The sequence below is a fragment of the Sphingopyxis sp. SCN 67-31 genome, assembly GCF_001725095.1.
On sequence record NZ_MEFH01000068.1, the window covers coordinates 1 to 56,119 of the forward strand.

The 56,119-nt window shown below is 69.5% G+C and carries 55 protein-coding genes (1 of these 55 cut by a window edge); 26 read left to right on the plus strand and 29 right to left on the minus strand.

Features of this window, described 5'->3' with window-relative positions:
• Positions 1-177 precede the first annotated feature (177 nt).
• Positions 178-696, minus strand: a complete 519-nt coding sequence (locus tag ABS88_RS14035) for a DUF4402 domain-containing protein (RefSeq protein ID WP_076073442.1) — start codon at positions 694-696, stop codon at positions 178-180.
• A 163-nt stretch (positions 697-859) separates the two neighbouring features.
• Between ABS88_RS14035 and msrB the strand changes: the two genes are divergently transcribed.
• Both msrB and ABS88_RS14045 read left to right on the plus strand, forming a co-directional pair.
• Complete coding sequence (gene msrB, locus ABS88_RS14040; protein ID WP_076073441.1) at positions 860-1,261, plus strand: peptide-methionine (R)-S-oxide reductase MsrB; 402 nt, start codon at positions 860-862, stop codon at positions 1,259-1,261.
• 77 nt (positions 1,262-1,338) lie between these two features.
• Positions 1,339-3,552, plus strand: a complete 2,214-nt coding sequence (locus ABS88_RS14045; protein ID WP_475283119.1) for a transglycosylase domain-containing protein — start codon at positions 1,339-1,341, stop codon at positions 3,550-3,552.
• A gap of 182 nt (positions 3,553-3,734) precedes the next feature.
• On the opposite strand, the gene ABS88_RS14050 is transcribed toward ABS88_RS14045, so the two are convergent.
• From ABS88_RS14050 to ABS88_RS14060, 3 genes are read right to left on the minus strand one after another with little or no spacing between them, the layout of a single operon-like run.
• Positions 3,735-4,463, minus strand: a complete 729-nt coding sequence (locus tag ABS88_RS14050) for a M48 family metallopeptidase (protein WP_234002537.1) — start codon at positions 4,461-4,463, stop codon at positions 3,735-3,737.
• Entirely contained in the window at positions 4,444-4,890 is a 447-nt protein-coding gene (locus ABS88_RS14055; RefSeq protein ID WP_076073439.1) for a YcgN family cysteine cluster protein, read from the minus strand. The genes ABS88_RS14050 and ABS88_RS14055 overlap by 20 nt, the downstream gene beginning before the upstream one ends.
• Positions 4,878-5,522, minus strand: a complete 645-nt coding sequence (locus ABS88_RS14060) for an SCO family protein (RefSeq protein ID WP_199775032.1) — start codon at positions 5,520-5,522, stop codon at positions 4,878-4,880. Before ABS88_RS14060 ends, ABS88_RS14055 begins: the two co-directional genes overlap by 13 nt.
• Before the next feature lie 86 nt (positions 5,523-5,608).
• Between ABS88_RS14060 and ABS88_RS14065 the strand changes: the two genes are divergently transcribed.
• The 4 genes from ABS88_RS14065 to ABS88_RS14080 all read left to right on the plus strand — a co-directional run bounded on the left by ABS88_RS14065 (position 5,609) and on the right by ABS88_RS14080 (position 8,780).
• A complete protein-coding gene (locus tag ABS88_RS14065; RefSeq protein ID WP_076073438.1) occupies positions 5,609-6,229 on the plus strand; it encodes an ankyrin repeat domain-containing protein in 621 nt (206 codons plus the stop codon).
• Between the two features lie 256 nt (positions 6,230-6,485).
• Complete coding sequence (gene ribB / locus ABS88_RS14070; protein WP_067180267.1) at positions 6,486-7,763, plus strand: 3,4-dihydroxy-2-butanone-4-phosphate synthase; 1,278 nt, start codon at positions 6,486-6,488, stop codon at positions 7,761-7,763.
• Positions 7,763-8,188, plus strand: coding sequence for a 6,7-dimethyl-8-ribityllumazine synthase (gene ribH, locus ABS88_RS14075; protein ID WP_076073436.1), 426 nt, complete (start codon positions 7,763-7,765; stop codon positions 8,186-8,188). The genes ribB and ribH overlap by 1 nt, the downstream gene beginning before the upstream one ends.
• Entirely contained in the window at positions 8,181-8,780 is a 600-nt protein-coding gene (locus ABS88_RS14080; protein WP_104960215.1) for a hypothetical protein, read from the plus strand. The genes ribH and ABS88_RS14080 overlap by 8 nt, the downstream gene beginning before the upstream one ends.
• A gap of 46 nt (positions 8,781-8,826) precedes the next feature.
• Here the strand turns inward: ABS88_RS14080 and ABS88_RS14085 are convergent, their stop codons facing one another.
• Positions 8,827-9,912: an alkene reductase gene (locus tag ABS88_RS14085; RefSeq protein ID WP_076073434.1), complete on the minus strand. Its 1,086-nt coding sequence runs from the start codon at positions 9,910-9,912 to the stop codon at positions 8,827-8,829.
• Positions 9,913-10,025: 113 nt separating this feature from the next.
• Between ABS88_RS14085 and ABS88_RS14090 the strand changes: the two genes are divergently transcribed.
• Genes ABS88_RS14090 through ABS88_RS14115 form a run of 6 tightly spaced genes read left to right on the plus strand, consistent with a single transcriptional unit; the run spans position 10,026 to position 14,891 of the window.
• Positions 10,026-10,940, plus strand: a complete 915-nt coding sequence (locus ABS88_RS14090; RefSeq protein ID WP_083674930.1) for a DMT family transporter — start codon at positions 10,026-10,028, stop codon at positions 10,938-10,940.
• Complete coding sequence (locus ABS88_RS14095; RefSeq protein WP_076073432.1) at positions 10,940-11,623, plus strand: COQ9 family protein; 684 nt, start codon at positions 10,940-10,942, stop codon at positions 11,621-11,623. Before ABS88_RS14090 ends, ABS88_RS14095 begins: the two co-directional genes overlap by 1 nt.
• A 53-nt stretch (positions 11,624-11,676) precedes the next feature.
• Positions 11,677-11,928, plus strand: coding sequence for a FeoA family protein (locus ABS88_RS14100; RefSeq protein WP_067111673.1), 252 nt, complete (start codon positions 11,677-11,679; stop codon positions 11,926-11,928).
• Positions 11,925-13,799, plus strand: a complete 1,875-nt coding sequence (gene feoB / locus ABS88_RS14105; RefSeq protein ID WP_286750014.1) for a ferrous iron transporter B — start codon at positions 11,925-11,927, stop codon at positions 13,797-13,799. Before ABS88_RS14100 ends, feoB begins: the two co-directional genes overlap by 4 nt.
• Positions 13,800-13,831: 32 nt before the next feature.
• Positions 13,832-14,380: a single-stranded DNA-binding protein gene (gene ssb / locus ABS88_RS14110; protein ID WP_104960214.1), complete on the plus strand. Its 549-nt coding sequence runs from the start codon at positions 13,832-13,834 to the stop codon at positions 14,378-14,380.
• Between the two features lie 28 nt (positions 14,381-14,408).
• Positions 14,409-14,891 (plus strand): MmcB family DNA repair protein, encoded by a 483-nt coding sequence (locus tag ABS88_RS14115; RefSeq protein ID WP_076073429.1) that lies wholly within the window; start codon positions 14,409-14,411, stop codon positions 14,889-14,891.
• Between the two features lie 288 nt (positions 14,892-15,179).
• On the opposite strand, the gene ABS88_RS14120 is transcribed toward ABS88_RS14115, so the two are convergent.
• The 5 genes from ABS88_RS14120 to ABS88_RS14140 form a co-directional block, all read right to left on the minus strand.
• Positions 15,180-15,806 carry a riboflavin synthase gene (locus ABS88_RS14120; RefSeq protein ID WP_076073428.1) on the minus strand — a complete coding sequence of 209 codons (627 nt, stop codon included), beginning with the start codon at positions 15,804-15,806 and terminating at the stop codon, positions 15,180-15,182.
• Positions 15,807-15,813: 7 nt separating this feature from the next.
• The gene (gene ribD / locus ABS88_RS14125) at positions 15,814-16,758 is read right to left on the minus strand and encodes a bifunctional diaminohydroxyphosphoribosylaminopyrimidine deaminase/5-amino-6-(5-phosphoribosylamino)uracil reductase RibD (protein WP_104960427.1); all 945 of its coding nucleotides are present in this window, start codon (positions 16,756-16,758) and stop codon (positions 15,814-15,816) included.
• Positions 16,759-16,795: 37 nt separating this feature from the next.
• A complete protein-coding gene (locus ABS88_RS14130) occupies positions 16,796-17,254 on the minus strand; it encodes a hypothetical protein (RefSeq protein WP_104960213.1) in 459 nt (152 codons plus the stop codon).
• A gap of 332 nt (positions 17,255-17,586) precedes the next feature.
• A complete protein-coding gene (locus ABS88_RS14135) occupies positions 17,587-18,048 on the minus strand; it encodes an acyl-CoA thioesterase (protein ID WP_067112894.1) in 462 nt (153 codons plus the stop codon).
• Between the two features lie 7 nt (positions 18,049-18,055).
• Complete coding sequence (locus ABS88_RS14140) at positions 18,056-19,882, minus strand: aminopeptidase P family protein (protein WP_076073425.1); 1,827 nt, start codon at positions 19,880-19,882, stop codon at positions 18,056-18,058.
• 68 nt (positions 19,883-19,950) lie between these two features.
• On the opposite strand from ABS88_RS14140, the gene ABS88_RS14145 reads away from it, so the two are divergent.
• A complete protein-coding gene (locus tag ABS88_RS14145) occupies positions 19,951-22,116 on the plus strand; it encodes a S9 family peptidase (RefSeq protein WP_104960212.1) in 2,166 nt (721 codons plus the stop codon).
• Positions 22,117-22,284: 168 nt separating this feature from the next.
• On the opposite strand, the gene ABS88_RS14150 is transcribed toward ABS88_RS14145, so the two are convergent.
• The 6 genes from ABS88_RS14150 to ABS88_RS14175 form a co-directional block, all read right to left on the minus strand.
• A complete protein-coding gene (locus ABS88_RS14150) occupies positions 22,285-22,896 on the minus strand; it encodes an HAD-IA family hydrolase (RefSeq protein WP_076073424.1) in 612 nt (203 codons plus the stop codon).
• Positions 22,897-22,990: 94 nt separating this feature from the next.
• Complete coding sequence (ykgO, locus tag ABS88_RS14155) at positions 22,991-23,116, minus strand: type B 50S ribosomal protein L36 (protein WP_003046794.1); 126 nt, start codon at positions 23,114-23,116, stop codon at positions 22,991-22,993.
• A 463-nt stretch (positions 23,117-23,579) separates the two neighbouring features.
• A complete protein-coding gene (gene rpoN, locus ABS88_RS14160) occupies positions 23,580-25,037 on the minus strand; it encodes an RNA polymerase factor sigma-54 (RefSeq protein ID WP_076073423.1) in 1,458 nt (485 codons plus the stop codon).
• A gap of 147 nt (positions 25,038-25,184) precedes the next feature.
• On the minus strand, positions 25,185-25,997 hold the full coding sequence (gene lptB, locus ABS88_RS14165) for an LPS export ABC transporter ATP-binding protein (protein ID WP_076073422.1): 813 nt from the start codon (positions 25,995-25,997) through the stop codon (positions 25,185-25,187).
• 562 nt (positions 25,998-26,559) lie between these two features.
• A complete protein-coding gene (gene pgmG, locus ABS88_RS14170) occupies positions 26,560-27,966 on the minus strand; it encodes a phosphoglucomutase/phosphomannomutase PgmG (RefSeq protein WP_104960211.1) in 1,407 nt (468 codons plus the stop codon).
• A gap of 25 nt (positions 27,967-27,991) precedes the next feature.
• The gene (locus ABS88_RS14175; RefSeq protein WP_067113470.1) at positions 27,992-28,801 is read right to left on the minus strand and encodes a division plane positioning ATPase MipZ; all 810 of its coding nucleotides are present in this window, start codon (positions 28,799-28,801) and stop codon (positions 27,992-27,994) included.
• Between the two features lie 85 nt (positions 28,802-28,886).
• Here ABS88_RS14175 and panC point away from each other — a divergent pair, with 85 nt between their 5' ends.
• Complete coding sequence (gene panC, locus ABS88_RS14180) at positions 28,887-29,726, plus strand: pantoate--beta-alanine ligase (RefSeq protein ID WP_076077417.1); 840 nt, start codon at positions 28,887-28,889, stop codon at positions 29,724-29,726.
• A gap of 159 nt (positions 29,727-29,885) precedes the next feature.
• Entirely contained in the window at positions 29,886-30,200 is a 315-nt protein-coding gene (locus ABS88_RS14185) for an SEL1-like repeat protein (protein ID WP_067113472.1), read from the plus strand.
• Positions 30,201-30,482: 282 nt separating this feature from the next.
• Here the strand turns inward: ABS88_RS14185 and ABS88_RS14190 are convergent, their stop codons facing one another.
• The 4 genes from ABS88_RS14190 to ABS88_RS14205 all read right to left on the minus strand — a co-directional run bounded on the left by ABS88_RS14190 (position 30,483) and on the right by ABS88_RS14205 (position 33,174).
• Positions 30,483-31,631, minus strand: coding sequence for a GNAT family N-acetyltransferase (locus tag ABS88_RS14190; protein ID WP_076073420.1), 1,149 nt, complete (start codon positions 31,629-31,631; stop codon positions 30,483-30,485).
• Positions 31,632-31,781: 150 nt separating this feature from the next.
• Positions 31,782-32,246, minus strand: a complete 465-nt coding sequence (locus ABS88_RS14195; protein WP_104960210.1) for a RidA family protein — start codon at positions 32,244-32,246, stop codon at positions 31,782-31,784.
• A 26-nt stretch (positions 32,247-32,272) separates the two neighbouring features.
• Positions 32,273-32,905 carry a hypothetical protein gene (locus ABS88_RS14200; protein WP_076073419.1) on the minus strand — a complete coding sequence of 211 codons (633 nt, stop codon included), beginning with the start codon at positions 32,903-32,905 and terminating at the stop codon, positions 32,273-32,275.
• Positions 32,902-33,174 (minus strand): DUF3572 family protein, encoded by a 273-nt coding sequence (locus tag ABS88_RS14205; RefSeq protein WP_067113486.1) that lies wholly within the window; start codon positions 33,172-33,174, stop codon positions 32,902-32,904. The genes ABS88_RS14200 and ABS88_RS14205 overlap by 4 nt, the downstream gene beginning before the upstream one ends.
• A gap of 87 nt (positions 33,175-33,261) precedes the next feature.
• On the opposite strand from ABS88_RS14205, the gene ABS88_RS14210 reads away from it, so the two are divergent.
• On the plus strand, positions 33,262-33,624 hold the full coding sequence (locus tag ABS88_RS14210) for a response regulator (protein ID WP_067113488.1): 363 nt from the start codon (positions 33,262-33,264) through the stop codon (positions 33,622-33,624).
• A 219-nt stretch (positions 33,625-33,843) separates the two neighbouring features.
• Here ABS88_RS14210 and ABS88_RS14215 read toward each other — a convergent pair whose 3' ends face one another.
• On the minus strand, positions 33,844-34,005 hold the full coding sequence (locus ABS88_RS14215; RefSeq protein WP_156483138.1) for a hypothetical protein: 162 nt from the start codon (positions 34,003-34,005) through the stop codon (positions 33,844-33,846).
• Positions 34,006-34,155: 150 nt separating this feature from the next.
• Here ABS88_RS14215 and ABS88_RS14220 point away from each other — a divergent pair, with 150 nt between their 5' ends.
• Positions 34,156-34,641: an Lrp/AsnC family transcriptional regulator gene (locus ABS88_RS14220; RefSeq protein WP_067113769.1), complete on the plus strand. Its 486-nt coding sequence runs from the start codon at positions 34,156-34,158 to the stop codon at positions 34,639-34,641.
• Positions 34,642-34,645: 4 nt separating this feature from the next.
• On the opposite strand, the gene ABS88_RS14225 is transcribed toward ABS88_RS14220, so the two are convergent.
• The 6 genes from ABS88_RS14225 to ABS88_RS14250 all read right to left on the minus strand — a co-directional run bounded on the left by ABS88_RS14225 (position 34,646) and on the right by ABS88_RS14250 (position 41,770).
• Positions 34,646-35,122: a DUF2269 family protein gene (locus ABS88_RS14225; RefSeq protein ID WP_067113767.1), complete on the minus strand. Its 477-nt coding sequence runs from the start codon at positions 35,120-35,122 to the stop codon at positions 34,646-34,648.
• A complete protein-coding gene (locus tag ABS88_RS14230) occupies positions 35,119-36,399 on the minus strand; it encodes an SDR family oxidoreductase (protein WP_076073418.1) in 1,281 nt (426 codons plus the stop codon). The genes ABS88_RS14225 and ABS88_RS14230 overlap by 4 nt, the downstream gene beginning before the upstream one ends.
• 326 nt (positions 36,400-36,725) lie before the next feature.
• Entirely contained in the window at positions 36,726-36,893 is a 168-nt protein-coding gene (gene rpmG / locus ABS88_RS14235) for a 50S ribosomal protein L33 (protein ID WP_067113762.1), read from the minus strand.
• Positions 36,894-37,397: 504 nt separating this feature from the next.
• Positions 37,398-38,123, minus strand: coding sequence for an energy transducer TonB (locus tag ABS88_RS14240; protein WP_104960207.1), 726 nt, complete (start codon positions 38,121-38,123; stop codon positions 37,398-37,400).
• 357 nt (positions 38,124-38,480) lie between these two features.
• Positions 38,481-39,791, minus strand: a complete 1,311-nt coding sequence (gltX, locus tag ABS88_RS14245; RefSeq protein WP_076073416.1) for a glutamate--tRNA ligase — start codon at positions 39,789-39,791, stop codon at positions 38,481-38,483.
• A 317-nt stretch (positions 39,792-40,108) separates the two neighbouring features.
• A complete protein-coding gene (locus ABS88_RS14250) occupies positions 40,109-41,770 on the minus strand; it encodes an NAD+ synthase (RefSeq protein ID WP_076073415.1) in 1,662 nt (553 codons plus the stop codon).
• Positions 41,771-41,921: 151 nt separating this feature from the next.
• Here ABS88_RS14250 and ABS88_RS14255 point away from each other — a divergent pair, with 151 nt between their 5' ends.
• From ABS88_RS14255 to pheT, 8 genes are all read left to right on the plus strand, one after another.
• The gene (locus tag ABS88_RS14255) at positions 41,922-42,857 is read left to right on the plus strand and encodes a ribose-phosphate pyrophosphokinase (RefSeq protein ID WP_076073414.1); all 936 of its coding nucleotides are present in this window, start codon (positions 41,922-41,924) and stop codon (positions 42,855-42,857) included.
• 118 nt (positions 42,858-42,975) lie between these two features.
• On the plus strand, positions 42,976-43,758 hold the full coding sequence (gene hisN, locus ABS88_RS14260; RefSeq protein WP_286750016.1) for a histidinol-phosphatase: 783 nt from the start codon (positions 42,976-42,978) through the stop codon (positions 43,756-43,758).
• Between the two features lie 25 nt (positions 43,759-43,783).
• Positions 43,784-44,134, plus strand: a complete 351-nt coding sequence (locus ABS88_RS14265) for a GFA family protein (RefSeq protein ID WP_067113564.1) — start codon at positions 43,784-43,786, stop codon at positions 44,132-44,134.
• Between the two features lie 373 nt (positions 44,135-44,507).
• Positions 44,508-44,711: a 50S ribosomal protein L35 gene (gene rpmI, locus ABS88_RS14270; protein ID WP_067112163.1), complete on the plus strand. Its 204-nt coding sequence runs from the start codon at positions 44,508-44,510 to the stop codon at positions 44,709-44,711.
• 12 nt (positions 44,712-44,723) lie between these two features.
• Positions 44,724-45,089 (plus strand): 50S ribosomal protein L20, encoded by a 366-nt coding sequence (gene rplT / locus ABS88_RS14275; RefSeq protein ID WP_067112161.1) that lies wholly within the window; start codon positions 44,724-44,726, stop codon positions 45,087-45,089.
• A 331-nt stretch (positions 45,090-45,420) separates the two neighbouring features.
• The gene (locus ABS88_RS14280; RefSeq protein WP_083674927.1) at positions 45,421-46,323 is read left to right on the plus strand and encodes a helix-turn-helix domain-containing protein; all 903 of its coding nucleotides are present in this window, start codon (positions 45,421-45,423) and stop codon (positions 46,321-46,323) included.
• Positions 46,324-46,441: 118 nt separating this feature from the next.
• Positions 46,442-47,524, plus strand: a complete 1,083-nt coding sequence (gene pheS, locus ABS88_RS14285) for a phenylalanine--tRNA ligase subunit alpha (RefSeq protein ID WP_286750017.1) — start codon at positions 46,442-46,444, stop codon at positions 47,522-47,524.
• The gene (gene pheT / locus ABS88_RS14290; protein ID WP_286750018.1) at positions 47,521-49,917 is read left to right on the plus strand and encodes a phenylalanine--tRNA ligase subunit beta; all 2,397 of its coding nucleotides are present in this window, start codon (positions 47,521-47,523) and stop codon (positions 49,915-49,917) included. Before pheS ends, pheT begins: the two co-directional genes overlap by 4 nt.
• 6 nt (positions 49,918-49,923) lie before the next feature.
• On the opposite strand, the gene ABS88_RS14295 is transcribed toward pheT, so the two are convergent.
• Positions 49,924-52,683: a [protein-PII] uridylyltransferase gene (locus ABS88_RS14295; RefSeq protein ID WP_076073410.1), complete on the minus strand. Its 2,760-nt coding sequence runs from the start codon at positions 52,681-52,683 to the stop codon at positions 49,924-49,926.
• Complete coding sequence (mutS, locus tag ABS88_RS14300; RefSeq protein ID WP_076073409.1) at positions 52,680-55,352, minus strand: DNA mismatch repair protein MutS; 2,673 nt, start codon at positions 55,350-55,352, stop codon at positions 52,680-52,682. Before mutS ends, ABS88_RS14295 begins: the two co-directional genes overlap by 4 nt.
• Positions 55,353-55,531: 179 nt before the next feature.
• Between mutS and ABS88_RS14305 the strand changes: the two genes are divergently transcribed.
• Positions 55,532-56,119, plus strand: the 5' end (the start) of a protein-coding gene (locus ABS88_RS14305) for an NADP-dependent malic enzyme (RefSeq protein WP_067112149.1). The gene runs 1,677 nt beyond the window's last position; 588 of the gene's 2,265 nt are visible here — the first part of the coding sequence; its start codon is at positions 55,532-55,534; its stop codon lies off the right edge, out of view.

Here is a 56,119-nt window from a genome sequence, read left to right on the forward strand (position 1 = left end):
ACGGATCGACATTCAGCTCTGGCGGCCTGCAAATGGCGGCTTTTCGCGCTTCCGGTGCTCACGTGCCATCAGCACGCTGCGCTCCGGGTCCCGAAAATCCACCATTTTGACCTGTGGTCGTCTTCGACTCCGGCTCGCCATCTTCTGAATGTCGATCCGTCCTGGGGTGCGGACCCGCTATTGATATTCGACCGTCACCGGGATGCGGCCGCGATAGTCGCCGTCGTCGAGCCCCGCGACCTGCAGGCGGCCGCCGAAGCGGAAGCGCAGCCGGCCGTCGGGGCCGAGCCGCGGCGCCGGCGGCAGGTCGGTGACGAGCCCGGTGACGCGCGCCGCGCGCCCGCTGCCGCTTTCGAGGTCGACCGCCGTCGGCAGCACGACGCGCACCGCCGCGCCCGGCTCGCCGCGCACCGATACCACCCCCGACAGCGCGAAACCCCCGAGATCGAAGAGCGCGCCGCGCAGCCGCCGCACGCCCGATACGGGGTCGACCTCGACCTCGCCGCCCGCGGCGCCGACCGCGACGCGGCCCATGTCGAGCTGCGTCTCGATCTCGACGCGCAGCGGCGTTTCCGCGGTGCGCCCGATTCGCGGCGCGGCCCCGGCTTCGGCGCCGGGCGCGCACAGCAGGCATTGCGCCGCCGCCGGCGCCGCCGCGGAAGCCAGGATCGGAACGAGGGCGACGGGCCATCTCACGCCCTCACCCTGCCACGATCATGGTTAAGTGCGCGTAAAGCCGCCGCGTCGCAAAGGGGACGGCAGCCCCCGCCCGCCCCCTTGCGACGCGGCCGCGGCGGGCCGATATATGCGAGCGGAAGGCCGCGCCGCCCCGCCGCGCGCACCCGCAAGGAGAGCCCCGATGACCGACAACCGAACCGCCCTCGACCCGATGGCGCATCATGTGCTGCGCGAAAGCGGCACCGAGCGCGCCTTCACCGGCAAATACAATGATTTCAAGGGCGACGGCATCTATCGCTGCGCCGGCTGCGGCGCGCCGCTGTTCGACAGCCGCACCAAATATGACAGCGGCTCGGGCTGGCCGAGCTACACCGCCCCCGCGAGCGAGGGCGCGGTCAGCGAGCATCGCGATACGCGCCACGGCATGACGCGGATCGAGGTGCGCTGCGCCGCGTGCGAAGGCCATCTCGGCCATGTCTTTCCCGACGGCCCCGGCCCGGCGGGCCTGCGCTATTGCATCAACAGCGCGGCGCTTGACTTCGCCGAGCGCGGACGGGATGAGGCGGAGACCGGCGCGGGCTGACTACATCCCTCGCGCCCAAGGGGCCGACGTCAACGGGCTGTGACTGACAGGGCGCAGCGAGGGAAGGAACACGGACTTTGCGCCGCGAACGACAGCCGGCTTCGTCGGGAAAATCCTCGTCTTCGGGCAAGACGCCCCGCTCGGGCGCGGCGGCGCTGCCGCGCTGGCGGCTGTGGCTGCGCCGCGCCGTCCGCTGGGGGCTGGCGCTCGCCTTCGTCGGCGCGGTCGCGCTGGCGGTCGCGGTCGGGCTCGCGGTGCAGCGGATGCCCAGCTTCGAGGCGCTCAAGAAATCGCCCGCCGGCCAGACGGTGCGCATCCACGCCGCCGACGGCACCGTCTTCTTCTCGCTCGGGCCGAACTACGGGCGCTGGCTGACGCTGCGCGAGGTGCCGCAGGTGATGCAGGACGCGATGGTCGCGGTCGAGGACCGCCGCTTTCGCTATCACCCCGGCCTCGACCCGGTCGGGATGACCCGCGCCGCGGTGTTCGCGGTGCGCACCCACGGCACCGGGCGGCGCATGCAGGGCGCCTCGACGATCACCCAGCAACTCGCGCGCAACATCTTCCTGTCGAACAGCTACACCTGGACGCGCAAGGGGCGCGAGATGGTGCTCGCGCTCGCGCTCGAATGGAAATTCTCGAAGGACGAGCTGCTCGAACTCTATCTGAACAAGGTCTATTTCGGCGGCGGCAGCTATGGCGTCGACGCCGCGTCGCGCCGCTTCTTCGGGCATAGCGCGACCCAGATGTCGCTGTCGGAGGCGGCGGTGATCGCGGGGCTGGTCAAGGCGCCGTCGCGCTATTCGCCGACCGCCGACGCGCAGGCGGCGCTGGGCCGCGCCGGCGTCGTGCTCGAAACGATGGTCGACGCGGGCTTCATCACCCGCTCGCAGGCCGCCGGCGCCGAGCCCGCCAACGTCCAGCTCGCGCAGGAGACGGGACAGAACAGCGCGCGCTATTTCACCGACTGGGCGCTGCCGCAGCTCGACATGCTGATCGACGAGGGCAACGAGCCGCTCGACGTCTACACGACGATCGACCTCGGCATGCAGCGCGCGGCGACCGCGGCGATCCAGGCCAACGCCCCCGGCGGCGTGCAGGGCGCGCTCGTCGCGCTCGACCGCGACGGCGCGGTGCGCGCGATGGTCGGCGGCACCGATTACGTCACCTCCAACTACAACCGCGCGACGCAGGCAGTGCGCCAGCCGGGATCGGCGTGGAAGCTGTTCGTCTACATGGCCGCGCTCGAGGCGGGCTACAAGGTCGACGACCAGGTGGTCGACGAGCCGGTGACGATCAACGGCTGGAGCCCGCGCAACTCGTCGGGGCGCTTCGCCGGACCGATGAGCCTGCGCACCGCCTTCGCCTATTCGGTGAACACCGTCGCGGCGAAGCTGGGCGACGAGATCGGCTTTTCGTCGGTCGCCAACATGGCGCGCCGGCTGGGCATCACCACCCCGATCAACACCCATCCGTCGATGGTGCTGGGCAGCGCGGAGGTGCGCGTGATCGACATGACCGCCGCCTTCGCCGCGGTCGCGCGCGGCGGCGTGTCGGTGCAGCCCTACGGCATCACGCGGGTGACCACCGCCGACGGCCGCCTGCTCTATCAGCGCCCCGCCGAGCGCGGGCAGGTGCTGGTCGATCACTGGGTCGCCGCCGGCATCACCGACCTGCTCCAGACCGCGGTCAACACCGGCACCGGCAAGGCGGCGCAGATCGGGCGCCCGGTCGCGGGCAAGACCGGCACGACGTCGAGCAACAAGGACGGCTGGTTCCTCGGCTTTTCGAGCGGCATCACCACCGGCGTGTGGATGGGCCGCGACGATGCGAAGCCGGTCGGCGGGCTGCAGGGCGGCCGCGCCCCGGCGCGCGCCTTCGCCGACTTCATGCGCGTCGCGGTCGCCAAGCGCCCGATCGAGCCCTTCGATACCGAGGTCAAGCTGCCCGAATGGCAGCTCGAAGAGGATAGCGAGGCCTATTTCGGCGCCCCCGAGGAGGATGGCGCGCTGGTCGACGAGAACGGCATGCCGATCGAATTGCCCGCGCTCGGCCCGCCGCCCGAAGAAGGCACCGCCGCACCGCCGCCGCCCCCGCCCGCCGACGGCCCGGTGCTGAACCAGCAGTGGATCGAGGAGCAGACCGGCCGCCGCCCGCCCGCCGACCCCGGCGCGGCGCCCAGGGCCGTGCCGCAGCTCAAGGCCCCGCCGGCCGCCGCCCCGAAGATCATCGTCCCCCTGCCCAAGACCCCGGCGCGCCCGCCGAACGGCGAGGGCGACCGGGCGGGCTGACGTCCGTTGAGGGCGGCTCGCGCCGGCGTTTCTTTTCGATTTCCGGAGACGCCCTGAATGTTCCCCGGCGAAAGCCGGGGTCCACGCGGGGCAGCGCCACGCCACCTGGACCCCGGCTTTCGCCGGGGAACGAGCCCTTGCGTGTCCAAAGCCCTATACCGAACCAGCCGCAGCCCGGCCGGTCAGCCGAAGCGATAGCGGTGCAGTCCGCGCCCTTCGCGGCGCAGCCAGGCGCGCGCGGCGGCGACGTCACCGTCGTGCAACGCCGCGACGAGCGCGTGGAACGCCGGGCCGTGGTCCATATGCGCGAGGTGCGCGACCTCGTGCGCGACGGTGGCGCGGCGGACATGGTCGGGCGCCAGGATCAGCCGCCAGCTATAGCGCAGGTCGCCCGCGGCGGTGCAGCTTCCCCAGCGGCTGCGCGGGTCGCCGACCCCGACGCGGCCGACGCGCAGCCCCGCCGCCGCCGCGATCGCGCGGCTTTCGCGTTCCATCAGCGCCAGCGCCTCGGCCCTCAGCCAGCGCTCGATCCGCCGCCCCACCCCGGCCGCCGGGCCGCCGACATGCAGGGCATCGTCCGCCAGCCGCACCGCGCGCGGCGCGGAGGCCGACCAGAGGATGCGCCGCTCGACCCCGAACAGGGGCAGCAGCGTGTCGGGTCCGACCGTCACCGGCGCCGCCGCCTTGCCGACCTGCTCGGCGAGCCAGTCCTGCTGCTCGCTCGCCCAGCGCAGCGCCTTGGCGCTGTTCCCCCGGCGCGGCAGCGTCAGCCGCAGTTCGGCGCGCGCGGCGTCGAGGACCAGGCGATAGCGCCGCGCGCGGGCATGGTGGACCAGCCGCACCGGCCAGACCTCGTCGCCGATCCGGATCTGCGGCGCCTCCGCCGCGCGATCAGACGACGCGTTCCACAAGATGGTTCTCCAGCGGCCCGGCGACATCCTCACCGACCGTCCAGCCGACGATCGATTCGCCCGCGCGGTGCACCGCGTCGCGGTCGCCGCACACCAGATAGTGCCAGTCTGGCAGCGGCCGCCCCTCGGCACGCAGCCGATAGGCGCAGCTTTGCGGCAGCCATTCGATATCGGCGACCCTGGCCTTGGTCAGCGTCAGGCAATCGGGGACGTGGCGGCGGCGGTGCCGATAGTCGCCGCACCGCGCGGTCTTCAGGTCGAGCAGGCGGCACGCGACATTGGTCGGATAGATGCGGCCCGTGTCCTCGTCCTCCAGCTTGTGGAGGCAGCATTTGCCGCAGCCGTCGCACAGCGCCTCCCACTCGCCGGCGTCGAGGCTGGCGAGCGGCGCCTCCCAGAAGCGGCGCGCGGGCGCTACTTCACCCATTTCGCCAGCTCGGCGGCGACCTCGGCCGGCGCGCCCTCGTCGCCATCGGTCGACGGGTCGTCGAGCGGCAGCATCGCGAGCGGCTTGTCGTCGGGGTTCATCAGAAAGGCGATCTGGCTGTGCGCCATCAGGTAGCGGTCGGGCGCCGATCCCGCGACCTTGTTGTAAACGACGGCATAATCCTTCGCGACCGCCGCAATCTGTTCGGGGGTGCCGGTGAGGCCGAGCAGGCGCGGGTGATAGCGCGCGACGAAGGGCTTCAGCGCCGCGGGCGTGTCGCGCGCCGGGTCGACGGTGACGAACAGCGGCTGCACCTTCGCGCCCCGCGCGGGGTCGGCCTTCTCGAACTGCGCCAGCCCGCGCATCAGCTTCTGCAAATCGACCGGGCAGATGTCGGGGCAATAGCTGTAGCCGAAATAGACGATGCGATATTTCCCCGCGAAATCGCCGTCGCGCACCGTGCGGCCGTCCTGGTCGGTCAGCGTGAAGGGGCCGCCGATCCGCGCGCCGGCGAGCGGCGGCTGCGCCTCGGGCGCCTTGGCCGGGCCGCCGCACGCGGCGAGCGCGGTGCAAAAGACGAGCATCAGGCTTGCGCAGAGCAGGCTTCGGGCGATATTCAGGCCGTTCATCATCGGGCCAGCCTTGCGGGGCTAGACGCCGAAAATCAACCTTTGTCGTCGCTGGGGGGACGGCGATCCTGTTCGGGGGTTCTTCGATCATGTCCAGGCGCGCGTCCTTTCGCTTCGCTTCCACCCTGCTGATCGCGGCGACGCTGGGGACGCTCGCCGTTCCGGGCGCGCAGGCGCAGTTCCGCGGCGGCTATGCCTTTCTGCAGGCGGTCGAGAATCGCGACGGCAACAAGGCGACCGACGCGTTGAAGGACGATTCGACGCTGATCAACGCGCGCAACCCCGACACGGGGGAGACCGCGCTGGCGATCGTCGTCAAGCGCCGCGACGCGACCTGGCTGCGCTTCCTGCTCGGCAAGGGCGCCGACCCGGCGATCGCCGACCGGCAGGGGGTGACGCCGCTGATGCACAGCGCGCTGCTCGACTTCACCGACGGCGCGGACGAACTGCTGAACCGGAACGCGCCGGTCGACCAGACCAACCGCCGCGGCGAAACCGCGCTGATCCTGGCGGTGCAGGCAAAGAACAGCGCGATGGTCCGCCTGCTCGTCCGGCGCGGCGCCAACCCCGACAAGGCCGACCATATCGCGGGCATGTCGGCGCGCGACTATGCGAAGCGCGACGACCGCAGCGGCCAACTCCTCGCGCTGCTCGACGCCAAGCCCGACGCGCCGCTGCGCGACATCGGGCCGGTCTTCGGGCCCAAGTGATCCGGCCGGCTGCGGGACTTTCCCTGCCTCGTACTTCTTCCAGCACGGTGTCGTTCCCCGGCAAATGCCGGGGTCCACGCAGGGCAGCGCTACGCCATCTGGACCCCGGCTTTCGCCGGGGAGCTGGCCTGAGGGGCATGGCCCCGACTTGATCCAGGGTGAGGAGAAGCATTCGCACGCCCTCCAAAACCCGACGATGCCGTATCAATGTGATATCCGCATTGACATTCACACCACAGTGTGAAAACTGCCCTCCATGTCCACGCAACTCATCGAGCGCATCCGCGCCATCGTCGATGACGGCAGCATGTCCCGTTCGGGGCTTGCGCGCGCCGCCGGTCTCCATGCCAACAGCCTGCGCGACCTCGAATCGCCCGGCTGGAACCCTACCGCCGAAACGCTGCGCAAGCTCGAAAGCTGGCTGACGCACGGCAGCGACCTGTCGCCGATGGCGACGCCCGAAGAGATCATCGCGGAGGCGCGCAACGGCCGCATGTTCATCCTCGTCGACGACGAGGACCGCGAGAATGAGGGCGACCTCGTCATCCCGGCGCAGATGGCGACCCCCGACGCGATCAACTTCATGGCCACCCACGGGCGCGGGCTCGTCTGCCTGACGCTGACCCGCGAGCGCGTCGAACAGCTCGGCCTCGAACTGATGAGCCGCAACAACGGCACCCGCCACGAAACCGCCTTCACCACCTCGATCGAGGCGCGCGAGGGCGTCACCACCGGCATTTCGGCGGGCGACCGCGCGCGCACCGTCTCGGTCGCGATCGACGCCGGCAAGGGCCGCGACGACATCGTCACCCCGGGCCATGTCTTTCCGCTGATCGCGCGCGACGGCGGCGTGTTGGTGCGCGCCGGCCATACCGAGGCCGCGGTCGACATCAGCCGCCTCGCCGGGCTCAACCCCTCGGGCGTGATCTGCGAGATCATGAACGACGACGGGACGATGGCGCGGCTCGACGACCTGATCCCCTTCGCGCGGCGCCACGGGCTCAAGATCGGGACGATCGCCGACCTGATCGCCTATCGCCACCGCAACGACCGGCTGGTCGAATGCGTGTCCGACGAGCCCTTCGAATCGGATTACGGCGGCGACTGGCGGCTCAAATCCTATCGCAACAAGATCGACGGATCGGTGAACCTCGTGCTGCAGAAGGGCGTCGTCGATCCCGAGGCGGTCACGCTGGTGCGGATGCATCCGGTGTCGATCTTCGACGACATCATGGGCCGGCCGGGGCCGCGCAAGCGCCGCCTGCAGCGCTCGATGGAGGCGATCGGCGCGGCCGGCGCCGGCGTCATCGTGATGCTGATGCGCCCGTTGCCCGGCTCGGCCGCCGCCGATGCCAGCCCGCCGCCCGCCGGCGGCATGGACCTGCGCACCTATGGCATCGGCGCGCAGATCCTCGCCGACCTCGGCGTCCATGCGATGGAGCTGCTCACCCCGTCGCACACCAATATCGTCGGGCTGGAAGGCTATGGCCTGTCGATCGTCGGCGAGCGCGCGATCCCGGGGGAGGCGGCCTGATGGCGCATGTCCTGATCGTCGAAGCGCGCTTCTATTCACATCTCAACGACATGCTGCTCGACGGCGCGCGCCGCGCGGTCGAGGCGGCGGGGCACAGCCACGAGACGGTGACGGTCCCCGGCGCGCTCGAAGTGCCCGCCGCCATCGCGCTGGGCGCGGAGACCGGGCGCTTCGACGCCTATGTCGCGCTCGGCGTCATCATCCGCGGCGAGACCTATCATTTCGAGGTGGTGTCGAACGAAAGCGCGCGCGGGCTGATGGCGCTGACCCTCGACGGGCTGGCGATCGGCAACGGCATCCTGACCGTCGAGGACGAGGAGCAGGCGCTGGCGCGCGCCGACCGGACGCGGAGTGACAAGGGCGGCGGGGCGGCGAAGGCCGCGCTGGCGATGCTCGACCTGAAGGAAAAATTCGGCATTGGCTGACCGGCCGCCTCCCAGCCGTTACGCGATCGTCGAGCGCGGCGGGCGGCTGGTGGTGCTCGACCGCGACACCGGCCGGACGCCGCCGACCGCCGCCGAGCGGATGGCCGAGCACGACCGGCGGATGGGCAACGAGCCGATCCGCCCCGTCGCGCGCGCCGTCCCCGAAATCCCGGCGCCTGCCAAAATCCCCGAAGCGCCCCCGCCGCCCGCACGACCCGCGGCCGATCGCGCGGTCGCAGCCAAGGCGAGTCGCAAGCAGCCGTGGACGAATCGCGACGCAAGGCCGGCCGCTCCCGCCCGCGCATCGCGGCCCACTGCCGCTGCCGCGAGCGGCCGCAAGACGATCGTCACCGGCAAATGGTGGGACGCAAAGGGTCCGCGCACGATCGCGCTCGGCCCCAGGGGCCGGCAGACGCTGTCCAGCGGCTTCACGACGCTGGCCCTCGTCCTGCTGGTCGTCGCCATCGCCGCGCTGTTCATCGCGCCGCTGGTCGCCTTCGCCGGCGCCTTCCTGCTCTTCCGCTTCGGCGGGCAGATACTGGGTCCGATCGGTGCCGGGATCGTCGACAGGGCGGTCGCCGCGCGCGATTGACCCCCACGTCGCCCCTGCTTTCGCAGGAGCGACGCGCCTTTCCGGGTCAGGCCGCGACCAGCGCCGGATAGTCGATATAGCCCTCCGGTCCCGGCGAATACCAGGTCTGCATATTGTCGGGCGCCCATGCGGCGCCGGTGCGGATGCGCTCGACGAGGTCGGGGTTGGCGATGAAGGGGCGGCCGAAGCTGATCGCGTCGGCGACGCCGCTTTCCAGCGCCGCCTTCGCCTCTTCGACGTCATAGTCGCTGTTGAGGATCAGCGGCCCGGCAAAGAGCTTGCGGATCGCGGGCGACTGCCTGGGCACGTCGGTGCGGCCGAAGGTGCCGTCGGGCCCCGGCTCACGCAGTTCGAGGAAGGCGATGCCGAGCGCGTCGAGCGCCGCCGCCGCCGCGGGGAACAGCCGCTCGGGCGCGCTGTCGTCGACGCCCTGCGAATCGCCGTTGGGCGACAGGCGCACGCCGACGCGATCGGCGCCCCACACCCCGATCAGCGCCGCGGTGACCTCGCCGAGCAGGCGGATGCGGTTCTCGACCGGGCCGCCATAGGCGTCGTCGCGCAAATTGGTGCCGTCGCGCAGGAACTGGTCGATCAGATAGCCGTTGGCGGCGTGGAGCTGGACCCCGTCGAACCCGGCTTTCTTCGCATTCTCCGCCGCCTTCGCATAATCGTCGATCAGCCGCGGAATCTCGTCGAGGCGCAGCGGCCGCGCCTCCTCATAGTCGCGTCGTCCGACCGGTGTGTGCGCCTTGCCCGGCGCGGTGGTGGCAGAGGCCGACACCGGCGGGCGGCCATCGTTGAACACCGAATGGACGACGCGGCCCATGTGCCAGAGCTGCGCGACGATGCGCCCGCCCGCGGCATGCACCGCCTCGGTCACCGGCTTCCAGCCCTCGACCTGCGCGTCGGTCCACAGCCCCGGCGCCGACGGCCAGCCGAGCCCTTCCTGCGAGATTCCCGTCGCTTCGGAGATGATCAGCCCCGCCGAGGCACGCTGGCGATAATATTCGACGGCCAGTTCGTTCGGCACGAAGCCGGGGCCGGCGCGGCCGCGCGTCAGCGGCGCCATGACGATGCGGTTCGGCGCCGCGATGGCGCCCAGCTTGATCGGATCGAACAGCGTTGCGGGCATGATTCCTCCACTATCCACTTTCTGCGCGACGGCCCCGATGGCCGCCGCTATGGGCAGCGAAGCTATGGACGCTCCGGTGCCGGCACAATGCTAGGTAGCAAAAGAAAATCTAAATGACAGCGAAGATGGACAGCGGCGACGGCAGCGGGCAGGCGAAGGCGCGGGCGAACCGCTGGGCCTTCGCCGCGCTGCTCGGCGGCAATATCGCGCTGTCGCTCGGCGCGATGCTGGTGCGGCTCGCCGACGACGTCGGCCCGACCGCCTCGGCCTTCTGGCGGATGACGCTCGCGCTGCCGCTGCTGCTGCTTTTCGCGTGGCGCGAGTCGGGCGGGCGCATCCCGCCCCGCCGTGCGGTCGCGGTGGCCGCCGCGGCGGGTATCTTCTTCGCGCTCGACCTCGCCGCCTGGCATGTCGGCATCCTCAATACCAAGATCGCCAACGCGACGCTGTTCGGCAATTGCGCGAGCCTGCTGCTCGTCCTGTGGGGCATTTTCCTGACCCGCGAGCTGCCGCGCGGCTGGCAGGCGCTGGCGATCCTGCTCGCCTTCGCCGGCTCGGCGCTGCTGATGGGACAGAGCTACGAGCTGTCGCCCGCCTATCTCGCCGGCGACCTGCTCAGCCTGCTCGCCGGGATGCTCTACACCGGCTACGTCATCCTGATGAAGCAGGTGCGCGGCACGCTGGAGCCGTGGACCGCGCTCACCATCGCGTCGGCGGTGTGCGTGCCGTTGCTCCTCGCGGTCGCGCTCGCGCTCGGCGAACCGGTGATGCCGGGCGACTGGACGCCGCTGATCCTGCTCGCGCTGACCAGCCAGATCGTCGGACAGGGCCTGATGATCTGGTCGCTGCCGCGCTTCACGCCGCTGGTGATCGGGCTGACCCTGCTCGTCCAGCCCGCGGTGGCGGCGCTCGCCGGCTGGCTGATGTTCGGCGAGCGGCTGGGGCCGATCGACCTGTTCGGCGGCATGCTCGTCGGCGCCGCGCTGGTGCTGATTCGGTTGCCGAGCCGCCGTATGGCGCCTATCTGATGGTCATGGTCCAGTCCCCGTCCGCCGCCCTGCCCGCCGACCCGACGCTTGACGAGATTCGCGCCGCGCTCGCCCCGCTGATCGCACGCAATGCCGCGTTCGACGGCTTCGGCGACGCCGCGCTCGCCGATGCCGCGACGCGCGCGGGCGTCGATCCGGACGTGGCGCGGCTCGCCTTTCCCGGCGGCGGCCGCGACATGGTCGACGCCTGGTTCGCCACGATCGACGCCGCGATGGCCGAACGCTGCCCGCCCGAGGCGCTGGCGACGCTCAAGATCCGTCAACGGATCACGACGCTCGTCGAAACGCGCCTCGCGCTGATCGCGCCGGATCGCGAATCGCTGCGCCGCGCGCTGGCGCTGCTCGCGCTGCCGACCAACGCACGCTTCGCGGCCCGGCTCGGCTGGCGCGCCGCCGACCTGATGTGGCGGCTCGCGGGCGACACCGCGACCGATTTCAACCATTACAGCAAGCGCACGATCCTCGCGGGCGTCTATGCCGCGACGATGGCGGTGGCGCTGAACGACGAGAGCGAGGATTTCGCCGACACGCGCGCCTTCCTTGCGCGCCGTATCGATCAGGTGATGCGCTTCGAGGGCTGGAAGCACCGCCGCGCCGCACGCGGCACCGAACGCCCGAGCCTCGCCCGCTTCGTCGGCCGCCTGCGCTACCCGGGGCGCTGACCGCACCCAACAAAGGGCTGGCCTTCCCCCGGGGTTATTGATAATCGCTCGCAATGCTTGCGAAGCTCGATTCCTCTCCGCTCGGCACCGCGGTGCGCATCGCGCGCATCGACTGGACGTCGATGACGCACGACGAAGGACGCCGGCTGCGCGAATTCGGGCTGATGGAGGGCTGCGAGGTGGTGCCGATGCACCGCGGCAGCCTGTTCTCGCGCGAACCGCTCGCGCTGACCATCGGGCGGATGAAGGTCATCATCCGCGGCAAGCAGGCCGCGGCGATCGAGGTCGAACCGACGACACCATGACCGGCCCGCTCCCCACCGTCGCGCTGGTCGGCAATCCCAACGCCGGCAAGTCGAGCCTGTTCAACGCGCTGACCGGCGCGCGGCAGAAGATCGCCAACTATCCCGGCGTCACCGTCGAGCGCAAGGCGGGCCACGCCAGCTTCGCCGACGGCCGACCGCTGGCGCTGGTCGACCTGCCGGGCAGCTACAGCCTGACCCCGTCCAGCCCCGACGAGGCGGTGACGCGCGACGTCGTGCTCGGCCGCCAGGCGGGCGAGACGCGCCCCGACGCGCTGATCGTCGTCGTCGACGCCGCCAACCTCGACAACCATCTCTGCTTCGCGCTCGAACTGATCGCGCTCGGCCTGCCGACCGTGATCGCGCTCAACATGGTCGACCTTGCCGAGCGCGACGGGCTGACGCTCGATCCCGACCGGCTGGCGCGCGAGCTGGGCGTGCCGGTGGTGCCGACCGTCGCGGTGCGGCGGCGCGGAATCGCCGAGCTGCTCGCCGCGGTCGATGCCGCGGTGCAGGCGGGCCGCGCGCAGGGCGAGCCGCAGCCGCCGGCCGCGGCGCCGTCCGACGCCGCGCTCCACCAGCGCGCCCGCGCGCTCGCGCGCGCCGCGATCCTCGCCGAAACGCCGGTGCGCCGCTGGACGCAGCGCATCGATGCGATCATCCTCCATCCGGTCGCGGGCTTCCTGATCCTGCTCGCGCTGATGTTCGTGATGTTCCAGGCGGTCTATGCCTGGTCCGAAGCGCCGATCGGCTGGATCGAGAACGGCATCGCCGCCTTGCAGGGCGCGGCGACCGCCGCGCTTCCCGACGGCTTCGTGCGCGGACTGATCGTCGAGGGGCTGCTCGCCGGCGTCGGCGCGGTCGTCGTCTTCCTGCCGCAGATTCTGATCCTCTTCCTCTTCATCCTGCTGCTCGAGGCGTCGGGCTACATGACCCGCGCCGCCTTCCTGATGGACGGGCTGATGGCGAAGGTCGGCCTGTCGGGGCGCGGTTTCATCCCGCTGCTGTCGAGCTTCGCCTGCGCGGTGCCCGGAATCATGGCGACGCGGTCGATCTCGGACGAGAAGGACCGGCTGACGACGATCCTCATCGCGCCGCTGATGACCTGTTCGGCGCGCCTGCCCGTCTACACGCTGATCATCGGCGTCTTCATCCCGAACCGGGGCGTCGCGGGGACGCCGATCGGGATGCAGGGGCTGGTGCTGTTCGGCCTCTATGTCGCGGGGATCGTCGGCGCGCTCGTCGTCGCCTTCGTGCTGCGCCGCACCGTCGTGCGCGGCAGCGCGGCGGGCTTCATGATGGAGATGCCGCGCTATCAATGGCCGCGGCTGCGCGACGTCGCGATCGGGCTGTGGCAGCGCGCGTGGATCTTCCTGCGCCGTGCCGGCACGATCATCGCGATGACCACCGTCGTGCTGTGGCTGCTGCTCACCTTTCCGCAGGCGCCGGCGGACAGCGACGTGCGCCAGGTCGACTACAGCATCGCGGGCCGCATCGCCAGCGGGCTGGAGGTCGCGGTGCGGCCGATCGGCTTCAACCACGACATCGCGCTCGCGCTGATCCCGGCGATGGCGGCGCGCGAGGTCGCGGTGTCGGCGATGGCGACCGCCAATGCGATCGACGCCGACGACGACGAGGAAGCCGTCGCCCAGTCGCTCGGCGAGCGCCTCCAGGGGCGCTGGAGCCTCGCCACCGCGCTCGCCTTCCTCGCCTGGTTCGTCTTCGCGCCGCAGTGCATCTCGACCATCGCGATCACGCGGCGAGAGACCAACGGATGGAAATGGCCGCTGTTCATGGTTGGCTATTTGTTCGCGCTCGCCTATGCCGCTGCTGGTATCACCTATTGGACGGCCGTCGCCTTCGGACTCGGCTGATCCCCCAACTTGGAAAGCGGAGCGGAGCGGCGATGGCAGGCAGCGTCAACAAGGTTATCCTGATCGGCAATCTGGGCGCCGATCCCGAAATCAAGTCGTTCCAGAACGGCGGCCGGATCGCCAATATCCGCATCGCCACCTCCGAAAGCTGGAAGGACCGGATGACCGGCGAGCGCAAGGAGCGCACCGAATGGCACAATGTCGTCATCAACGGCGACGGGCTGGTCGGCGTCGTCGAGCGCTATCTGAAGAAGGGCAGCAAGGTCTATGTCGAGGGGTCGCTGCGCACCCGCAAGTGGCAGGACCGCGACGGCAACGACCGCTATACGACCGAGGTGGTGATCGCCGGCATGGGCGGCGCGCTGACGATGCTCGACGGCGCCCCCGGCGGCGGCGGATCGCGCGGCGGCGGTGACTGGGGCGGCGGCGGATCGGGTTCGGGCGACAGCTGGGGACAGGGCGGCGGCGGCGGTTCTTCCGGCGGCGGCGGCTGGAACCAGGGCGGCGGCGCCTCGGGCGGCGGCGGCGGTGGCGGACGCCCGCCCTTCGACGACGACCTCGACGACGATGTTCCGTTCTGATCGACTATAGAGGAAAGCAGGCTTCGCCATGGCGGGCCTCGATTTCGCACCGCCCCTGACCGCTCCCGACGTCGCACGCGGCGTCTGCCGGCTGTTCGCGCAGGCGGGGCTGGTCGCGATTCCGGAGGTACCGCTGCCCAACGGCCGCCGCACCGACCTCACCGCGATCGACGCGCGCGGGCATATCACCATCGTCGAGATCAAGGTCAGCCGCGCCGACCTGCACGGCGACGGCAAGTGGCCCGACTATTGCGACTGGTGCGACCATTTCTACTGGGCGCTCGCCGCGGGGCTCGACCCCGCGATCCTCGACACCGCGGCCTATCGCCCCGAAACCTCCGGGCTGATCGTCGCCGACCGCTACGGCGCGGCGGTGGTGCGCGAAGCGGCGCGCTGCACGCTCGCCCCGGCGCGCCGCAAGGCCGAACTGCTGCGCATCGGCCGCCTCGCAATGCGCCGCTCGATGATCATGGCGGACCCCGAACTGGCGGCGGGGTGGGTCGAGAGGTGAGGGCGGAGCCCGGATAATCTCACGCAAAGGCGCGAAGGCGCAAAGAAAGAAGAATCTCACACAAAGACACAAAGAGGGCGTGCGCGGCTGCGTTGCACGTTCCTGGGCAAGAGGCAGCTCATTGGAGATTGGCCGGACAAAGTCCGGCCGTTCAATGATCAAGGGCGACGCCACGGCTATGCCCGCCCTCTTTGTGTCTTTGTGTGAGATTATCCGAAAGCGAAGCCGTCGGCGCAGCTCTTCTTTGCGCCTTCGCGCCTTTGCGTGAGATTTATCGGAAGCCCGCGTTCATCCCCGCGCCTGCATCCGCGCAAGGTAGCGCGCGAGGATGTCGATCTCGAGGTTCACCGGCCGCCCCGCCGCCGCCTCGTTCAGCGTCGTCATCTCCTGCGTGTGCGGGATGATGTTGAGCGTGAAATGCGCGGTCCCGTCCGCCTGATCGGTCACCTCATTGACCGTAAGCGATACGCCGTCGAGGGTGATCGAGCCCTTGGGCGCGATATGCGGCGCCAGCGACGCGGGCGCCTCCACCGTCACCTTGACGCTGTCGCCGACCGGCTCGACCGATACGATCCGCCCGACCGCATCGACATGGCCGGTGACGATATGCCCGCCCAGCTCGTCGCCGACCTTGAGCGCGCGTTCGAGGTTCAGGCGGCGGCCCGCGTCCCACATGCCCGGCGCGGTGCAGGCCAGCGTTTCGGCGCTGGCGTCGACCGCGAACCAGCCGCCGGGGCCGTTGCCGCCGTCATCCACGCCCTTGTCCACCACGGTCAGGCACGCGCCCGAACAGGCGATCGACGCGCCAAGATCGATCCCGCTCACATCATAGGCGGTGCCGATGACCAGCCGCGCGTCGCCGCGGTCCTCGCGGCTGCGGATGGTGCCGATATCGGTGATGATTCCCGTGAACATGGCGCGGTCATTCCTTCCTGATGCGCTCGTAGACGTCGAGCCGGTCGCTGCCAAGCAGGCGGCTGTCCACAAGGCTCCAGCGCCCGTGCGCCGCCGCGAGGTCGGACAGGCCGATGTCGCCGAGCGCCGCCTTGCCGCCGCCGATCAGGATCGGCGCGCGATAGAGCAGCAGCCGGTCGACGCGGTCGGCGGCGAGGAAGGCGGAGGCCGCGCGCGCGCCGCCCTCGACGAGCAGCGAATCGACGCCCGCAACCGATTCGGGCGAAGCGACCGCCGTCCAGCCTTCGGGCACCGCCCCACGCGTCAGCAGCAGCCTCTTCGGGCTCCGCGCTTCCAGACCCGGCAGACGCACGTCGAGGCGCGGCGCGTCGGCCAGCAGCGTCCCGCGCCCGACCAGAATCGCCTCGTGCCGCGCGCGCTCCAGATGACCGTGCGCGCGCGCACGCTCCCCGGTGATCCAGCGGCTCGACCCGTCGGCGAGCGCGATGCAGCCGTCGAGCGAGGTCGCGAGCTTCAGCGTCACGAACGGCGCCCCGCGCGTCTGCCGCGTCCACCACGGCGCCATCGCGGCGCGCGCCGCGTCGGCGAGCACGCCGGTCTCGACCGCGATCCCCGCAGCACGCAGCCGCGCGATGCCCTGCCCGTCGGTACGCGGGTCGGGGTCGATTGCCGCGACGACGACGCGCGCGACCCCGGCGGCGATCAGCGCGTCGGTGCAGCAGGGACCGCGCGGGCTGGCGTGCGCGCAGGGTTCGAGGCTGACGTAAGCGGTCGCGCCGCGCGCCGCGTCGCCCGCCGCCGCCAGCGCCATCGCCTCGGCGTGCGGACGCCCGCCGGGCTGCGTCCAGCCGCGCGCGACGACCCGCCGGTCCCTGACGATCAGACACCCGACATTGGGATTGGGCGCCGCCGCCGGTCGGCCGCGCTGCGACAGCGCGACGGCGGCCGCCATCCAGTCGGCATCGGTCGGGGCGGGCGGCATCGGCGGTTTAGGGCCGGGGCGCCGTCGCGGGTTTAGGCCCGCGCGCCGCACGTTCGGCGAGCGTCGAGCGCGTCGGCGCGGGCTTCTTCGCCAACTCGTCGGCTTCCTGGCCGAGCGTCTCGCGCGTCAGCTTGTCGGCCTCGCTCGAATCATAATCGACCCCCAGCAGGTCGGCGAGCTTCTGATATTCGGCGCGGCGCCGGGCGTTCTCGCGCGTCGTTTCCTTGGCGCGCGCGACCCAGTCGGCGCGAATCTCGGCCTCGCTGCGGTCGGCCTGCCAGTTCTCGAAATAGATGATCTGCCGCTCGGGCTTCTCATAGGGGATCAGATATTGCGAGACGCCGTGAAAGATCACCCAGGTCAGCGCGATCGCGACCCCCCACATCGTCCAGCGATGCGGGCGCGGTTCGCGGATATAGGCCCAGAAATCGCCAAGCCCGCCGCCGACATCCCAATTGTTGAACATTCCCATCGTCCCAATCTAGGCGATATCGCCTCGATTTGCGAGGGGGCAGGACGAATGCGCGCCGCAAAAGCCCCGGCACGAACGATTGCAAAAAATGCAACGACAGATGCTCATTTCGCAGTTGCACAAATCATTGTGCAGTGCAATATCACACTTGCCTTTTAGGCATCCTCTCCCAAAAACTTTCAAGGGTCGCCCTCGGGCGGCCCTTTTTTTCGTTCGCGCCGAATCGCCTGCGACGGCGGGGCCGGACGACGCGGCCGCGCTGCCGCCGCGCCCGGAAAGCGCCGGGAGAAATCCGGCGGCCTGCACCCTAAAGATTTGAAAACAGGCTAATCTTGCAGCGGGGTCCGCGCCTCGAACCGGCGGACCTCGGCGATGAAGCTGCCCGGCAGCGGCGTCGCCTGCCCGCTGTCGAGGTCGAGATGCGCATAGCTGATCTCGATGTCGGCAAGCCGCTCTTCGTCGCGCGCGATCGCGCAGTGCAGCGTGAAGCTGGTGCGCTCGAAACGGCTGATCCGCGCCGCGATGGTGATCAGATCGTCGAGCCGCGCCGGGGCATGATAATCGATCTCGCTATGCGTTTCGCGGATATCTGTACCATATTGGTGAAAATAGGGACCGGGCTGGCCTTCGCCCAGCGCGCGGAAATATTCGGTCACCCCGATGTCGGCATAGACCAGATAGATGGCGCTGAAGACGCTGTTCTGCCCGTCGATCTCGTTATAGCGCACCCGCACCCGTTCGCGGACGCGGAAATCGGCGAGCGGGACGGCCCAGTTGTCGCGGTCCATCGCGGCCTCAGGCGGCGAGCGCCGCGGCGCCGCGGTCGATCGGCGCACAGGCGGCGGCCAGCCACGCGCGGTCGGCCTCGTCCATGCCGGGCGCCAGCTTTTCGAGCACCTGCGCATGATAGGCGTCGAGCCAGTCGGCCTCGGCGGGCGAAAGCAGTGCGCCCTCGACCAGATCGCGCGCGATCGGGGCGAAGGTGATCGTCTCGAACCCCAGCATCTCCTCTTCGGCGCCGGCGATCGTCTGCGGCACGACGATCACCAGATTCTCGATGCGGATGCCGAAATGCCCCGCCTTGTAATAGCCGGGCTCGTTCGACAGGATCATCCCGGCGTGCAGCGGTTCCTCGGTTCCCGCCTGCCCGCCCGACGGCTTGGCGATGCGCTGCGGTCCCTCGTGCACCGCCAGATAGGCGCCGACGCCGTGCCCGGTGCCGTGCGCATAATCGACCCCGTCGGCCCACAGATATTGCCGCGCGAGGATGTCGAGCTGGCTGCCGCGCGTGCCCTTGGGAAAGCGCGCGGTGGCGAGCGCGATATGCCCCTTCAGCACCTGGGTGAAGCGGCGGCGCATCTCGGCGGTCGGCCGGCCGATCGCGATCGTGCGCGTGATGTCGGTGGTGCCGTCGGCATATTGCCCGCCCGAATCGACGAGGTAGAGCGTGCCGGTCTCGACCGCGCGATTGGTCGTCTCGTCGACCTTGTAATGCGGCAGCGCGCCATTCGGCCCCGCGGCCGAGATGGTGTCGAACGACAGGTCCCTCAGCGCGCCGCTCTCCTCGCGAAAGGCGCGCAGCTTCGCCGCGGCGGACAGTTCGTCGAGCCCGCCCTGCGGCGCGTGCGCCTCCATCCATTTCAGGAAGCGCGCGACCGCGACGCCGTCGCGGACATGCGCGGCGCGGGTGCCGCCCAGCTCGGTGTCGTTCTTGATCGCCTTGGGCAGCACCGCCGGGTCGCGGTGGCGCTCGATCCGCGCGCCCGCGCCTTCGAGCGCGGTGAAGATCGCTGCGACCGCGCGGTCGGGATCGACCGCCACCTTCTTGCCTGCCAGCTCGGCGAGCGCCGCCTCGAAAGCGTCGCGGTCGTGGATGCGCACGCTGTTGCCCAGATGCGCGCGCACCGCCTCGGTGATCTTCTCGGGCGCGATGAACAGGTCGGCAGTCGCGTCGGCATGGAGCAGCGCGAAGGCCAGCCCGACCGGCGTATGGGTGACGTCGGTGCCGCGGATGTTGAAGGTCCAGGCGATCGAATCGAGCGCGGTCATCACCGTCGTGTCGAGTCCCTTCGCCTTCAGCCAGTCGGCGATGATCGCGCGCTTGTCGGCCGCCGACTGCCCCGCGAGCGCGGTGTCGTGGACCGTCACCGGCGCGGCGCTCGGCGCCGGCCGCTCGTCCCACACCGCGTCGACCGGATTGCTGTCGACCGCGACCAGTTCGGCACCCTTGGCCGCGAGAGCATGCGCGAGCCCGCGCGCCCAGTCGATGCCGTGCAGCCACGGGTCATAGCCGATCCGCTGCCCGGCGCCGACGTTGGCGCCCAGCCATTCGGCGACGCTCGACTGCGGCACCCCGACATAGTCGTAGAGCGTCCCGTCGACCTGGTCGCGCACCTGCACCGTATAGCGACCGTCGACGAAGATCGCCGCCTTTTCGGGCAGCACCGCCGCGGTGCCCGCCGAGCCGCCGAAGCCGGTGAGCCACGCGAGCCGCTGCGCATAGGCGCCGACATATTCGCTCATATGCTCGTCGCTGATCGGCACCACGAAGCCGTCGAGGCCGCGCGCCTTCAACTCGGCGCGCAGGCGGGCGAGGCGGTCGGCATGAACGGCGCTGGACATATGGCTTTCCTTGTTCCTACATCGCGGCCGATCCCCGCTGTCGGGGCGATGCCGCGGGAGTTTTTGCGATGCGCGCTATTTGGGCGTTTCTGGCGGCAATTGCCACCCTGCTTGTCGGGACCGTTCCCGTTTTCGCCGAAGAGGAAGAAAAAGCGTTGACCCAGCCTGCCGTCCCCCTGCCCTCCGCGCCCGTCGCCGAGCAGCGCCCGCATACGCTGACCCTGCACGGCACGACGCTGTCCGACCCGTGGCACTGGTTGCGCGACGAAAGCTACCCGGTGGTCGACGACCCCGACGTGCTCGCCTATGTGAAGGCCGAAAACGCCTGGTTCGACGCGGCGATGAAGCCGCATGAGGGGCTGGTCGAAACGCTGTTCCAGGAAATGAAGGGCCGCATCAAGGAGGCCGACGCCAGCGTGCCGCAGAAGGACGGCGACTGGCTCTACTGGATCGAATTCGAGGAAGGGGCGGAGTATAAGAAATGGTACCGCCGCGCCGTCACGGGCGGCGATGCGCAGTTGATCCTCGACGAGGTCGCGCTCGCCGCGGGCAAGGAGTATTTCCGCCTCTCCGACATGGCGGTCAGCCCGAACGGCCGCCTGATGGCCTATGCCGTCGACGACAATGGCTCCGAACGCTTCGAGGTGCGCTTCCGCGACCTCGAAACCGGCGCCATGCTGCCCGACGTCATCCCCGGCACTTTGTCGGCGCTGGTGTGGACCGCGGGCGGCGACGCGCTGCTCTATGGCCTCGCCAACGAGAACTGGCGCACCGACAATGTCCATCTGCACCGGCTGGGCACCCCGGTGGCCGAGGACAAATTGCTCTACAAGGAGGCCGACATCGGCTTCGGCGTCGGCATCGGCAAGACCGCCGCCGACAATTATATCGTCATCGCGACCGGCGACAACGAAACGAGCGAGGTCTATCTGCTCCCCGCCGCCGATCCGGAGGCGAAACCGCTGCTCGTGTCGCCGCGCCGGAAGGGCCGCGAGTACAGCGTCGACGAGCGCGAGGGCACGCTCTACATCCTGACCAACGACGACCATCCCAATTTCCGCGTCGCGACCGCCAGCCTCGCGGCGCCCGGCGAATGGACGACGCTGATCGCGGGGTCGGACCACAGCTACATTACCGGCCTGTCGGTCTTCCGCGACTATTTCGTGCTCGAAAGCCGCGAGGACGGGCTCGATCAGGTCGACGTGCGCCGCTACGACGCGCCGCTGACGCCGGGGCGCATCGCCTTTCCGGAGGCGACCTATGTCGCGGGGCTCGGCGACAATCCCGAATATCATCAGGACAGGATCCGCATCGATTATGAATCGATGGTCACCCCCGACACCGTCTACGACTATGACGTCACCGCCGGCACGCTCGAAACGTTGAAAGTGCAGGAAATCCCTTCGGGTTATGATGCCAGCCAGTATGTAACCGAATGGGTTAACCTGCCCTCGCGCGACGGGCAGACGATGATTCCCGCCTCGCTCGTCTACAGGAAGGGCACGCCGCGCGACGGCAGCGCGCCGATGCACCTCTATGTCTACGGCAGCTACGGCTATCGCGTCGCGCCGGGCTTCTCGACGACGCGGCTCAGCCTCGTCGATCGCGGGATGATCTATGCGATCGCGCATGTCCGCGGCGGCGACGATCTCGGCCGCGCATGGTATCTCGCGGGCAAGACCGACCGGCGCAAGAACACGTTCCACGACTTCATCGACGTCGCGAAGGGGCTGATCGCGAAAGGCTATACCAGCGCGGGCAGGATCTCGATCGAGGGCCGCTCGGCGGGCGGGCAGGTGATGGGCGCGGTGTATAACGAGGCGCCCGAATTGTGGGGCGCGGTGCTCGCGGGGGTGCCCTTCGTCGACGTGATCAACACGATGGTCGACGAAACGCTGCCGCTGACCCCCGGCGAATGGCCCGAATGGGGCAATCCGATCACCGACAAGGCGGCGTTCGACTATATGCTGTCGTACAGCCCCTACGACAATGTGACGGCAAAGGCCTATCCGCCGATGCTGGTGTCGGCGGGCCTCAACGACCCGCGCGTCACCTATTGGGAGCCCGCCAAATGGGTCGCGAAGCTGCGCAGCGTCCGCACCAACGACGCGCCGCTGCTGCTGCGCACCAACATGGGCGCGGGCCACGCCGGCAAGTCGGGCCGCTGGGGCGCGCTGCGCGAGGATGCCGAGGAATATGCCTTCGTGCTGACCCAGCTCGGGGTGGAGAAATAGGGCTTTTTGAAATTTTCACGCGAAGGCGCGAAGGCGTGAAGAGGCCGGTTCGGGCCGACAGGCCTTTTTCCCATCACGGCATGCGGGTGACCGCGACGCCGGGAAAAGAAGGCCGCTTCGCGGCAGGCGCCATTTCTTCGGGCCTTCGCGGCTTCGCGTGAAATGGAATTATTCCGCCAGAAATCCCCGCGCCGCCAACTCGGCCTCCAGCCCTGCCGCATCGCTGAACAGATGCGCAGCGATGCCCGCGGCTTCGGCGCCCGCGACATTGGCGGCATTGTCGTCGACGAACAGCGCGCCCGCCGGGTCGATGCCGAATCGCTCGATCGCGAGGGCATAGATCGCCGCGTCGGGCTTCACCAGCCTTTCGGTGCCCGACACGATAATGTCGCGGAAACGGTCGAACACCGGCTGCGTCGGGCGGAAGGCCTGCCAGAATTCATGCCCGAAATTGGTGATCGCGAACAGCGGCACCCCCGCCGCGTCGAGCCGTGCGACAAGGTCGAGGCTGCCGGGCACCGGCCCCGGGATCGTCTCGTTAAAGCGCGTCGCATAAGCGTCGATCAGCGCGCCGTGCGCCGGGAATGCGGCCTTGCGCTCGGGCACCATCTCCGCAAGCGGGCGCCCCGCGTCGTGCTGGAAATGCCATTCGGCGGTGACGACGTGGGTCACGAACCATTCGAGCTCGGCCGGGTCGTCGATCAGCTTGGCGAACAGGTAGCGCAGGTCCCAGTCGAACAGCACCTTGCCGACGTCGAAGATCACGCTTCGGCGGATCATGGCCGCTCCCGACACGCGAAAGCGCCGCCGGAAGCATCCGACGGCGTCACGCTGGCTCGCAGATGCGCGGGGACCCGTGGTCCCGGCAAGGCCGTCAGCCCTGGCGCGCCTTGAAGCGGCGGTTGGTCTTGTTGATCACATAGGTCCGGCCGCGGCGACGAATCACGCGGTTGTCCCGATGGCGGTCCTTCAGCGACTTCAGGCTGTTGCGAATCTTCATGGTCTTTTCCGTAAAGGTCTGAGCGTTGTCACGCGAAGGCGCGCACCTATGGCGACGGGCAGGAAAAGTCAACCGCGCCGCCGCCGATCGGCCCGGAAAAGATTCGCGCAGCGGCGCAAAGACCACGGAGAAGGAAGGCTGCCGATTGCCGCCCTCGTCATGCCGGACCTGTTTCAGCCTCCATTGGCCCGTGCCGGCCTGACAGGGCAGCGCCAATTGATTTCACGCGAAGGCGCGAAGAAGAAGGCTCGGGCCGACAGGCCCCTTATTCTTCGGGACGGTGCGGTCAGCCGCCACGTTGAAAGAGAAAGCCTCTTCGCGGCAAGCATAGCCTCTTCGCGTCTTCGCGTCTTCGCGTGAAAAAATGGGATCGTGTCCGGCGAAAGGCCCGGTCATGGAGGCTGAAACAGGTCCGGCATGACGAGAATCTCTGCGATCTTTGCGCCTCTGCGCGAATCAAATCCTACCCCGCCAGCGCCTTCTGCCGCCGCCGCTGCACCGACGAGCCATAACCCATCGCCTCGCGATATTTGACCACGGTGCGCCGCGCGACCGCGTGGCCCTCGGCCGCCAGCTTCTGCGCGATCGTCTCGTCGGACAGGATCGCCTTGGCATCCTCGGCCTCGATCAGCGCGCGGATGCGGCTCTTGATCGCCTCGGCCGACACCGCGCCGTCGCCGTCGGTCGCCGCGATGCCGCTCGAGAAGAAATATTTCAGCTCGAACAGGCCGCGCGCGCACGACAGATATTTGTTGCTGGTGACGCGGCTGACGGTCGATTCGTGCATCCCGATCGCCTCGGCGACCTGCCGCAGCGTCAGCGGGCGCATGTGCGCGACGCCGTGGAGGAAGAAGCCCTCCTGCTGCCGGACGATCTCGCTCGCCACCTTGACGATCGTGCGCTGGCGCTGGTCGAGCGCGCGCACCAGCCAGTTGGCGCCCGCGAGCTGTTCGGACAGCCACGCCTTGCTCTTTGCCGCCGCCCCGCGCGCCAGTTCGCTGTAATAGCGGCGATTGACGAGCAGGCGCGGCAGCGTGCCGCTGTTGACCTCGACCGCCCAGCCCTGCGCGGTGCGCTGCACGAACAGGTCGGGGACGACCGCCTGCGCCGCGCCGCCGCCGAAGCGCAGCCCCGGCTTGGGGTCGTAGCCGCGCAGCTCGCGGATCATGTCGGCCAGATCCTCGTCGTCGACCCCGCAGATGCGCTTGAGCTGCGGAAAGGCGCCCTTTGCCACCAGGTCGAGGTGCGCGATCATCGTCGCCATCGCGGGGTCGTAGCGGTCGGCCTCGCGCGCCTGGATCGCGACGCATTCGGCGAGGTCGCGCGCGCCGACGCCCGATGGGTCGAAGCCCTGCACCCCCGCCAGCACCGCCTCGACCAGCGCCAGCGGCACGCCGAGCCGCTGCGCCAGGTCGGCAAGATCGGCGCGCAGATAGCCTGCCTCGTCGATCAGCGCGACGATCTGTTCGGCGACCATCGCCTCGATCCCGTCGAAGCGCTCGCCGACCTGCGCGAGCAGATGGTCGTAGAGCGTGCCCTCGGCGCCCGCGAAACTGTCGAAATCGACGGCCTCGCCCGATCCCGACAGCCCGACGCTGTCGCTCGCGCTGTCGTGGTGGAAGCGCTCGTCGAAATCGACGTCGAGGTCGCTGCCCGCGTCGGAGGCGAGCGTCGGTTCGGCGTCGGGACCTTCACCGGCGGCCTCGGGCGCCGCCTCGCCCGCCTCTTCCCCGCGCTCGTCGCCCGCCCCGTCGCCATCGGCGGAGGCGGTGTCGAGCAGCGGATTGCCTTCGAGCGCCTCGGCCAGATAGGCCTCGAGTTCGAGGTTCGACAGCGCCAGCAGTTTGATCGCCTGCTGGAGCTGCGGCGTCATCACCAGCGATTGCGACTGGCGGAGATCGAGGCGCGGACCCAACGCCACCGGCGGTTATCTGCTTCTTGTTCCGTTCGTGTCGAGCGAAGTCGAGACACCCATCAGCGTGGCGCAAGGCCGAGGAACATTTCGACTTCGCTCGATGCGAACGGAAACTGAAAACCGCTCAAACCGCACTGGAAAAGCTCCAGTTCGTCACAGCGAGAAGCCCTCGCCCAGGTACAGGCGGCGCACCTCGGGGTCGGCGACCAGTTCGGCGGGCGATCCCGCGAGCAGCACCTTGCCGTCGTAGATGATGCAGGCGCGGTCGACGAGGTCGAGCGTCTCGCGGACATTGTGGTCGGTGATCAGCACCCCGATGCCGCGCGTCTTGAGGTCGGCGACGAGGTCGCGGATGTCGGCGATCGAGATCGGGTCGATGCCCGCGAAGGGTTCGTCGAGCAGCATGATCGACGGGTTCGCCGCCAGCGCGCGCGCGATTTCGGCACGCCGCCGCTCGCCCCCCGACAGCGCCATCGCCGACGCGCCGCGCAGCCGCGTCAGCCCGAATTCGTCGAGCAGCTCGTCGAGCCGCTGCTGGCGCGCCAGCCGGTCGGGCTCGGCGAGTTCGAGCACCGCGGCGATATTCTGCTCGACCGTCATGCCGCGAAAGATCGAGGTTTCCTGCGGCAGATAGCCGAGGCCCAGGATCGCGCGGCGATACATCGGCAGTTCGGTGATGTCGGCGCCGTCGAGCATGATGCGCCCGGCGTCGGGCTTCACCAGCCCCATGATCGAATAGAAGCAGGTCGTCTTGCCCGCGCCGTTCGGGCCGAGCAGGCCGACGACCTCGCCCTTGCCGACCGACAGCGACACGTCGGACAGCACGACGCGCTTGTCATAGCTCTTCGCGATCGACACGACCGCGAGCCCGTTGCCCGCCGCCGCATCCTGCTGGACGTGCGAGACATGCTCGGCGACGCCATGGTCGCCTTCGGCCAAAGGTGCAGCAGTGGATTCGTCGGTCATAGGCAGGTCAGATCCGTTCGGGCCCCCGCTGGGGCGTTAGCGCAGCGACGCGGCGACCGTCAATCTGGCAGGGATTTTGCAAGGACGATTTCCCCGCCTGCTTGCGGGAGGGGCAGCGAGGCTCGCGAGCTCGCTGCCTAGCCGAAGCGGGGTGGGCATCGACAGCGCGGCCGACCCAACGGGTTGCAACCATGGCTCGTCGGAATCCGGCTCTACCGCACATTTTCGACAAGTCACTGTTCCCCGGCGAAAGCCGGGGTCCATGCGAAGCAGCGCTGTGCCATCTGGGCCCCGGCTTCCGCCGGGGAACAGCTCCTGACTTGGCTGAAGAACATATATGCCAACTCGTTTCAGAGCTCGCCCCCCCGGACCCGATCCGGGAGTCCATGGTCTGCCCTCGAATGAAAGGCAGCACAAAAGGGAGGGTCCGGCCATGGATGCTGAAACGAGTTCATCATGACGAACGAACGGGGCAGTGCGCCGAAACCCGAATCCCCGGGCCATAGCCCCGCTGCACCGAGCCGGGTCTCACGACCCCTCGCGCCACCGGGAGGGGAGGGGATCAGTGCGCCGCTTGCGGCACTCTTTCCACCCCCGACTGCGCGAGTTGGTCGTCGATCGCCGCGAGCAGCCGCGCGAGCGCCGCCTCGTCCCGCGCCTCGGCGCGCGCGACGAGCACGTCCTGCGTGTTCGACGCGCGCAGCAGCCACCAGCCGTCGTCGGTAAGCACGCGCGCGCCGTCGGTGCGGTCGACCTGCGCGCCCGCCGCCGTCAGCCGGTCGAGAACCTCGTCCACAATGGCGAATTTGCGCGCCTCGTCGACCTGGAAGCGCAATTCGGGGGTGTTGACCATCGCCGGCATCGCGTCGCGCAATTCGGTGACGCTCCTGCCCAGCTTGGTCGCCGCCTCGATCAGCCGCACCGCGGCATAGGGCGCGTCGTCATAGCCGTAATAGCGGTCGGCGAAGAAGATATGCCCGCTCATCTCGCCGGCGAGCGGGCTGCCGGTTTCCTTCATCTTCGCCTTGATCAGGCTGTGCCCGGTCTTCCACATCAGCGGCGTGCCGCCCAGTTCGGCGACGCGGTCGAACAGCGCCTGGCTCGCCTTGACGTCGGCGATGATCGTCGCGCCCGGATGCTCCCTGAGCACCGCGGCGGCATAGATCTGCAGCAGCTGGTCGCCCCAGATCACGCGGCCCTGGCCGTCGATCGCGCCGATGCGGTCGCCGTCGCCATCGAAAGCGACGCCGAAATCGAGGCTTCTCTCCGCGACCAGCTTGCGCAGATCGGCGAGGTTCGCCTCGACCGTCGGATCGGGATGGTGGTTCGGGAAATGGCCGTCGATGGTGGTGAACAGCAGATGATGCTCCCCGGGCAGCCGCGCCGTGAGCTTTTCGATCACGGTGCCCGCGGCGCCGTTGCCGGCGTCCCAGCCGATGCGAAAGGCGCCGCCGGCGAATCCCTCGACCAGCCGATCGACATAGGCGTCGACGATGTCGATGCGCTGCGATCCGCCCTCACCGCTGTCCCAGTCGCCCGCGGCGGCCATTTCGCCGATCCGCCTGATGTCGGCGCCGAAGAAGGGGCGTCCTTGAAACACCATCTTGAAGCCATTGTAATCGGGGGGATTATGGCTGCCGGTTATCTGTATGCCGCCATCGACCTCTTCGGTTGACGCGGCGTAATAGAGCATCGGCGTCGGCCCCAGCCCGACGCGCAGCGCATCGATCCCCGCCGCGTTGATCCCCTCGACCAGCGCCTCTTCCAGCATCGGCGACGACAGCCGCCCGTCATAGCCGACGGCGATGCGCCGGCCGCCCGCGCGGCGGATCAGCGTCGCAAAGCTGCGGCCGATCGCCCTTGCGTCGGCGGCGGTCAGCGTGTCGCCGACGACGCCTCGGATATCATATTCGCGCAGCATCGTCGGGTGAAAGACGTGGGCGGCAACGGGCTCGGAAACGGCGGTCATGGATGATGCTCCTGCGCGAAGGGGGTCAGGCGACGGCGAACAGGTCGCCATCGGGATGAAACCGCTCGCGCGCCGGAAGGTTCAGTCCCGCCATCGCCTCGCGCAGTTCCTGCCGCGCGACGACATGCCCCATCCCCATGCCGCCGAGATGCGCCTTGTCGAGCAGCGTCAGCCCGGCCGGGAACAGCTCGCGATAGATGACGCGTTCGCCCAGCCCCGGGATGACGCGAAAGCCGACGCGCCGCGACAGCTGGTTCAGCGCCTCGCCGACGCGCCGCATGTTGTGCGCGTCGACATGCTGCAGACGGTTGCGCAGGATGATCCAGTCGATCGTCCGCCCGTCGCTCTTGGCGCGCGCCTTGCGCGTGTCCCAGATCAGCTCCGAATAGAAGCTGGGGCGCACGACCTGGAACGTCTCGGGATCGACCTGGCCGATCAGGTCGAAATCGATGAAGCTGTCGTTGATCGGCGTCACCAGCGTGTCGGCGCTGGTCGCGATGTGCCGCGCGAACGGGTCGTCGCGCCCCGGCGTGTCGGCGATCAGATAGTCGGCGTCCTCGGCCAGCCGCGCGACCTGTTCGTCGAGTTCCTCGACCGTCGAGCCTTCGAACACCTCGAAATGCGGGATGGGCAATTCGATGCCGCGGCGCTTCGCGGTGCTGGTGCGATTGTCGAGATAGCGGTGAAAGGTGCGCTGGCGCGGGTCGAGGTCGATTCCGGCGACGCGCCACCCCATGCTCGCCAGCGCGACCGCGAAATGCACCGCGCAGGTCGACTTGCCCGTCCCGCCCTTTTCATTGGCAAAGATGATCCGGTGGGGGGCTGGCTTCGTCATGAGCGTTGCGATTTTCCTGTCGGCGCGGCATGGCGGCCGCATGGGGTGGCGTATGGACGCCGCCAATATCGGAGGGCGGGCGGCCGTGCAAATCATCCGTGATATCGCCACGCTTCGTCGCGCGGTCGACGCGCTCAAACTGGGGCGCAAGAGCGTCGCGCTGGTCCCGACGATGGGCGCGCTGCACGCGGGGCACCTGTCGCTGGTGCGGATGGCGCGGCGCGTCGCCGACCATGTCGTCGTGTCGATCTTCGTCAACCCGACGCAGTTCGGCCCGAACGAGGATTTCGCCGCCTATCCGCGCGACGAGGCGCACGACGCCGCGCTGCTGGTCGAGGAAGGCGCGGCGCTGCTCTGGGCGCCCGACGTCTCCGTCATGTATCCGCCCGGCCATGCGACGCATATCGCGGTCGCCGAACTCGGCGCCGACTATTGCGGCGCGGCGCGGCCGGGCCATTTCGACGGCGTCGCGACCGTCGTCGCCAAGCTGTTCAACCAGGTGCGCCCCGACATCGCGATCTTCGGCGAAAAGGACTGGCAGCAGCTTGCGATCATCCGCCGCATGGCGCGCGACCTCGACTTCGCGATCGATATCCTGGGGGCGCCGATCGCGCGCGATCCCGACGGGCTCGCGCTGTCGTCGCGCAACGCCTATCTGACCGCCGATCAGCGCGCCGCCGCCGCCGCCTTTCCCGCCGCGCTGCGCACCGCGGCGGCGGCGATCGCCGGCGGCGGCGCGGTCGCCGCGGCGCTCGCCGATGCCGAGGCGGCGATCCGCGCGGGCGGTTTCGCCAGCGTCGACTATGTCGCGCTCGCCGATGCCGACAGCCTCGAACGGCTGACCGAATATCGCGCCCCGGCCCGCCTGCTCGCGGCGGCGCGGATCGGCACCACGCGCCTGATCGACAATCTGGCGGTCGAGTAGCACCCTCTTTCGGGAAAGCATGGTTCGAAAACCCGCGGATTACGGCGCTCGCCGCTACCAATCCCCAAAAAACCGCCGCGTCGTTAACGCTTTGTTGACCATAAGCCGCAACTTTGGGGCCGAGGTCTCCATGTGGGGTGGAGGCGACAGGGGGTTATCATGGCGAACAGTCTGAAGTCTGCCCAATATCTGATCGAAAGCCGGCTGCTCGACGCCGCGCGCGGCGATGCGAGTGCCTATTTCGACCTGGGCGTCGCATTCTCGACCGGCACCGGCGGGGTCGATGTCGACCTGATCCAGGCGCATAAATGGTTCAACCTCGCCGCGCTCGGCGGCAATGTCGAAGGCCAGCAGTGCCGCGCCGACGTGTCGAACGAAATGAGCCGCGACGAAATCGCCGAGGCGCAGCGCCAGGCGCGCGCCTGGCTCGACGAGACCGCCCGCCGTCCCGCCGCCCGCCGCTTCGCGGCCTGACGTCTTGCCCGGTCTGCGTGGGCGTTCTGGAATCTCACGCAAAGGCGCGAAGGCGCGAAGAGAATTGCATGGCCGGTTTTCGGATAATCTCACACGAAGACACGAAGAGGGCGTGATGCGACTCGATCGTTGCGCCGATTTCGACGCCGGTTGAAAAAGGGCCGGACAACGTCCGGCCAGATAATCTCCTATGATGATCGCGAGACAGAACGGCAGAAACCGTCCTCTTCGTGTCTTCGTGTGAGATTTTCTTCTTCGCGCCTTCGCGCCTTTGCGTGAGATTCAATCCGCCCGCCGGAACGGCATATGGCCTTCCAGCCATTCCATTTCCTGCATCTCGGCCGCGCGTTCGCGCTCCAGGAAATCTGCCACCGCGCGCCGGAACCCCGGGTCGGCGATGAAATGCGCCGACCAGGTCGCGACGGGGCCGTAGCCGCGCGCGAGCTTGTGCCCGCCCTGCGCGCCCGCCTCGACGCGCGCCAGCCCGCGTTCGATCGCGACGTCGATCGCGCGGTAATAGCAAAGCTCGAAATGCAGATAGGGGATGTCGGCCACACAGCCCCAATAGCGGCCATAAAGCGTGTCGGCGCCGATCAGGTGCATCGCCCCCGCGACCGGCGTATCGCCGTCATAGGCGACGATCAGCAGCACGCGATCGGCCATCCGCGCGCCGATCAGGTCGAACGCCGCGCGCGTCAGATAGGGGTGCCCCCATTTGCGCCCGCCGGTGTCCTGATAGAAGGCCCACATCGCATCCCAGTGCGCGGGGCCGATCGCATCGCCCGTCACCTGCTCGATCCGCAGCCCCACCACCGCGCGCGCGCGCTCCTTGCGCAGTTGCTTGCGCTTGGCGGAGGTCAGCGTGGCGAGAAAATCGTCGAAACTGCGATAGCCGGGATTGGCGAAATGGAACTGGACGTCGCGCCGCACCAGCCATCCTGCCGCCTCGAACAGCGGCATCTGTTCGGGCGCGACGAAGGTCGCATGCGCCGACGACAGCTCGTTCTGCCGCACCACCGCCTCGGCGGCGCGGATCAGCAGCCGCGCGTCCTCGTCCCCCGCCGCCAGCAGCCGCGGCCCCGGCACCGGGGTAAAGGGCACCGCGATCTGCAGCTTTGGGTAATAGGCGCCGCCCGCACGCGCCCACGCGTCGGCCCAGCCGTGGTCGAAGACATATTCGCCCTGGCTGTGCGTCTTCAGGTAAGCGGGCGCCGCGGCGACCAGCGCGCCCGCGCCGTCGTCGACCAGCAGCGGCGCCGGCTGCCAGCCCGTCCTCGGCCCGACGCTTCCCGATTCCTCAAGCAGCGACAGAAAGGCATGGCCGACGAAGGGATTGGCGCCCCCCGCCAGCGCGTCCCACGCCGCCGCCTCGACCGCGGCGACCCCGGTGCCGAGCGAAATCGTCCGCGCGGGCGGGTCGGCGTCGGCCATTCAGACGCCGCCGACGAGGAAAGGAAAGGCCGTGTTCCCCCGCGAAGGCGGGGGTCCATCTCCGGTTGGCGCAAGATGGAACCGGCAGGAGATGGGTTCCCGCCTTCGCGGGGACACGGAAAGACATGGGACGTCGCGCAAGGCGATTTCCTACGCCGGCCGCACCGCCACGATGGCGTCGACCTCGACCGCAGCGCCCAGCGGCAGCACCGGAACGCCGACCGCGCTGCGCGCATGGCGCCCGGCCTCGCCGAACAGCGATTCCATCAGTTCCGACGCGCCGTTCGCGACCTTGGGCTGCTGCGTGAAACCGGGATCGCTGTTCACGAACACGCCCAGCTTGACGATTCGCTCGACGCGCGACCAGTCGCCGTCGACCGCCTTGCCGACCTGCGCGACGATCATCAGCGCGCAGCGGCGCGCGGCGTCATAGCCGCTCGCCTCGTCCATGTCGGCGCCCAGCCGCCCGGTGACGAGTTGCCCGTCGCGGAACGGCAGCTGCCCGCTGACGTGCAGCAGCCCCCCCTGCTCGACGACGGGCACATAGGCGGCGACCGGCGCGGCGGGCGTCGGCAGGTCGAGGCCGAGTTCGGCAAGCTTGGCGGCAATATCCATCGTAAATCCTTCCATCGGTTGTCGGGTCAAAGGGCCGGGGCCGGCAGGTTTCCGGCGATGCGCGCGAGGATCCACTCGCGCGCCGCGGTCCACTCGTCGATGCGCGCGTGCGCGTGCGCGGCGGCGGGAATCCGGCCGGCGATCGCGGGCTCGCCGACCATGTGCAGCCGCCACACGTCGGGCGCCGCGGCGGCGACCGAATGGTGGTGATTCGGCAAGTCGTCGATGAATATCGTGACGCTCGGCGCGCGCTCCTCGATCAGCCGGCGCACCGGCTCGCCCTTGCCGCCGCGGCTGCCGATCACCGGCGCGTCGAGGCCCAGCGCGGCGAGCTGGTCGGCGCGGCGCTGCTGGTGGTCGGGGCCGACGTTGGTCAGGATGACGATGTCGGCGACGCGCGCGATCGCGGCCATCGCGGCGACCGCGCCGGGGATCGGATATTGCCGCGCCATCTCGGTGCGGAAGAATCCGTCGAGCAGCGGCCACACCTCGGCCGCCTCCAGCGGCGTGCCGCACGCCTTGCGCTTCAGCGCATTGGCGAAGCTCGTGTCCTCCATGCGGAACAGCACGCCGTGCGCCTCGTCGACCCACTGCGCGAAGGGCACGACCATGTGCATCAGCACCTCGTCGCAATCGCTGATGACGAGCGGGCGAGTCATGCTTCCTGTCCTTCCTGTCCTTCCAGTCGGCGCGCCGCGGCGGCCAGCGCCTCCGGCTCTATATCGAGTGCCGCGGCGCAGGCGACAAGGTCGGGCTCGTACGCGGTCAGGAAGGCGAGCACCGCCGCCAGCGTCGCGCGCTGCCCCAGCGCGGCGCGCAGGCCATCGGGCGTCAGCCCGGTCGTCGCGAGCAGCCGCTCGGCGCGCGACTCGTCGCCGACGATCCAGCCGAGCGCCCGCAGCGCCAGCGCCGCGTCATCATCCCGCAAGAGGCGATCCTTCCATGGGAAGCAATTGTGTCCGGCCGCCGATTCGCCTAAACGAGCCGCGGACGCAAGCGGGGAAAGCGGCAGATCATGGGAAAGACCGTCCTGGTCGTCGAGGATAACGAGCTCAACCTGCGCCTGTTCTGCGACCTGCTCAACGCCCACGGCTACAGCGCGCACCCGGTGCGCGACGGCCGCGACGCGCTGGCGAAGGCGCGCGAGATCGCGCCCGACCTGATCATCATGGACATCCAGCTGCCGCACGTCAGCGGGCTCGAACTGATCGGCCAGGTCAAGGCCGACCCGGCGCTGCGCGCGGTGCCGATCATGGCGGTGACCGCCTATGCGGGAAAGGGCGACGAGGAACAGATCCGCGCCGCGGGGGCGGAAGCCTATGTCTCGAAACCCATATCGGTGATCCGCTTCATCGAAAGCGTCGGCGCCTTCGCCTAGGACCGTCCCATCAATCGATGTGTCCCGGCGCAGAAGGCGGTTTCCGATGCCCAGGACTGGAACATGACGACCCTGGATTGGCCCACTTCGTCATTGCGAGCGGAGCGAAGCAATCCAGGGCGGTTTACACCGCTCTGGATTGCCGCGCGGCTTCGCCGCTCGCAATGACGGGTCGACCGGAGCGTCATCCAAAGACGGCCGCTCCAGCCCCGCCCGCGATCAGGCGAGGACGGAACGCCGCGCGGTCCGGCGCAGGCCCGCCGGCGCGGGCTGCCGCTGCCACGGCGAATCATAATGGACCGCCACCGCGGCGGTCGATGCTTCGATCATCATGGTCCAGAACTGGCCGATCGGGCCCGAACGGGATGCGTTGCGAGTCATGTCGTATCTCCTGAATCGATCGTTGCGCGCAAGGAGAAGGGAGGGGAGGGGAGAAGCCCTTGGCGCAGCCATGATCTACGCCATCGGGCCCGGCCATTGGCGCCGATTTTGGTCATGGCGGCGACCAAAATTCGCGTTATGACGCAAGGAATGCGAAAAAAGATCGACCTCGACCGTTTCGACCGCCGGCTGCTCGAACTGGTGCGCGCCGACAATCTCGAACCCGCGCGGACTCTCGCCGACAAGGTGGGGCTGTCGGTGTCGGCGGTGTTGCGGCGGCTGCGGCGGCTGCGCGACGAAAAGGTGATCGTCGCCGACCGCGCGATCGTCGACCCGGCGCTGACCGGATCGGCGCTGACCATGCATGTGCTGGTGCGGATGGAACAGGCGGGCGCGCAGACGATGGACGGCTTCGCGCGCGAGATCGCGCGCCACCCCGAAATCACCGGCGCGTGGGACGTGACCGGCGAGGACGACTTCCTGCTGAAGGTGCAGGTCGGGTCGATGGAGGAATATGAAGCCTTCACGCGCCGCGCGCTCGGCGAGGATAAGGGCGTGCATTCCTTCACCACGCTGATCGCGATCCGCACGATCGTCGAGGACGACGCCTCGCGCCGCCCCCTGCGCGACCTGTGACCGCTCACCAGAGCGCCGGCTTCGCCACCATCAGCCAGAAGACGCCGACCAGCCCCAGAAACGCGGGCCAGCCGAGCAGGAACCACAGCCGCATCGTCTGCTCGTAATCCGGCCCCAGCGGCCGCCCGGCGCGCGCCGCCGCCTCGGCAAGCCGCTGCGCACGAATCTGCAGGCCGACGACCGGCGCCCAGCAGGCAAAGGCCAGCGCATAGAGCGCATATGTCGCGAGCAGCCACGGCTCGGTCAGCGGATAGCCCGCGTGATGCGCGAGCCACAAGCCGCTCGCCGGCTGCACGACGCCGCTGGTGCCGGTGAAGATCCAGTCGGCGCGCACCACCATGCGGCCGATGGCGGCGATCGTCGCCGGGTCGCGCGTCAGATGGGCGTTCCACAGATACCAGGCGGTCCCGGCGCCGAAGCCGAACAGCACGGTGCTGCTGACGATGTGCAGCATCTTCACCAGCAGATAGAGGTCGGTCATCTCTTGTCCCCGATGGCGCCGTGCACCGCGACGAGCAGCAGGATCGGCAGATTCTTGAGCAGCGGACCCAGCGGATCGAGCCACAGGCGCGGCAGCGCGAGGCCGATGACGATCGTGTAGCCGAGGATCAGGCCGATCTGGACGACCGTGCTCCAGCGCGCCTTGCGGTCGAGCAGCACCAGCGCCGCCACCGCGATATCGGCCAGGCTGGCGCCGATGCGCAGCGGGTCGGCCAGGCCGGCGGGCAGCCCCAGGCTCGCCGCCAGCGCGCGCGCCGCTTCGCCGCCATGCGTCAGCCCGAGCCATGCCGAGGCGAGCCACAGCAGCGCCAGTATCGCGCGGATCGCGGGCGCGAGGAAGAAGAGGCGCGCGTGCCAGCGGTCCTGTACCTCGGCCGGGCGCGCCGCGAGCGCATCGTTCAGCCGGCGCGGCGCGCTGCCGGTTTCGCGGGCATAGGCGGCGCTGTCGCCGGCGTTGCCCGCGACGAGCTGCGCCAGGCTGTTGCTCGCGATCGGCCCGTCGCCCGCAAGGTCGCCGATCCGGCCGAGCAGGCGCATGACCGGCATCGGGATCGACACGAAGCGCGCCGCGCCGAACCCCAGCCAGCCGCGATAGGCGCGCAGCAGGCCGCGCAGGTCGATCGTCTCTGGCCCCACCGGCTCGAGCGTCCGCCCGGCAAAGCGGTCGTCGGCGCACAGGCGCGCCACGTCGCGCGCCAGATCGTCGACATGGATCGGGGTGAAGCGCTGGTCGCCCGCGCCGGGCAGCGGGACGGCCAGCGGCAGCCCCGCCATTCCGCGCAGCAGCGAGGTGCCGCCATAGCTGCCGTCGCCATAGACGAGCGACGGGCGCAGGATCGTCCAGCCGAGCCCCGAGGCGCGCAGCACGGCCTCGCCCGCCAGTTTCGCGCGCGCATAGTCGGTGCCGACCTCCTCGCGGGCGCTGATCGCGGACAGCAGCACCACGCGCGCGACCCCCGCCTCGCGCGCGGCGGCATACAGAGCGCGCGGCATCGCGACGTGGACTGCCTCCATATCGGGCCCGCGCAGCACGCCCGCGGCGTTGACGATGCAGGCGACGCCGTCCAGATGCGTGCGCCACGCCGCCGCATCGGTCGCTCCGGCCAGGTCGACCGCCACGAACCGAACCCCCGGAAATGCCGCCTCGAGGTGCCCGACCCGGCGAACCACCGCGACCGCCTCGTGCCCCGCGTCGCGCAGCGCGGTCAGAATGTGCCGGCCGATGAAACCGGCGGCCCCCAGGATCATCACCCGCATGCCCGCTCCTTCCGCCCAGCGGGTTAGAGCATGATGACATGATAGGGAATCGTCATTGCGAGGAGCACGGCGAAGAAGCAATCTCCCCTCCCGCTTGCGGGAGGGGTCGGGGGTGAGGGCTCGAACCCTTGCGCAAGGCCGCTGTCCCCACCCCTCTCCTGATGGGGCGGGATACGCTTCAACCCCGACAGGACGGCCCCGAAAGCCGCCCCACACCGCCGGGCACGAAAAAGGGCGGCTCGCGGCCGCCCTTCTGTCCATCGTCCGGCCTTTGCCGGATGACGCGCTTTCGAACCCCGCGCGCCATCGGCGCGCCGGGCGCGGCGTCACTTGATCTTGGCTTCCTTGAACTCGACGTGCTTGCGCGCGACGGGGTCGTATTTGCGCACCGCCATCTTCTCGGTCATCGTGCGCGGGTTCTTCTTTGTGACATAGAAAAAGCCCGTGTCGGCGGTGCTCACCAGCTTGATCTTGACGGTCGTCGGCTTGGCCATGGCCTCATGTTCCTCGAACTATTGACGCATCCGCCGGCCCGTCCGGCGCATGCGGCGGGACGATGGCCCCGGCGATTGCTGAAAAACAAAGAGGGCCGCGTCGCACGCCGCCCCCCTTCATCCCGGCGCCCTTGGCGGGATTCGGTGCTTATGTCAAGCGAAAGCGGGGCCGGGCGAGAGGTTGCGCCAGCTTGGACAAACCCGTTTATCGACCGCGTGGCTGGATCGTTCTTGAATCGAGCACCGCCGTGTCCCTGCGCAGGCGGGGACCCAGAGCCTCATCGCGCCAACGCTGGCTCTCCGACACTCTGGGCTCCCGCCTTCGCGGGAGCACATGCCTGTTCGCTCAAAGACAACCACACTTCGAGCGGCCCGGCAAAAGCCGGGCGGTGCCTGTCGCAGGGTCCGGTCATGGATGCTGAAACCAGTTCCGCATGACGGACAACGATGCGGCGTGGGAACGGGGCAGCACCATCCGCTCCGCTCCCCGCAGGCCCGCCGCCGTCAGGCGTCGCGGATCTGGAAGCGGACGGTCATCTCCTTCCAGCTTTCCTCGGGCACGCCGCCGCGCGTCGCGGGCTTGAAGCGCCATTTCGACAGCGCGCGCTTGCGCGTCGCCTCGAAGAAGGCGGGGTCGTCGGTGCTGACCAGCTCGACCGCCTTGACCCGTCCGTCGGTGCCGATCAGCACGCGGACGCGGACGACGCCCTCGATCCCGGCGCGCTGCTCGCGCGCGGGATAGTCGGGCTGGAACGTCCCGGCGAAGCGCGGATCGACCGCGGCGGCGACGAGCGCCGGGCGCGGCGGGGCCGGCGGATCGACCGCGACCGCCACGCCCGCCCCGCTGCCCGACGGCGGCGTCAGCGGCGGCGCGGGCGGCACCGACGGCGGGTCCGCCGCGACCGGCGGCAGCGGCGAGACCGTCGTCGTCATCGCCGACGGCTGCGGTTCGGCCTGCGGCGGCTGCGGCTGGGGTTCGGGCGGCGGCGCCGGGGGCAGGGTGAAGCTTTTCCACGGCACCGGCGCGCTCGTCGGCGTGCGCTCGATGATCATCGGCGACAGTGCCACCGCGACGACGAGCGCCGCGGGCACGCCAAAGGCGAACAGCGCCGCCAGCGGGCGGTGCCCGGCGCCGGGGTCGTAGCGCGCGCCCGGTGCGGGGGTGCCGGCGGGGGCAGGGGCGCGCTCCGGCGCCGCCGCGAGGGCCGAAATCAGGGGTATCAGCGTCATGGCATCTCTCCTTGCCTGTGCCGACCCGGCCCCGCCGCGTATCGACCGCCGCTATCGGTCGGGTCGATTGATGTAATAATATAACATCACTGCAAATGTCAATGGAGAGGCGGGGAGGACAAGATGCCGGGGACGCTCCGTCGCTTTTTCAGTCGTCATGCCGACTTGGCTTGGCGCACAGGTTCTTCGGACATGTAGGAGCTTGTACCCCGGCGAAAGCCGGGGTCCAGATGGCATGGTGCGGCCCCCCGCGTGGACGCCGGCTTTCGCCGGGGTACATTTGCCTATCCAAAAGGGATGATGCCAACGCGTTTTAGCATGGCGGTGCGTCGGACAGAGGCGGGACAGCCGCCCCGTCTATGCCGCCGACAGCCGCGCGATCGCCTCGTCCCTCGCGATCAGCGGCAGCAGCTCGCCCATGTCGGGCCCGTGGTCGCGCCCGGTCAGCGCGCGGCGCAGCGGCAGGAACAGCGCGCGGCCCTTCGCGCCCGTCGCCGCCTTTGCCGCGCCGGTCAGCGCGTGCCAGGGGTCGGCGCTCCAGTCGATCGCCGGCGCCGCCACCGCCGCTGCTGCGAGCACCGGCCGGTCGGCCGCGTCGGGCGCGGGCGGCGCGAAGGGGCCGTCGAACACCGCCACCCAGTCGGCCGCCTCCGCCACCGTCGCCAGGTTCGGGCGGATCGCGGTCCAGCGCGCTTCGTCGATCGCCGCGGGCAGGCGCGGCGCGACCGCGGCATAGGGGGTGTGGTGGAGGATCTTCTGATTCAGCAGCGCCAGCTCGGCCTCGTCGAAGCGCGCCGGGGCGCGGCCGAAGCGCGCGAAGTCGATGCCCGCGATCAGCGGCTCGAGCGTCGTCACCGGCTCGACCGGGTCGCTCGTCCCCAGCCGCGCGAGCAGCGCCGCGAGCGCGATCGGCTCGATCCCCGCCGCGCGCCAGTCCGCCATGCCGAGCGCGCCGAGCCGCTTCGACAATTTGCCCCCGGTGCCGACGAGCAGCGCCTCGTGCGCAAAGGCGGGGGGTGCCGCGCCCAGCGCTTCGAACATCTGGATCTGCGCCGCGGTGTTCGACACATGATCCTCGCCGCGCACGACGTGCGAAATGCCCATCGCGATATCGTCGATCACGCTCGGCAGCAGATAAAGCCAGCTTCCGTCGGCGCGCCGCACCACCGGGTCGGACAGCGTCTTCGGCTCGAAATGCTGCGGCCCGCGAATCAGGTCGGTCCATGCGATCGGCGCGTCATGGTCGAGCCGGAAGCGCCAGTGCGGCGCGCGCCCTTCGGGCACCGGCGCCCCGTCGGGCCGGCGCTCGTACACCGGCGGCAGCCCGCGCGACAGCAGCACCTTGCGCCGGATGTCCAGCTCCTCGGGCGTCTCGTAACAGGCATAGACGCGCCCCGCCGCCTTCAGCCGCGCGAACACCTCGTCATAGAGCGCGAAGCGTGCCGACTGCCGCTCCTCGCCGTCGACGTCGAGCCCCAGCCACGCAAGGTCGGTGCGGATCGCCTCGACATAGTCCTCCTTCGACCGCTCGCGGTCGGTGTCGTCGATGCGCAGCAGGAAACGCCCGCCATGCTTGCGCGCCCAGAGCCAGTTGTGCAGCGCGGTGCGGACGTTGCCGACATGGAGATTGCCGGTTGGCGAGGGCGCGAAGCGGGTGATGACGGTCATGATGCGCGCCTATAGCGGCTTTGCGGGGCCGGTGGGAATATATGGTTCGCGCCGACGAGCGGCGGTGCCAGGCGATTCTTGCGCGCAGAGGCGCAGAGATCGCGGAGAAAATGAAGAAGGGAAAAAAGAGGGTCACGCGAAGACGCGAAAAAGATGTGGCCGATGGTGTCCTGTTTCAGACCCCGCTGCCGCGGGATGCGGCGGGATAGGGAAAGCCGCTTCGCGGCAAAGGCGACCTCTTCGCGCTTTCGCGCCTTCGCCTGAACCGGACTCTCTGCGATCTCTGCGCCTCTGCGCGAATCGTTCCGAACGTCGTCCTACCCCGTCCGGAACCTGTGGGTGATCGGATAGCGCCGGTCGCGGCCGAAGTTGCGCGTCGACAGCTTCACCCCCGGCGGCGCCTGCCGCCGCTTGTATTCGGCGAGCATCAGCAGCCGCTCGATCCGCGCCACCGCCGCGCGGTCGAAGCCGTGGCGCGCCACGACATCGTCGACGCTCGCTTCCTCCTCGACCAGCATGTGCAGCATCCGGTCGAGGTCCGCATAGGGAGGCAGGCTGTCCTCGTCCTTCTGGTCGGGGCGCAGCTCGGCGCTCGGCGGCTTGGTGATGACCGAATCGGGCATCACCGGCGCGCGCGGGTTGCGCGACAGCCGCGGGACATGCGCGTTGCGCCACCGCGCGATGGCGAACACCGTCGTCTTGTATGCATCCTTCAGCGGGTTGTAGCCGCCCGCCATGTCGCCATAGATGGTCGCATAGCCGACGCTCATCTCGCTCTTGTTGCCGGTGGTCAGCAGCATCGGCCCGAACTTGTTCGACAGCGCCATCAGCGTCACCCCGCGGATGCGCGACTGGATATTCTCCTCGGTCGCATCGACCGCGCGGCCGGCGAAGCTGTCCGCCAGCATCGCGTCGAACGCCTCGACCGCGGGGCCGATGGCGATGGTGTCGAGCCGGCACCCGATCATCTGCGCGCAGCCCCGCGCATCGTCGAGGCTTTCGGCGCTGGTGAAGCGGCTCGGCAGCATCACGCACCAGACCTTGTCCGGCCCCAGCGCATCGGCGGCGATCGCGGCGCACAGCGCCGAATCGATCCCCCCCGACAGGCCGAGCACGACGCCGGGAAAGCCGTTGCGCGTCACATAGTCGCGCAGGCTGACGATCATCGCGCTGTAGATGTCGGCGGGGTGCGCCTCCCATTCGGCGAGGTCGCCGGGCGCGCACGCCCAGCCGTCCGCTCCCTTCGTCCAGCGCGTGACGCGATCCTCCTCCGCCCAGTCGATCAGCCGGTGCGCGGGCGCCCCGTCGGCGTTCAGCACGAACGAGCAGCCGTCGAACACCAGCTCGTCCTGCCCGCCGACGCGGTTGAGGAAGATCAGCGGCAACCCGGTTTCGGCGACACGCGCCGCGAACACCTGCGTCAGGCGGCGGTCGTCCTTGTCGATCTCATAGGGACTGCCGTTGACCGAGATCAGCAGCTCGGCCCCCTGCGCCGCCAGATGCCCGCACACCGTCGGCAGCCAGCCGTCCTCGCAGATCGGCAGGCCCAGCCGTACCCCGCGCCACGTGACGACGTCGGGCAGCGGCCCCGGCGCGAACACGCGCTTTTCGTCGAAGGTGCCGTAATTGGGCAGTTCGTGCTTGCGCCGCGTCGCGACCACCCGCCCCGCGTCGAGCAGCGCGACGATATTATAGAGTCGTCCGTCGTCGCCCCGCTCGACCGACCCGACCAGCATCGCCGGACCGCCGTCGCCGGTCTCGGCCGCCAGGTCGCCGAGCAGCGCCGCCGCGCGCCGGGCCAGCGCCGGCTTCAGCACCAGATCCTCGGGCGGATAGCCGATCAGCTGCAGTTCGGGAAACAGGATCAGGTCGGCGTCGGGGTGCCGCGCGCGCGCCGCGCGCATCGCATCGGCGTTGGCGGCAAGGTCGCCGACCGCCTGCGTCATCTGCGACAGGACGATGGTAAGCTGTTCGGTCATGGCAGGGGTTTAAGCGCAACCGCCCCGATTTCAACCGCCGAGCGTCGCCGCGTTCGCGACCGCCCGCCCGCCTTTACCCCCTTCCCCTTCGCGTGCCCGCTGGTTAAGGGGCGCGCATCCTTCCCCACCACACCGCGACAAGGGGCCACGCATGAAACTCATTTCCGGCAACAGCAATCTTCCCCTGGCCCGCGCGATCGCCGACTATCTGGAATTGCCGCTCGCCGACACCAGCGTGCGCCGCTTCGCCGACGAAGAGGTGTTCGTCGAGATTCACGAGAATGTCCGCGGCCAGGACGTGTTCGTCATCCAGCCGACCAACTATCCGGCGAACGACAATCTGATGGAACTGCTGATCATCACCGACGCGCTGCGCCGCGCCTCGGCCAAGCGCATCACCGCCGTCATCCCCTATTTCGGCTATGCGCGGCAGGACCGCAAGCCCGGTCCGCGCACCCCGATCTCGGCCAAGCTGGTCGCCAACCTCATCACCACCTCGGGCGCCGACCGCGTGCTCGCGATCGACCTGCACGCCGGGCAGATCCAGGGCTTCTTCGACATCCCGACCGACAATCTCTATGCCGCGCCGGTGATGAGCGCCGACATCCAGGCGCGCTTCGGCGACCGCAATTTGATGGTCGTCTCGCCCGACGTCGGCGGCGTGGTGCGCGCCCGCGCGCTCGCCAAGCGGCTCGACAACGCGCCGCTGGCGATCGTCGACAAGCGCCGCGAGCGCGCCGGCGAATCAGAGGTGATGAACATCATCGGCGACGTGTCGGGGCGCTTCTGCATCCTGATCGACGACATCGTCGATTCGGCGGGGACGCTGTGCAACGCCGCCGCCGCGCTGAAGGCGCAGGGGGCAGAGGGCGTCGTCGCCTATTGCACCCACGGCGTGCTGTCGGGCGGCGCGGTGGCGCGCGTCAACGCGAGCGAACTGACCGAACTCGTCATCACCGACTCGATCATGCCGACCGAGGCGGTCAACGACAGCGACAAGGTGCGCGCGCTGACCGTCGCGCCGCTGCTCGGCGAGGCGATCAAGCGCATCGCCGACGAAACCAGCGTATCGTCGCTGTTCGATTGAGGCGCGACATTTTCGAGATTCCGTTCGTGTCGAGCGAAGTCGAGACGCTCATCGTTCGTGCATGCCTTCGGGGTGTCTCGACTGCGCTCGACGCGAACGGGATATGGAGGTTTCCGGCATGACCCTCGAATCCGACATCGCCCTCGCCATCCGTCTCGCCGACGCCGCGGGCGCCGTGATCCGCCCCCATTTCCGCGCCGGTTTCGCGCACGAGGCGAAGGGTGACGACTCGCCGGTGACCGAGGCCGACCGCGCCGCCGAGGCCGCGATGCGCCGCCTGCTCGATGCCGAAGCGCCGCGCGACGGCATCATCGGCGAGGAATATGGCGCCGAGCGGCCCGACGCCGCGCGCCAGTGGGTGCTCGACCCGATCGACGGCACGGTCAGCTTCATGGCCGGCCGGCCGATCTTCGGCACGCTGATCGCGCTCCTGCAGGACGGCTGGCCCGTGCTCGGCATCATCGACCAGCCGATCGCGCGCGAACGCTGGGTCGGCGCTACCGGACAAGCAACGCTGTTCAACGGCCGTCCCGCCGCGACGCGCGCCTGCCGCAGCCTCGCCGACGCGGCGCTCGCGACGACGGGACCGCAATATTTCAGCGATCACGATGGCGCGCATTTCATGGCGCTCGCGGCAAAGACCGCGCACAAGCGCATGTTCTTCGGCGGCGACTGCTACAATTACGGCCTGCTGGCGAGCGGCCATGTCGACCTGGTGGTCGAGGCGGGGCTGAAGCTCCACGATTTCGCGGCGCTGGTGCCGATCGTCGAGGGCGCGGGCGGCACGATGTGCGACTGGAACGGCGATCCGCTGAACGCCGACAGCGACGGCCATGTCGTCGCATTGGGCGATCCCGCGCGGCTCGAAGATGTTATCGAGGGCCTCGCCTGCCACCATTAGGGCCAAGACCCAGGGAGAGAAGACCATGGCGTTCGACGGAAGCTGCCATTGCGGCGCGGTGACCTATACGGTCGAAGGCGACATCCCCGACACGGCGATGAGCTGCAACTGCTCGCACTGCCGGCGCAAGGGGTTCCTGCTGACCTTCGTGCCGATCGACAAGTTCCGGCTGACCGGCGGCGCCGACAAGCTCGCCTCCTACAAGTTCAACAAGCATAATATCGACCACCAGTTCTGCACCGACTGCGGCTGTCAGGGCTTTTCGGTCGGCACCGGCCCCGACGGGGCGAAGATGGCGGCGGTCAATCTGCGCTGCGTCCCCGCGGCCGACCTCGATTCGCTGACGATCCAGAAGGTCGACGGGGCGAGCTTCTGAACCTCGTCATTGCGAGGACCCCGGACTTGATCGGCAATCCTCCCTTTTCCGTCAAGTCACTGTTCCCCGGCGAAAGCCGGGGTCCATACGAGGCAGCGCTGTGCCATCTGGACCCCGGCTTTCGCCGGGGAATGGCTCCTGACTTGCCTGAAGGGTATATGCCGACTTGATCCGGGGGGCGTGGCAACCCGCAGCCTCCGGCATGCGGAAGCCTCGATGGCTGGAGATTGCCTCGCTTCGCTCGCAATGACCGGATCTTGCGCGAGGCTTGCATTTCGGCGCGAATCCCGCTAGGCGCGCGCCTTCCGATTGTGTCGGCTGGCTGAAAGGGCTGCCAGGCCGATACGCAAACGGACTTCCAAAGGAGACCAAAATGCCCAAGCTCAAGACCAAGAGCGGTGTGAAGAAGCGCTTCAAGTTCACCGCCTCGGGCAAGGTGAAGCACGGCGTCGCCGGCAAGCGCCACCGCCTGATCTCGCACAATGCGAAATATATCCGCACCAATCGCGGCACCAGCGTGCTCAGCGATGCCGATACCGCCCATGTGCGCCTCTGGGCGCCCTACGGCCTGAAGTAAGGAGCGGACCCCATGTCCCGTATCAAACGCGGCACGACCACGCGCGCCAAGCACAACCGGGTTCTGGCCCAGGCGAAGGGCTATTACGGCCGCCGCAAGAACACGATCCGCATCGCCAAGCAGGCGGTCGAGAAGGCCGGCCAGTACGCCTATCGCGACCGCAAGGTGAAGAAGCGGAGCTTCCGCGCTCTGTGGATCCAGCGCATCAACGCGGCGGTCCGCGCCGAAGGCCTGACCTATTCGCAGTTCATGCACGGCGTGAAGCTCGCGGGGATCGAACTCGACCGCAAGGTCATGGCCGATCTGGCGATGAACGAAGGCGGCGTGTTCACCACGATCATCGCCCAGGCGAAGGCGGCGCTGCCCAAGGCCGCGTAACGCCGGATCGAGCCATCGAATCGCAAGAGGGCGGTCCCATCCGGGGCCGCCCTTTTTCGTGCGCGCCGCGCAAAGAGAGACGGCGCGGAGCCAGGCCCCGCGCCGTCTCGACGATGATCAAAGCGATACACCGCCCCCCTCCCTCCGAGCCGCTAAGCCGTGGGTCGCAGAAAGCCGACGGCCGGTGGAAGTGTTCCCATCCTCTGGCACAAGCCGCGCCGAAGAGGCGTGACATATGCCGTCCGGATGATGACAATAATTGTAAGAACCCGACAATCGGGTCGCTTAGCTTGTTGTTTTTTTGCGCATCCGTCCGCAGAAGCGACAGGGCATGACCGATGCGACGCAACCGCAGGGGCCAGGCGCCGATGTGCGCGTGACGACCCGCTTCTTCCCGGTGTCGGAGGCGCTGCGCCCCTATGCCAGCATCATCTATCTGACCGACGTCGCCGCCCCGCCGGGGGTCCGCGTCGACGATTATCTGCACCCCGAATGGGCGAACATGCGCTTCATCGACGGCACCGCGCCGCTCGCGGCGATCGGCGGCGGCGTCCCGGTCCCGGCGCCGCGCTTCATCGCCACCGGCCCGACGAGCAAGGCGAGCTATTTCGCGGCCGGCGCGATGCGCGTCTGGGGGATCGGCCTGTTGCCGATGGGCTGGGCCAAATATGTCCCGATGTCCGCCGAGGCATTGGCCGACCGTTTCTGCGACGGCGAAGCGCATCCCGCCTTCGCCTCCTTCGCGCCGCTCGCCGCACAGCTGCCTCGCGCCGCGGACGCGGAAGAGGCGGCGCGGACGATCGACGCGCATTTCGCCGCGCTGCTCGCCGACGCGCCGCGCGACGATCCGGCGATCCGCGCCGCGCACGGCGCGCTCGTCGACGAGGAACTGGCGAGCGTCGCCGACCTCGCGGACCGGCTCGGCCTGTCGGCGCGCTCGGTCGAGCGACTGAGCCGCCGGGCCTTCGGCTTTCCGCCCAAGCTGCTGCTCCGCCGCCAGCGCTTCCTGCGCAGCCTTGCCCGCTTCATGCTCGACCCGACGATGGCGTGGATCGACACGCTCGATCACCACTATCACGACCAGGCGCAGTTCACCCGCGACTTCCAGCGTTTCATGGGGATGAGTCCGCGCGCCTACGCGGCGCGGCCCAAGCCGATCCTCGGCGCCGCCGCCCGCGCCCGCGCCGCCGCCGCGGGCGAAGCGGTGCAGGGCCTGCACCGGCCCGGCGCCTGAGCGCTTCGGGGTTGACCCGCGCGCCGCCTTCGGTGCAAGCGGCGGCGGAACGACCCGGCATCCGGAAACCACCATATAGACGATCGCGCGCGCCTCGGCGGGGAGCGAATATCAGGCCATGCAGGCCCAGCTTGTGGGCGACATCGCCGCGGCCGCCGACCTCGACGCGCTGGAGGCGCTGCGCGTCGCCGCGCTCGGCAAGGCGGGCAGCGTGTCGGCGCTGCTCAAGACGCTAGGCGCGATGAGCCCCGAGGAGCGGCAGGAGCGCGGACCGCAGATCCACGCCCTGCGCGAAGCCGTCACCGGCGCACTCGCCGCACGCAAGGCCGCGCTCGAAGCCGCGGCGCTCGAGCAAAGGCTCGCCGCCGAGCGGCTCGACATGACGCTCCCCGCCGACGCTGCGCCGCAGGGCAGCGTCCACCCGGTCAGCCAGGCGATGGACGAGCTGGCGGAGATTTTCGCCGACATGGGCTTCGCAGTCGCCACCGGGCCCGAGATCGAGGACGATTGGCGCAATTTCACCGCGCTCAACATCCCCGAGACGCATCCCGCGCGCGCCATGCACGACACCTTCTATTTCCCGCCGCAGATGGCGAACGCCGATGGCCGTCCGATGCTGCTTCGCACCCACACCTCGCCGGTGCAGGTCCGCACGATGATGAGCCAGCAGCCGCCGATCCGCATCATCGCGCCGGGGCGCGTCTATCGCAGCGACAGCGACGCGACCCACACGCCGATGTTCCACCAGGTCGAAGGTCTCGTCATCGACCGCCGCATCCATATGGGCCACCTCAAATGGACGCTCGAAACCTTCCTCAAGGCCTATTTCGAGCGCGACGACATCGTGCTGCGTCTGCGCCCCAGCTATTTCCCCTTCACCGAGCCGTCGGCGGAGGTCGATGTCGGATACCGGCAGGAAAAGGGCCGCCGCATCGTCGGCGGCAGCGGCGACGACGAAGGGCATGCGTGGATGGAACTGCTCGGCAGCGGCATGGTCAACCGGCGCGTCATCGCCAATTGCGGGCTCGACCCCGACGAATGGCAGGGCTTCGCCTTCGGCGCCGGCATCGACCGGCTCGCGATGCTCAAATATGGCATGGACGACCTGCGCGCCTTCTTCGACGGCGACCTCCGGTGGCTGTCCCACTACGGATTCGGCGCGCTGAGCGTTCCGACGCTGTCCGGGGGCATTTCGGCATGAAGATCACCCTCGACTGGCTCAGGGAGCATCTCGACACCGACGCGACCGTCGAGGCGGTGGTCGCGACCCTCAACCGTATTGGCCATGAGGTCGAAGGCGTCGAGAATCCGGCCGAGAAGCTCGCCGGCTTCCGCGTCGCGCGCGTCCTGACCGCCGAGCGCCACCCGCAGGCCGACAAGCTGCAGGTGCTCACCGTCGACGCCGGCCCGGACGTCAACGGCGGCGCGCCGTTGCAGGTCGTGTGCGGCGCCCCCAACGCGCGCGCCGGCCTCGTCGGCGTGCTCGGCCTGCCCGGCGCGGTCGTCCCGGCGAACGGCATGGAGCTGAAGGTCTCGGCGATCCGCGGCGTCGAATCGAACGGCATGATGTGTTCGACGCGCGAGCTCGAACTCGGCGACGACCATGACGGCATCATCGAGCTGCCCGCCGACGCCCCCGTCGGCATGCCCTTCGCCGACCATGCGGGCACGAACGATCCGGTGATCGACATATCGATCACCCCCAACCGGCAGGACTGCATGGGCGTGCGAGGGATCGCGCGCGACCTCGCCGCGGCGGGGCTGGGCACGCTCAAGCCGCTCGCCGTCCCGACGATCCTCGGCGAAGGCGAGCCCGCGACCGGGATCGCCACCCACGACCCCGAAGGCTGTCCCGCCTTCTATGGCCGCACGATCGCCGGCGTCACCAACGGCGCCGCGCCCGAATGGATGCGCCGCCGGCTCGAAGCGATCGGCCAGCGCTCGATCTCGGCGCTCGTCGACATCAGCAACTATGTGATGTTCGACCTCGGCCGCCCGAGCCATATCTACGACCGCGCGACGTTGACCGGACCGCTCGTCGCGCGCCGCGCGAAGGCGGGCGAAAGCGTCGTCGCGCTCAACGGCAAGAGCTATACGCTCACCGACACGATGACGGTGATCGCCGACGATGCCGGCGTCCACGACATCGCCGGCATCATGGGCGGCGAGCATAGCGGGTGCAGCGAGGCGACGACCGACGTCTTGCTCGAAATCGCCTGGTTCACCCCGGAGCGTATCGCGCTCACCGGCCAGGCACTCGGCCTCGCCAGCGACGCGCGCAGCCGTTTCGAGCGCGGCGTCGATCCGGCTTTCCTCGACGACGCGGCCGCGATCGTCACCGGGCACATCCTCGCCATCTGCGGCGGCACCCCCTCGGCGGTGACGCGCGCAGGCGCCCCGCCGGTCGCCGCGCGGCACGTCGATTACGACCCCGGGCTCGCCGCGACGCTGGGCGGCGTCGCGATCGACCCCACGCGCCAGCGCGAGATTCTGGAGGCGCTGGGCTTCACGGTCATCGAACAGGGCGCACGCTGGCAGGTCACGGTGCCGAGCTGGCGCCGCGACGTCGACGCCGCGCCCGACATCGTCGAGGAAGTGGCGCGCATCCACGGCTTCGACGCCATTCCCTCGACCCCGTTGCCGCGCAGCGACGGGGTGGCGAAACCGACCGCAACCGCCGACCAGATGCTCGAACGCCGCCTGCGCCGCGCCGCGGCGGCGGCGGGTTTCCACGAGGCGGTGACGTGGAGCTTCGTCAGCGAGCGCGAAGCGGCGCCGTTCGGCGGCGGCACCTGGGCGCTCGCCAACCCGATCAGCGAAGATCTCAAGGTGATGCGTCCGTCGCTGCTGCCGGGCCTGCTCGCCGCGGCCGCGCGCAACGCGAATCGCGGCGCGGACAGCATCCGCCTGTTCGAGATCGGCCGGCGCTATCTGGCCGATGCCGAGCATCCGACGCTGGCGCTGCTGATGGCGGGCGAACGCCGCGCGCGCAGTTGGCAGGCGGGCAAGGCGCAGCCCTTCGACGCGTTCGACGCCAAGGCGGCGGCGCTCGCGCTGCTCGAAGCCGCCGGCGCCCCCGCCGACCGGCTGCAGGTGATGGAACCGGTCGCCCAGGGCGCGATCTGGCATCCCGGTCAGGCGGCGACGCTGCGGCTCGGTCCCAAGGCGGTGCTCGCCGAGTTCGGCGCGCTCCACCCCGCGCTGACGCGGCATTTCGACGTCGACGGGCCGGTTATGGCGGTGCAGATTTTCCTCGACGCGATCCCGGCAAAGCGCGCGAGCGGTCCGGCCCGCGCGGCCTTTGCGCCGCCCGCGCTGCAGGCGGTGCGCCGCGACTTCGCCTTCCTCGCCCCCGAAACGCTCGCCGCCGCCGACCTCGTCCGCGCGGTGAAGGGCGCCGACAAGGGCGCGATTACCGGCGCCCGCCTGTTCGACCGCTTCGCCGGCCAGGGCGTTCCCGAAGGACAGGTCAGCCTGGCCGTCGAGGTCGAACTGCAACCGGCGGATAAGAGCTTCACCGATGCCGATCTGAAGGCGATCGCCGACAGAATCGTCGCCGCCGCCGCGAAACTGGGCGCGGTGCTGCGGGGATAGGCCGGATCAGGCGGCGACGGCATTCTCGCTGCGGCTCGCGGCGGCTTCGAGCAGGCGCTTTTCCAGCGATCTCACGCGCGCCGCGCTGTCGATCTTGTCGCCGATCAGGTCGGTGACATAGAAGGTGTCGACCGCGCGCTCGCCATAGGTGGCGACATGCGCGCTGTGCACCGTCACCTTCGACTGGAACAGCGCATAGGCAAGCTGGTTGAGCAGTGCCGGGCGGTCCTGCGCATTGACCTCGATCACGGTGAAGCGGTTCGACGCCTTGTTGTCGATGAAGACGTTCGGCGCGATGCGGAACGCCTCGGCGCGGGTGCGCGGCAGCGCGCGCGCCTCCAGCTTGGGCAGCAGTTTCTGGCGGCCCGCCAGCGCATCCTCGATCGCCCGCGTCAGGCGGACGATCTGCTCCGCCTCGGCAAAGGGGCGGCCGAGCGGATCCTGGACCAGGAAATTATCGAGCGCGAGCCCGTCGCGCGTCGTGTGGATACGCGCGTCGATGATGTTGCCGCCGGCGAGGTGGATGCCCCCGGCGATGCGATAGAAGAGCCCCGGATGGTCGGCCGCGAGCACCATCACCAGCGTCGCGCCGCGATCGTCGTCGGGCACCGCCGCAATATGCAGCGGGGCGCCGCCGGCCTTCTGGATATGGATCAGGTTCGCCGCGATCACCTCGACCGGCTCGGCGATCCAATAGCTTTCGGGAAGCCGCCTCGCGAGCCGCGCGAACGCCTTGTCGTCGAGTGCGAGCAGGCGCTGCGCCTCCTCCTTCTTGCCCGCGATCCGCGCCGCCCGCCCGCGCTGCTTGTGGCCGAGGCGCAGCACCTCTTCGGCGGCGTCGAACAATTCGGCCAGCAACTGCCGCTTCCAGCTGTTCCACACGCCGGGGCCGACCGCGCGGATATCGACGACGGTGAGGACGAGCAGCAGGCGCAGCCGCTCGGGGCTCTGGACGATCTGCGCGAAGTCGAGGATCGTCTTGAAATCGGCGAGGTCGCGCTTGAACGCCGTCGCCGCCATCAGCAGGTGATGACGCACCAGCCACGACACCGTCTCGGTCTCCGCCTCGGTCAGCCCGAGCCGCGGGCAGACGCGCAGTGCGAGTTCGGCACCCAGGATGCTGTGATCGCCGCCGCGCCCCTTGGCGATGTCGTGGAGCAGCACCGCGACATAGATGACGCGCCGCGACTGGACATGCTGCATGATCGCGGTCGACAGCGGATGATCGTCCTTCAACCGGTCCTGTTCGATGTCCGAAAGCAGGCCGATCGCGCGGATCGTGTGCTCGTCGACCGTATAATGATGATACATGTCGAACTGCATCTGCGCGACGACGCGGCCGAAATCGGGCACGAAGCGGCCGAACACCCCCGCCTCGTTCATCCAGCGCAGCACCGTTTCGGGGTCGCGCGGGGACGTCAGCACGTCGAGGAACAGGGCATTCGCGCGCGCGACGCGGCGCACGCCCTGCGTCTCGATCAGTTTGGCGTCGTGGCGCGCCTGGCGCATCGCCTGCGGGTGGATTTCGAGGCCATGCCGGTCGGCGAGCGCGAAAATCTCGATCAGCCGCACCGGATCCTGCTGAAAGAAGTCGTCCGACGGCAGCGCCAGCCGGCCGCGATCGAGCACGAAACCGCCCAGCTTGCCCGGCCGTCGCCGGATCGTCGGCAGGAAGCGGCGACCGCGCGCCGCAAGCTGATCGTCGAGATGCGCGAGGAAGGTGCCGGTGAGGTCGCCGACGCTCTTCGCATGGAGGAAATAGAGCTGCATGAACCGCTCGACCGCGCTCTTGCCCGGCCGCTCGGCGAACTGCATCCGCGCCGCGATCTCGCGCTGGACGTCGAAGGTCAGCCGGTCCTCGGCACGCCCCGCGAGCATGTGGAGATGGCAGCGGACGGCGAGCAGGAAATTCTCGGCGCGCGCGAACTGGCGCAGTTCGCGGCTGGTGAGCAGCCCGGCGTCGACCAGTTCGGGAACGGTGCGCACGCGGTGGATGAACTTGCCGATCCAGAACAGGGTGTGAAGGTCGCGCAGCCCCCCCTTCCCCTCCTTCACATTGGGTTCGACGACATAGCGCGAATCGCCCATCCTTTTGTGCCGCTCGTCGCGCTCGGCCAGCTTGTCGGCGACGAAGGCGCGCGCATTGCCCGCAACCACCTCGGCATCGAAACGCGCCGAGGCCTGATCGTAGAGCGCTCGGTCGCCCCACACGAAACGCGCCTCGAGCAGCGCGGTGCGCACCGTCAGATCCTCCTTCGCGGCGCGGATCATCTCGTCGAGCGAGCGCGACGAATGGCCGACCTTCAGCCCAAGATCCCACAGCGTATAGAGCTGCGCCTCGATCACCTGCTCAGTCCAGCTCGTCTGCTTGAACGGGGTCAGGAAGCCGATGTCGACGTCGCTGAACGGCGCCATGTCGCCGCGGCCATAGCCGCCGACCGCGACCAGCGTCAGCCGCTCGCCCGCCGACGGGTTGCTCGCCGGATAGAGGTGGTGGACCGTGAAATCGTGGCTCAGGCGGACGATCTGGTCGGTCAGAAAAGCGGTCGCATGCGCCGTCACCCGCCCTGCCGACGGATGGAGCAGCAGCCGGCGGCCGATCTCCGCGCGCCCCGCGTCGAGCGCCTGCCGAAGCAGCGCGACCATCGCGCGGCGGCGCTGCCCGGTATCGCCCGTCTCGGCCGCCAGCGCATCGAGCCGCCCCGCCAGCGCGCGCCGGTCGATAATCGCGCGGCGGTCGTCGAGATGCGCGAACAGGTCGCTCATCGCCCGCTCCCCTCCTGCTCGGCCCATAGCTGCTTCAGCCGGTAGAGCGCATCGAGCGCTTCGCGCGGCGCGAGCGCATCGGGGTCGATGACGGCAAGCGCCTCGCGCAGCGCGTCGGGCTTCGCCGCGGGCGCCTCGGCGATCGTCGCGGCGAACAACGGCAGGTCGTCGAGCCCCACGGCCAGGCCGCCGGTCGCCTCGCGGCCCGCCTCCAGCTTCGCGAGCACCGCCTCGGCGCGCCTGACGACGCCCGCGGGCACCCCTGCGAGCCGCGCGACGGCGAGGCCGTAGCTGCGGTCGGCGGGCCCCTCGGCGACCTCGTGCAGCAGCACCAGATCGCCCTGCCATTCGCGTGCGCGGACATGATGAAGCGACAGCGCGTTCAGCGTTTCGGCGAGCCGCGTCAGCTCGTGATAATGCGTCGCGAACAGGCAGCGGCAGCGGTTCGCCTCGTGCACCGCCTCAACCACCGACCAGGCGAGCGCGAGCCCGTCATAGGTCGAGGTGCCGCGCCCGACCTCGTCGAGGATCACGAAGCTTTGCGGCGTCGCCTGTGCGAGTATCGCCGCGGTCTCGACCATCTCGACCATGAAGGTCGAGCGGCCCCGCGCCAGATTGTCGCTCGCCCCAACACGGCTGAACAGCCGGTCGACGAGCCCCAGCTTCGCCGACGCGGCGGGCACGAAGGCGCCCGCCTGCGCGAGCACGACGATCAGCGCGTTCTGGCGCAGGAAGGTCGATTTGCCGCCCATGTTGGGGCCGGTGACGAGCCACAGCCGGTCGGCCTCGGACAGCGAGACGTCGTTGGGCACGAAGCGCTCGCCGCTTTTCGCCAGCGCCGCCTCGACCACCGGATGGCGTCCGCCCGACACGTCGAGGCACGGATCGTCGGCAAGGTCGGGACGGCACCAGTTGTGGCTCATCGCATGATCGGCGAGCGCGGCGGCGACGTCGAGCCGCGCGAGCACGTCGCAGCTCGCGGCGATCGCCTCGCGCCGCGCTACCGCGGCCTCGGTCAACGCTTCGAGGTGCGCCGCCTCGGCGGCGACCGCGTGCACGCCCGCCTGCGTCACCCGGCTCGCCGCCTCGTGCAGGTCGGACGCGTTGAAGCGCACGACGCCCGCGAGCGTCTGGCGGTGGGTGAAGCCCGATTCGGGCGCCATCAGCGCGTCGGCATGCTTCGCGGGCACCTCGACATGATAGCCGAGCACGCCATTGTGGCGGATCTTGAGCGAGGCGATGCCGGTGCGGTCGCGATAGCGCGCCTCCAGAGCCGCGATCGCCTTGCGCCCGTCGCGCGCGGTCTCGCGCAGCGCGTCGAGCGCGGCGTCATAGCCTTCGGCGATATAGCCGCCCTGCGCGGCATCGACCGGCGGCGTCTCGATCAGCGCGCGCGACAGTTCGTCAACCAGCGCACCGTGCCCGTCGAGCCCCGGAAGCAGCCGGGCGAGCAGCGGCGGCAGGTCGGGCCGCCGCGCGAGCCGTTCGCGCAGCAGCCGCGCGCCGCCGAGCGCATCGCGAAGCTGCGCGAGGTCGCGCGGACCGCCGCGCCCCGCGACGAGGCGGCCGAGTGCGCGGCCCGCATCGGGCAGCGCGCGCAGCGCAGCGCGCAATTCGCCGCGCCACAGCGCGTCGCGCGCGAGTGCATCGACAAGGTCGAGCCGGTCGAGGATCGCGCCCTTGTCGGTCAGCGGGCTCGCGAGATCGTCGGCGAGCAGCCGCGCGCCGGCCGCGGTCACGGTCCGGTCGATGGTGCCGAGCAGGCTGCCGTCGCGCGTTCCCGCCATCGTACGGACGAGTTCCAGGCTTTCGCGCGTCGCCGCATCGATCGCCATCCGCCCCGACGCGCTGTGGCGCACCGGCGGCTGGAGAAAGACCGCACCGCCGGTGCCGACATGGTCGAGATAGGCGGCGATCGCGCCCATCGCCGCGATTTCGCCGCGGGTGAAGGCGCCGAAGCCGTCGAGCGTCTGGACCGCGAACAGCGACTCGAGCCGCTTCTGCCCGGCACCGCTCGAAAATTCGCCGGCCGGGCGGCGCACCACCTGCCGCGCGGTCCAGGCGGGAAGCGCTTCGGCGGTTTCGCTCACCAGCAGTTCGGACGGCGCGAGCCGCGCGAGTTCGGCGTCGACCTGATCGGGGCGGACCGCGACGACTTCGAAGCGGCCGGTGGAAATATCGGCGGCGGCGATCGCGATCTCGCTTTCGCTGCCGACCTGCGCGAGCGCGGCGAGCCGGTTGGCGCTGCGCCCTTCGAGCAGCGCCTCCTCGGTCAGCGTCCCCGCCGTCACGAACCGCACGATGGCGCGCGCGACGAGCGCCTTCGACCCGCCACGCGCCTTCGCCTCGGCCGGGGTTTCGACCTGTTCGGCGATGGCGACGCGGTGTCCGGCGCGGATCAGCCGCGCGAGATAGGATTCGGCCGAATGGACCGGCACGCCGCACATCGGCACCGGCTCTCCGCCATGCTCGCCGCGCGACGTCAGCGCGATGTCGAGCGTCGCGGCGGCCGCCTTCGCATCGTCGAAGAACAGCTCGAAGAAATCGCCCATGCGGTAGAAGAGCAGGCAGTCGCCCGCCTTTTCCTTGAGCGACCAATATTGCGCCATCATCGGCGTCGCGGCGGGGGCGGCGTTGCTGTTGGCGGCGGTGCGGGCGGTTGCGGACATCGAACCCTGCTTAGTGATTGAGGGCGGCATGGCAAGTTCGCGCATGGCCTTCGTGGAAGAGTGGGACGGATGGCCCCTGTCCCGCGAATCTTTTTCGCTCAGCCCGGTTACAATCGCCGCCGGTGACGCTAGGGGATTGGGAAACGGCGCGGGCCTTGAACGAACCCAAGGGGAAAAATATGGACAGCGGCAGCAAGGTGCAATTTTCGGACCGAGAGGCCCTGCTCTACCACGAACACGGCCGACCCGGCAAAATCGAGATCGTCGCGTCGAAACCGATGGCGACCCAGCGCGACCTGAGCCTCGCCTACTCCCCAGGCGTCGCGGTCCCGGTCAAGGCCATCGCCGACGACCCCGCCACCGCCTACGATTATACCGCCAAGGGCAACCTCGTCGCCGTCATCTCGAACGGCACCGCGATCCTCGGCCTCGGCAATCTGGGCGCGCTCGCCTCGAAGCCGGTGATGGAGGGCAAGGCCGTCCTCTTCAAGCGCTTCGCCGACGTCGATTCGATCGACCTCGAGGTCGATACCGAGGACCCGCAGGCCTTCATCGACGCGGTCGAACTGCTCGAACCGAGCTTCGGCGGCATCAACCTCGAGGATATCGCCGCGCCCAACTGCTTCATCATCGAGGCGGCGCTCAAGGAAAAGATGAACATCCCGGTGTTCCATGACGACCAGCATGGCACCGCGATCATCACCGCCGCCGGCCTGATCAACGCCTGCCACCTGACCGGGCGCGACCTCAAGGACATCAAGGTGGTC

Coding starts and splice junctions, on each gene's coding strand:
- ABS88_RS14060 (WP_199775032.1), bottom strand. CDS start 5,522: ATGATGAACGGCCTGAATATCGCCCGAAGCCTGCTCTGCGCAAGCCTG.
- rplT (WP_067112161.1), top strand. CDS start 44,724: ATGTCCCGTATCAAACGCGGCACGACCACGCGCGCCAAGCACAACCGG.
- ABS88_RS14130 (WP_104960213.1), bottom strand. CDS start 17,254: ATGTTCAACAATTGGGATGTCGGCGGCGGGCTTGGCGATTTCTGGGCC.
- rpmG (WP_067113762.1), bottom strand. CDS start 36,893: ATGGCCAAGCCGACGACCGTCAAGATCAAGCTGGTGAGCACCGCCGAC.
- lptB (WP_076073422.1), bottom strand. CDS start 25,997: ATGACCGACGAATCCACTGCTGCACCTTTGGCCGAAGGCGACCATGGC.
- ABS88_RS14210 (WP_067113488.1), top strand. CDS start 33,262: ATGGGAAAGACCGTCCTGGTCGTCGAGGATAACGAGCTCAACCTGCGC.
- msrB (WP_076073441.1), top strand. CDS start 860: ATGACCGACAACCGAACCGCCCTCGACCCGATGGCGCATCATGTGCTG.
- pheS (WP_286750017.1), top strand. CDS start 46,442: ATGCAGGCCCAGCTTGTGGGCGACATCGCCGCGGCCGCCGACCTCGAC.
- ABS88_RS14255 (WP_076073414.1), top strand. CDS start 41,922: ATGAAACTCATTTCCGGCAACAGCAATCTTCCCCTGGCCCGCGCGATC.
- ABS88_RS14215 (WP_156483138.1), bottom strand. CDS start 34,005: ATGACTCGCAACGCATCCCGTTCGGGCCCGATCGGCCAGTTCTGGACC.
- rpmI (WP_067112163.1), top strand. CDS start 44,508: ATGCCCAAGCTCAAGACCAAGAGCGGTGTGAAGAAGCGCTTCAAGTTC.
- ABS88_RS14115 (WP_076073429.1), top strand. CDS start 14,409: ATGGCGGGCCTCGATTTCGCACCGCCCCTGACCGCTCCCGACGTCGCA.
- ABS88_RS14135 (WP_067112894.1), bottom strand. CDS start 18,048: ATGGACCGCGACAACTGGGCCGTCCCGCTCGCCGATTTCCGCGTCCGC.
- ribD (WP_104960427.1), bottom strand. CDS start 16,758: ATGGCGGCCGCCGTCGCGCTGTCGCAGCGCGGCCGACCGGCGGCGGCG.
- ABS88_RS14175 (WP_067113470.1), bottom strand. CDS start 28,801: ATGACGAAGCCAGCCCCCCACCGGATCATCTTTGCCAATGAAAAGGGC.
- ABS88_RS14225 (WP_067113767.1), bottom strand. CDS start 35,122: ATGACCGACCTCTATCTGCTGGTGAAGATGCTGCACATCGTCAGCAGC.
- ABS88_RS14150 (WP_076073424.1), bottom strand. CDS start 22,896: ATGATCCGCCGAAGCGTGATCTTCGACGTCGGCAAGGTGCTGTTCGAC.
- ABS88_RS14240 (WP_104960207.1), bottom strand. CDS start 38,123: ATGACGCTGATACCCCTGATTTCGGCCCTCGCGGCGGCGCCGGAGCGC.
- ABS88_RS14085 (WP_076073434.1), bottom strand. CDS start 9,912: ATGCCCGCAACGCTGTTCGATCCGATCAAGCTGGGCGCCATCGCGGCG.
- ABS88_RS14220 (WP_067113769.1), top strand. CDS start 34,156: ATGCGAAAAAAGATCGACCTCGACCGTTTCGACCGCCGGCTGCTCGAA.
- ABS88_RS14200 (WP_076073419.1), bottom strand. CDS start 32,905: ATGACTCGCCCGCTCGTCATCAGCGATTGCGACGAGGTGCTGATGCAC.
- pheT (WP_286750018.1), top strand. CDS start 47,521: ATGAAGATCACCCTCGACTGGCTCAGGGAGCATCTCGACACCGACGCG.
- ABS88_RS14190 (WP_076073420.1), bottom strand. CDS start 31,631: ATGGCCGACGCCGACCCGCCCGCGCGGACGATTTCGCTCGGCACCGGG.
- ykgO (WP_003046794.1), bottom strand. CDS start 23,116: ATGAAGATTCGCAACAGCCTGAAGTCGCTGAAGGACCGCCATCGGGAC.
- ABS88_RS14145 (WP_104960212.1), top strand. CDS start 19,951: ATGCGCGCTATTTGGGCGTTTCTGGCGGCAATTGCCACCCTGCTTGTC.
- ABS88_RS14295 (WP_076073410.1), bottom strand. CDS start 52,683: ATGAGCGACCTGTTCGCGCATCTCGACGACCGCCGCGCGATTATCGAC.
- mutS (WP_076073409.1), bottom strand. CDS start 55,352: ATGTCCGCAACCGCCCGCACCGCCGCCAACAGCAACGCCGCCCCCGCC.
- ssb (WP_104960214.1), top strand. CDS start 13,832: ATGGCAGGCAGCGTCAACAAGGTTATCCTGATCGGCAATCTGGGCGCC.
- ABS88_RS14265 (WP_067113564.1), top strand. CDS start 43,784: ATGGCGTTCGACGGAAGCTGCCATTGCGGCGCGGTGACCTATACGGTC.
- ABS88_RS14055 (WP_076073439.1), bottom strand. CDS start 4,890: ATGGGTGAAGTAGCGCCCGCGCGCCGCTTCTGGGAGGCGCCGCTCGCC.
- ABS88_RS14095 (WP_076073432.1), top strand. CDS start 10,940: ATGGTCATGGTCCAGTCCCCGTCCGCCGCCCTGCCCGCCGACCCGACG.
- ABS88_RS14100 (WP_067111673.1), top strand. CDS start 11,677: ATGCTTGCGAAGCTCGATTCCTCTCCGCTCGGCACCGCGGTGCGCATC.
- ABS88_RS14185 (WP_067113472.1), top strand. CDS start 29,886: ATGGCGAACAGTCTGAAGTCTGCCCAATATCTGATCGAAAGCCGGCTG.
- ribB (WP_067180267.1), top strand. CDS start 6,486: ATGTCCACGCAACTCATCGAGCGCATCCGCGCCATCGTCGATGACGGC.
- feoB (WP_286750014.1), top strand. CDS start 11,925: ATGACCGGCCCGCTCCCCACCGTCGCGCTGGTCGGCAATCCCAACGCC.
- gltX (WP_076073416.1), bottom strand. CDS start 39,791: ATGACCGTCATCACCCGCTTCGCGCCCTCGCCAACCGGCAATCTCCAT.
- ABS88_RS14230 (WP_076073418.1), bottom strand. CDS start 36,399: ATGCGGGTGATGATCCTGGGGGCCGCCGGTTTCATCGGCCGGCACATT.
- ABS88_RS14280 (WP_083674927.1), top strand. CDS start 45,421: ATGACCGATGCGACGCAACCGCAGGGGCCAGGCGCCGATGTGCGCGTG.
- ABS88_RS14250 (WP_076073415.1), bottom strand. CDS start 41,770: ATGACCGAACAGCTTACCATCGTCCTGTCGCAGATGACGCAGGCGGTC.
- ABS88_RS14195 (WP_104960210.1), bottom strand. CDS start 32,246: ATGGATATTGCCGCCAAGCTTGCCGAACTCGGCCTCGACCTGCCGACG.
- ABS88_RS14090 (WP_083674930.1), top strand. CDS start 10,026: ATGACAGCGAAGATGGACAGCGGCGACGGCAGCGGGCAGGCGAAGGCG.
- ABS88_RS14065 (WP_076073438.1), top strand. CDS start 5,609: ATGTCCAGGCGCGCGTCCTTTCGCTTCGCTTCCACCCTGCTGATCGCG.
- ABS88_RS14140 (WP_076073425.1), bottom strand. CDS start 19,882: ATGTCCAGCGCCGTTCATGCCGACCGCCTCGCCCGCCTGCGCGCCGAG.
- ribH (WP_076073436.1), top strand. CDS start 7,763: ATGGCGCATGTCCTGATCGTCGAAGCGCGCTTCTATTCACATCTCAAC.
- pgmG (WP_104960211.1), bottom strand. CDS start 27,966: ATGACCGCCGTTTCCGAGCCCGTTGCCGCCCACGTCTTTCACCCGACG.
- hisN (WP_286750016.1), top strand. CDS start 42,976: ATGACCCTCGAATCCGACATCGCCCTCGCCATCCGTCTCGCCGACGCC.
- ABS88_RS14120 (WP_076073428.1), bottom strand. CDS start 15,806: ATGTTCACGGGAATCATCACCGATATCGGCACCATCCGCAGCCGCGAG.